A 57,045-nucleotide genomic window follows, 5' to 3' on the forward strand; every position below is an offset into this window, starting at 1 on the left:
GGAGGATGTCGCCCGAGGCCAGCGCACTCACCGGCGTATTCGGGATGATCGCCATCAGGAAGCCGACGATGCTCTGGTCATGCGCCTTGCTGGCGTAGTCCGACACCGCCTTGGGATCGAGGCTCGCCGGATTGATGTGGAGGCCGGCGCCCGGCTGGATCACATTGCCGACAATCAGGCCGATGATGAGGGCGAGGGTGGAGAAGGTGAGGAAGTAGATCATCGCCTTTCCCGCCACCCGGCCCACCTTGCCGAGGTCGCGCATGCCGGCAATGCCGGTGACGACGGTGAGGAAGATCACTGGCGCGATGATCATCTTCACCAGCTTGATGAAGGCGTCGCCGAGCGGCTTCAGGTCGGTCGCGATGCTCGGGTAGAAATGGCCGAGCAGGATGCCGGCGGCGATCGCCAGGAGCACCTGGAAATAGAGATGGTGGTAGAATTTGCGGTGCGCGACGGGCGCGCGTGCGGCGATCACGGGGGGCATGAGGTTTCCTCTTGTTTCGACCATCGGCGCCTCGTTCCGGGGGCGGCGTTTGGAACCTTGATGGCGGTATTGGGACCCGGCGCTCCATTTGCGCCGGCATAGCCGTGCGCAAGACGCATGCCAGACCATCAAAAGCTGGACGCCGATTGGCATCCCTTGAAACAAAAGGCCTTTGTGCCGGACCACGCCTCCCTGCATCGACTCCGCGTGCGGAACATTGCACAATGGCTTCCGCCTCTGTGCGATAATCCGCACACGTGAGGCGCGAGATGGAATCAGGTGGCGATGCTTGCAAGGCTCGAGGGATGGAAGTCTGTCGCGGGAAACCGCACGACACGTCGCCTCACGGCCGTCGTCCTGGTACTCCTCGCCCTTGCCGCCCTCGACCGGGTCGCGGCCTATCTCGGCGAGCGCTGGGCCCTGGCTGAGCTGAGGGACGATGCCGACGCGGCGACCAGCCTGCGGGTGGCGGTGATCCGCAGCGAGATCGAAAAGCAGCGGACCCTTCCGGTGGTCCTCGCGCAGGACCTCGACGTACGGGAAACGCTGGAGCAGCCCGACCCCGCACGCCTGTCCGCACTCGACGCCAAGTTCGCGGCCCTCGCGGCGGGAACGCGCACCGGCGCCATCTATCTGCTCGACACCACGGGCCTGACAATTGCCGCCAGCAATGCCGGCACCGCTGCAAGCTTCGTCGGCTCCAACTATGCCTTCCGGCCTTATTTCCGCAGCGCCATGGCCGATGGGAATGCCGAACATTTCGCCTTCGGCACCGTAAGCCGGCAGCCCGGCCTGTACCTGACCCGGCGGATCGACGGCCCGAACGGTCCGCTTGGCGTACTGGTGGTGAAGGCCGAATTCGACACCATCGAGGAGCAATGGGGGCGGTTCGAGGAACCAACCTTCGTCACCGACGACCGCGCCATCGTCCTGGTCAGCAGCGTCCCGCACTGGCGTTTCAGGGCCACGGTGCCGATTGCGCCGGAGCGGCGGGAGGAATTGCGCGCCAGCCTTCAGTTCGGCGATGCGACATTGGACCTGCTGCCGATCACCCCCGTTCCCGGCCCCGCCGGCCTGGTCAAGGCCGCCCTTCCCGGCCAGCGCCTGCCGCGCCTGTTCGTGGAGGCTTCTGCGGCGATCCCCTCCACCGGCTGGACCCTGCACGTCCTCGCCCCGGCCACCGCCGCGCTGAACCTCGCCACCGGCGCGGCACGCATCCTCACCCTTCTCGCCGCTCTTCTAGGGCTCGGCCTCGGCGCCCTCGCCTTTTCGCGCCACACCCGGCGGCGCGAGGCGGAGGCGCGGCAGGCCGGGGCCCGGCGCCTGCTGGAGGAGCGGGTGGCCGAGCGCACCACCGAGCTGAGCCTTGCCAACGCCCGCCTTCAGGATGAGATGGAGGAGCGGCGGCGCACCCAGAACACCCTCGATGTGTTGAAAGACGAGCTGGTGCAGGCGAGCAAGCTTGCGGTCCTCGGCCAGATCGCCGCCTCGGTGGCCCATGAGGTGAACCAGCCGGTGGCCGCCATCCGCACCTTCGCGGAAAACGCCCAGACTTTCCTTTCGCGCGAAGACAGCGCATCGGCGGGCACCAATCTCGCCACCATCTGCGCCCTCACCGACCGGATCGGTGCCATCACGGGGGAATTGCGCGCCTTCGCCCGCAAGGCGGAAGGGCGGCTGGAGCCGGTGCCGCTGCGGGCTGCGGTGGATGGGGCGCTGCTGCTGGTCAGCCATCGCCTGACTCAGCAGATCGTGCCCATCACCATCGATTTCACCGACCCGCAGCTGTGCGTGATCGCCGAGCGGGTGCGGCTCGAACAGGTGTTCGTGAACCTGCTGCAAAACGCGCTCGAAGCCCTGGTGGGGCGGCCGGACGGGGCGATCCGCATCGGCGCGGCGGCACGTGGGGCACAGGTGATGATCGAAGTTGCAGACACCGGCCCCGGCCTGCCGCCGCAGGTGTTGGAAGCGCTGTTCATGCCGTTCACCACCACCAAGCCGCAGGGGTTGGGGCTGGGGCTGGTGATCTCCCGCGACATCATCACCAAATTCGGCGGCACGCTCGCGGTCGAGAATTCCGGCGGCGCCGTCTTCACCCTCACCTTGCCGAGAGCCCCCTGATGGATGTGGCCTTCATCGACGATGACGACACCTTGCGCGCGGCCAATGTGCAGGCGCTGATGCTGGCCGGCCTCTCGGTCGCGCCCTTCGCCTCGGCCACGGCGGCGCTCGATGCCATAGACCAGGGCTTCCCCGGCGTGGTGGTGAGCGATGTGCGCATGCCGGGCATGGACGGGCTCGAATTGTTTCGCCACCTCAGGCGAGTGGACCCCGACCTGCCGGTGATCCTCATCACCGGCCATGGCGATATTGCCATGGCGGTCGATGCCATGCGCGAGGGGGCCTATGATTTCCTCGCCAAGCCCTATCCGGTCGACCGGCTGCTGGGGGCGGTGCGGCATGCCCGCGAGAAGCGCCGCCTGGTGCTGGAAAACCGCGAATTGCGCCGGCGCGCCGAGGCGGTGAGCGAGGATCTGCCTTTGCTCGGCGAGACCCCGGAAATGGCGCGCCTGCGGCAGATGCTGCGTCAGCTCGCCGATGCGGATATCGACGTGCTGGTAGAGGGGGAGACCGGCAGCGGCAAGGAAGTGGTGGCCAATGCCCTGCACCGCCTCAGCCGGCGCGTAAGCCGCCCGTTCGTCGCGGTCAATTGCGGTGCGCTGCCGGAAAGCGTCATCGAGAGCGAATTGTTCGGCCACGAGGCGGGCGCCTTCACCGGGGCGCTGAAGAAGCGCGTGGGGCGCATCGAGCATGCCCATGGCGGCACGCTGTTCCTCGATGAGATCGAGGCCATGTCCCCGGCGCTTCAGGTCAAGCTGCTGCGGGTGCTGGAGGCGCGCGAGATCAACCCGCTCGGCACCAATGAGGTGCGCCGCGTGGATATCCGCGTGATCGCGGCGGCGAAGATCAATCTGCAAGCTTTGGTGCGGCAGGGCGCATTCCGCGAGGATCTGTATTATCGCCTGCATGTGGCCACCTTGCGCATTCCCCCGCTGCGGGAGCGGCGCGCCGACGTGCCGCTTCTGTTCGGCCATTTCCTCGCCGTGGCCTGCGCGCGGTTCCGCCGCGAGCCGGTGCTGATCGGCGAGAGCGTGCGGCGCCATCTCGACGGCCACGACTGGCCCGGCAATGTGCGCGAGCTGATGCATTATGCCGAGCGCGTGGCGCTTGGACTGGTGAGCGACCCGCTCCCGCCCGCCGGCTCCGGCGACCCGGCCCCGCTGCCGGAACGGGTGGATGCCTTCGAGGCTCAGGAGATCCGGGCCGCGCTCGCCGAGACCGGCGGGGATGTGCAGGCGGCGGTGAAGGCCCTCGGCATCCCCCGCAAGACCTTCTACGACAAGCTGCGCCGCCACGGCATCGACCAGGCGGGCTACCGCGCCGCGCGGGCCGTGGCGCCATGATGGGCGCTTCATGACCTGCGCCGCGCATTTTTTTCGCCCCGCGCTTTTTTTCGCCCGGCATGTCACACCCGGCCGCGCCATCTCGTCTTCCTGGCAGCGTGCATGCCGCACGCTGGAGAAAAGATGATGACCCCACGTATCAAGACCCCGTTCAAGCTCGCCCCCGAGGGCATCAAGGCGATGATGGCGCTGGAGGCGAGCATCAAGGCCAGCGGCCTGGAGCAGAGCCTGCTGGAGCTGGTGAAAATGCGCGCCTCTCAGATCAACGGCTGCGCCTTCTGCCTGCATCTGCACGCGACCGACGCGCGGGCACAGGGCGAAAGCGAAATGCGCCTCTACATGCTGAACGCATGGCGCGAATCCTCGCTCTACAGCGATCGCGAGCGGGCCGCCCTGGGCTGGACGGAAGCCCTGACGCGGCTCGCCGAGACCGGCGCGGGCGATACCGATTATGCGCGCGTCGCCGCCGCCTTCAGCGAGGCCGAGCAGGTCCAGCTCACCTTGGCGATCGGCGCCATCAATGCGTGGAACCGCCTACAGGTCGGGTTCCGCGTCGCCCCTGCCATGGAGCCGGTGCGTGGTGCCGCCTGACGCAGCAACCGCCATATTCGAGGTGCACCGGCCAAAGCTGGTGCGCCTCGCCTATCGCATGCTCGGCTCCATGGCCGAGGCGCAAGATATCGTCCAGGACAGCTGGCTGCGCTGGCAGCGGGTAGAGTCGGGCGAGATCCAGGATCCCGGCGCCTTCCTCAAGCGCATCGTCACGCGGCTGTGCCTCGACGCCATGAAATCGGCGCGGGCGCGGCACGAGACCTATGTGGGCCATTGGCTGCCCGAGCCGATGATCGAGCCCGAGACCGAGGCGCTGCGGCCCGACGAATTGACCTTGACCCTGATGCTCGCGCTGGAGCGCCTCTCGCCCCTGGAGCGCGCCGCATTTCTGCTGCACGACGTGTTCGGCGATCCCCTCGACGCGGTTGCGACCGCGCTGGACCGGGACGCCGCCGCGGTGCGCCAGCTTGCGGCGCGGGCGCGCAAGCATGTGCGGGCGGCGCACACCCGCTATCCCGTCGCGCGGGAGGAAGGCGAGCGGATCGCCCGCGCCTTCTTCGCCGCATCGAGCGGCGGCGATATCGCCGCTTTGCGCAGCCTGCTGGCGCAGACGGTGGTTCTCAAAGCGGACGGCGGCGGCAAGGCCCACGCGTTCCGCAATCCCATCCTCGGCCTCGACCGCGTGCTGCGGCTCTACCAGGGGCTGTTTCGCAAGCTTAAGGCGCACCCCGCGCTCTATCTCAGGCCGCTGTGGATCGACGGCCTGCCGGGCTACGCCAGCCGGGAGCGGGACGATGTGCTCCAGACCACAGCGCTGGAGATCGAGGAGGGGCGCATCACCGCCATCTACATCACCCGCAACCCCGACAAGCTGGCCGAGGTGGCGCGGCTGGTGCGGAACCCGCACCACTGACGCCGCGCCGGCGCGGCTTCTCAGAGGCTCGGAATGCCTTCCCCCTGGTCCAGCTTCACCTCGCACAGCGAGACCGTGTGCGATCCGGCCAGGAACGGCTGCATCGCCGCGATGGCCCGCTCATATTGCGGTGAGGCTTCCCAGTCCTGCACGCTTTCGCGGCTCTCCCACAGCGTCACGGTGATGATGCTGTCCGGGTCGTTGACGTCCTGCGTCACCCAGCGGGAGAGGCGGCCGGGCACGCGCACCTGCGCCAATTGCTCGTAGCGTTCGCGCACCGAGGGCCAGGACCCGGGAATGATCCGGCTCCAATATATCCGCAGATACATGTCATCCTCCCTTATGCGGTTCTTGCGGCGGCCTCTTAAAGGACCGAGCGCTCCAGGTCCGAGATGGCAGCGCGCATGCGCGAGAACTGCACCACCTGCCGGCCGACCGTTTCGAGCTGGAAGCGCGAGGAGAGGTCGAGGCACTGGCCGTCGTCGTCGAACAGGCGGGTGGCGGTGTTGAGCGTGGCGCCGAGGGGCGTCGGCCATCCCCTCAGGGCATGGGCGATGGAGCGCAGGGCCGCCAGGGTCTGCCCCGCCGCCTGCCAGCCGCCCGCGCAGGCGATGAGCCCGACCCCGAGCCCGTCGAAATAAACCCGCTCGTTGGTCCGCAGGTCCTCGGCATAATCGAGCGCATTCTTGACCAAGCCGGACAGCGAGCCGTGATAGGCCGGCGACCCGATGATGATGCCGTCGCAGCGCCGATAGAGATCCACCAGGCGCTGGGCATCGGCGGTGCGTTCCGCGCTGCTCGGATCATACATCGGCAGGAGCAGCGCAGGACCTGAGATCAGCACGGTTTCCGCGCCCTCAGCAGCCGCCGCCGCCAAGGCCACGGCAAGGGCGCGTTCCGTGCTCGAACCCGCGCGCGGCGTTCCGCCGACGCCGAGGATCAAGGGCTGTTGCTTGTGGTCCATCACGGCTCCTCCACACTGTCGGCGTGTGCCGCGTGCGGCACGGGCGAGCGCTGTCCGCCGGGAATCCGCACGCGCGCGCCGCCGGTCGCAACGATCCGGTCCTGGACATAAGCGGCAAGGTCCAGCCGGACCAGGGCGTCCCCCGCGCTTTCGGCTGCTTCCATGACGCGGGCCTTCACGCACACCGCATCCCCGGGGCGAACCGGAGACGTGAAGCGTACCGACAACCGCTTCACCTCTCCGCGAGGGCCGATCCAGTCGGTCACCGCGCGGCCGACGAAGGCCATGGTCAGCATGCCGTGGGCGATCACCCCGCCGAGGCCCGCGCGAACCGCGAAAGCCTCCTCGTAATGGATGCGGTTATAATCGTCGGACGCACCGGCATATTGCACCAGCTGGATCGTGGTGACGGGCGCGGTGGTGAATTCATGGGTCTCGCCGACCCGCCAATGTGACGCTTGCGCGGTCATGCCAGGCTCCTCTTTTCCACCTGGTCGAGCGATCGGTAGATGGTGGTCCGGCCGGAAGTTAAGACCAGGGCGCCGGTCGGGTCGCAGCAGCGCAATTCCTGCCGGATCAGCTCCATCTTGCCCTTGCTGCCCGGCTTCTCGTCGACGCCGACGAAGACGAACGTGCAGGCGAGCCGCATGCCCGAGACCACCGGCCGCTCGTAATCGAACCAGACCTCGCCGGCGAGGATGCGCCTGCGGTCGAGCGGCGCGGCCCAGGGCGCTTCCTCCGCCGGTCGGAAGCAGATGGGGAAGGTCGGCGGCGCCAACAGGCCGGCATAGCCGAGGCTGAGGGCATGCGCCTCGTCGTGATAGAGCGGATTGTCGTCGCCGATGGCGCGCGCGAACTTGCGGATGGCGCCCTTCTCGATCTCCACCGTGAAGGGGCCGATGGCGGTGCCGATGAGGCTGCGGTCGATCTCAGCCATGCCTCACCCGATCCGCTCGACGATGGTGGCGGTGCCGAGGCCGCCGCCGCAGCACATGGATTGGAGCCCGAAGCGCGCATCGCGCCGCTCCATCTCGCCCACCAGGATCGTCATGAGGCGGGCCCCGCTGGACCCGAGCGGGTGGCCCATGGCGATGGAGCCGCCGTTGACGTTCACCTTTTGCAGGTCGGGTTCCAGCTCCTCGATCCAGGCCCCGAGCACCGAGGCGAACGCCTCGTTGATCTCGAACAGGTCGATGTCGCCGAGCGCGAGCCCGCTCCGCCGCAGGATCTCGCGCGTGGCCGGGATGGGACCCGTGAGCATGATCTCGGGATCGACGCCGACCACCAGCTGGCTGTGGACGCGGGCCATCGGGCGCAGGCCATAGGCGCGCGCCTTGGCGGCGGTCATCATGAGCACCGCGGCGGCGCCGTCGGAGACCTGGCTGGAATTTCCGGCGGTGACGCGCCCGTCCTCGCGGAACACCGGCTTGAGCCCGGCAAGCTTCACCGGCGAGGTATCGGGCCGCACCCCCTCGTCGCGCGCCAGGGTCGCGCCTTCGGCGGCGGGAAGCGCGATCATGTGGGCATCGAAGCGGCCGGCGCCTTGGGCCTCGGCGGCAAGCTTGTGGCTGCGCAGGGCGAGGTCGTCGAGATATTCGCGCTCGAGAGACCAGCGCGCGGCGATACGTTCTGCGGCTTCCCCCATGCTGGGCAGGGAAAAGCGCTCCTGCAGCGCCTCGGGGTGCCGCTTCCCGTAGCGGGTATCGTCATTGCCGCCTTGCGTGACCGACATCAGCTCCACGCCGCCGGCGATCACCACGTCGCAGACGCCGGTGCGGATGAGGGTGTCGGCGAAATGAATCGCCTGCTGGGAGGAGCCGCAGGCGCGCTGCACCGTGGTGCCGGGAACGGCGACGGGAAAGCCGGCCATCAGGAGCGCGGTGCGCGCGACGTTTCCGGCCTGCATGCCCACCTGGGTGGCGCATCCCGCGATCACGTCGTCCACATCCTCCTTGGGGATGCCGGTGCGCTGGACCAGCGCGTCCATCACATGGCCGAGCAGTGCTGCGGCGTGCCAGTCGCGCAGCGCGCCGTTGCGCCGGCCGACGGGCGTGCGCACCATGTCCACGATCACCGGCTCGCGGTCCGGCACCTGATCCGCCTTCATGCGTTGTTCTCCCTTATTCTTCTTGCGGACGCGCCTCAGCGCCCGGCCGCGATTTCCCCGGCGAGGCCGGTATGCACGTCGCCGGCACAGAACCTTGGATCCCGCAGCGCCTTCAGCAGGAACGGCAGGTTGGTCTTGGTGCCGGAAATCTCGAAGGCGGTGAGCGCCTCGATCAGCCGCCGGATCGCATCGCCGCGATCATCCCCCTTGACGATCACCTTCGCGATCATCGGGTCGTAATAGGGCGTGATGGCACGCCCCTCGGCATAGCCGGTCTCGATGCGCAGGCGGGCCGTCGCCTGGGGCGGGCGGAAGCGTTCCAGCACGCCCGGCGCGGGAAGGAAGGTCTCCGGATCCTCGGCATAGACCCGCGCCTCCATGGCGTGCCCGTCGAGCCCGATGCAGGCGGGAAGGACGGCGGCCAGCGGTTCGCCGGCGGCGAGGCGCACCTGGGCGGCGACGAGGTCGATGCCGGTCACCATCTCGGTCACCGCATGCTCGACCTGAAGGCGGGTGTTCATTTCCAGGAAGCTGAACGCGCCGTCCGCGCTTCGGAGCATCTCGACGGTGCCGATATTGTCATAGCGCAGGTCGCACAGGATGCCCGCGACCAGATCGCCCATGTCCTCGAGCACATGGCGCGGGATGCCCGGCGCGGGGGATTCCTCGATGATCTTCTGGTGCCGGCGCTGGAGCGAGCAATCCCGCTCGAACAGGTGGCGCACCTTGCCGGAGCGGTCCGCCAGCACCTGGAACTCGATGTGGCGCGGGCGCTCCAGCAGCCGCTCGAAATAGATCTGCCCGTTGCCGAAGGTGCGGCTCGCCAGCGCGCGGGCGCGCTCCACCGCATGGACGAGGCCATCCTCGTCGGTGGCGGCGAGCATGCCGATGCCGCCGCCACCGCCCGCCGGCTTCACCAGCAGGGGAAAGCCGATGCGGCGGGCGAGCGCCACAACGTCGGTGGTTTCATCCAGCAGCCCCGATCCGGGCGCGACCGGCAGGCCGTGCTCGGCCATCATGGAGCGGGCCCTGGTCTTCTCGCCCATGGCGGCGATCCAGCTCGGCGAAGGGCCGATGAACGTCAGGCCGTTCTCCTCCACCTTGCGGGCGAAGGCCGCGTTCTCCGAGAGAAAACCGTAGCCGGGATGCACCGCGTCGGCGCCGCAGGCCAGGGCGATTTCCAGGATGCGGTCCTGGTCGAGATAGCTGGCGCGCGCGGACGCGGGGCCGACGCGGTGGACCTCGTCCGCCGTGGCGAGATAGGGCGCGCCCGCATCGGCATCCGAATGGATCGCGACGGTTGCGACGCCCAGCTCCTTCAAGGCGCGGATCACCCGCGCCGCCACCGCTCCCCGGTTCGCCACCACGACTTTTGCGAACGGCCGTCCGGGATGCGCCGGCACGGCCTTTCCGACCACGGCGGCCGGGGCGATCTCGGTGTCTAAGCTGGTCATGGGCATGTCCCGTTATCCCTCACCGGCTGCCAAACGGGTTTGTGCGGCGACCCGCGCCATGCGGCTGCGCACGTTCGCCTCCATCGCCCGCGCCATCGCGACGGCGAAGGGGGCATCCTCCACCTCATCCAGCAGCGCCTTGATGGCGGGCACGAAATCGCCCGCCTGGCCGGCGAGGCCCGATGCATAGGCGCGCACCGCGTCCGGCAGGTCCTGCGCCTGCGGCACGCCGCGCGCGAAGCCGAGGGCGCAGGCTTCGTCCGCATCCAGCAGCCGGCCGGTGCCCAGCAGGTCGAACGCCGCGCGGCGCCCCACCAGCCGCACCAGGCCGGGCGCGACGAGGGCCGGCACGATGTTGTGCCGCGCCTCCGGATAACCGAAGCGCGTGCCCGGCGCGCAGAACGCGGCATCGCAGGACAGGACAAGCGCGCATCCCGCGCCGAGGGCGAAGCCGTGCACCTGCGCGACCACGGGTTTTGCCAGCGTCACCAGCGTTTCCAGCAACAGGCGCAGGCGCGCGGCATGGCCGCGGACGTCGCTTTCGCGCACGAGGGCGGCAGTTTCCTTCAGGTCGGCACCGGCGCAGAAGCCGGCCCCCTCGCCCCGCAGCACGACCGCCCCGACCTCGGGGCTCGCCGCCGCGTCCTGGAGCGCCGCCAGCAGATCCTCGATGAGCGCGCGGCTGAGCGCGTTGCGCTGTCCGGGCCGATCGAGGATCAGATGGCGGACCGGACCGTCCTGCTCCACCCGCAGCAGCGGCTCAGCCATGGGCCGCCTCCCTGGCCATCGCAGGCCGCAGGGCAGCTTCGCGCCCGGCGATGGCACCGCCGACGACACATTCGGCGAGATTTCCGCCGCTCATGTAGAGGTGGCCGAACACGCTGCCGAGTTCGCCGGCGGCATAGAGGCCGGCGATCGGCTCGCCGTAGGGATTGAGCACACGCTGGCGCACATCGTGGACCGGCCCGCCCTGGGTGTTGATCACCATGGGCCACACGCGGCCGACATAGAACGGCGGCGCGCGCAGCGGCACCATGGTCTCCGCGCGACGCCCGAACGCGGCATCGATCCCCGCATCGCAGGCCGCGTTCCAGTCTTCGACCGTCTTCCGCAAGACGTCGGCCGGCACCTGCATGAGGGCGGCCAGGTCTTCCAAGGTTTCCGCGCGCTCGAAGAAGCCCAGTTCGACTTCCTTCGCATTGTCGGCGCTCCAGGCGTACCAATGCTCCTGCGCGCCGTTGATCGCGCAGCGGCCCAGCGGATACATGCCCCGGCCGGCCTCGTCGAACAGGATGAAGGCGGGGATGCGGGGAAACGACTGGGTCTTGGAATCATATTGGTCGAGCGGCCGGACGCCGAAATCGCCGGGATAGGGCGGATATTCGTCCATGAACCGCCGGCCGGTCCTGTCGCACAGGATCCAGGCGACCTGGGGCAATGCCTTGGCCGGCTGGGGGCGGCCCATGGCGTCCACGACGCCGAGGTCGGACAGGGCGTCGGCGCGGCCCGGCGTCCACATGGGGACCGCCTTGAGATAGAGGCCGTAGGGAAATTCGGGGTCGGGATGCCGCAGGCCGTAGGGCCCGTGATAGTGCCACATGTGCCAGAGCGCGGCCCCGGCTTCCTGCGCCATGGCGATGCCGTCGCCGGTATTGCCGAGGAACGAACCGACCAGCACCGGCGACGCCTGGAAATACTGGGCCTTCATGTCCTCGTTGGCTTCAAAGCCGCCGCAGGCGAGCACCACGCCGCCGCGCGCGCGGATATTGACCATGCGTCCCGCGATCCGCGCCCGCACGCCCTCCACCCCCGCGTCCTGTCGCCTCAGGAGGCGTTCCGCCGGCGCGTCCAGATGCACCGGAATGCCGCGCTGGATGACATTGTCTTCGAGCACCTTGAACAGGCGGCTTCCGGGCCGAACCCCGCGCACGCCGTGCACGTGCGTCGCGCCCTCGATGCCCGGCACCTCCACCACCTCGCAATAGCCGAGCGCCTCGTAGCCGGGGAGCGGATAATTGCCGAGGGCCGGCGTCACCTTCACCGTCGCATCGCTGGCGCGGGCATAGGCCCGCATCCGCTCCGGCGCCGCGACCATGCCCTGCGCGAGCACCTGGAGATGGGCGTCCGGGGTGCGGCCGCCGCACGTGGCCTTGAGATAGGAGAACGCCGCGGCCTCGTCGAACGCGATGCGGATGCCTCCCGCCGAGACGATGGACAGGCCGCCGGGATGCGGGGTCTTTTCCAGCAGCAGCACCTCGGCCCCGGCGTCGTGCGCCTCGATGGCCGCCACCGCGCCGGCGGCGCCGAAGCCGACCACGACCACGTCGACCTCCAGGTCCCATTCGGTCTGCGGCGCGCCGTCCACCTGGAGAAGGACGGGGGCGGGCGCGGATGCGGCGCGGCTCATGGCGTGATCCTGCGCTTGAAGCCGGGGACGATGCGCGCCCGGGCCCGGGCGAGCGTGCTGAGGATGAAGGCGCGGGTTTCCGCCGGCTGGATCACGTCGTCGATCAGCGCCATCTCGGCGGCCATGTAGGCGCTCGACTTGGCCTCGACGGTCTCGATGATTTCGGCCCTGCGCTTGGCGGGCTCCGCCGCGCGGGCGATCTCCTTGCCGTGCACCAGTTCGACGCCGGCCGCGGTGCCCATGACGTCGAAGCGCGCTGTGGGCCATGCGGCGATGCCGTCGGGATGGGTCGCCCGGCCACCGAGCGCGATATAGGCGAGGCCGATCGCCTTGCGCAGCACCACGGTGACCTGCGGCACGCTCGCGCCGATCACCGCATTGAGCAATTGCGAGGCCAGCGCGACCATGCGCTGCTGCTCCACCGCCGGCCCGACGAGGAAGCCCGGGCAATCGGTGAGGAACACCAGCGGGATGTGGAAGGCATCGCAGATGTCGATGAACCGGCGCGCCTTGATGGCGGCCTTCTCGTCCAGCGCGCCGGCCATGAACAGGGGGTTGCTGGCCAGGATGCCGACGCTCTGCCCCTCCATCCGCGCCCACGCGGCGATCAGGTTCTGCCCGTATAATTCCTTGTAAGGCGTGTATTCGCCGCCATCGACCAGCAGGCGGACCACCGCGCGCATGTCGTAGGCGCGCCGGTGGTTTTCGGACACGATGGCGGCGATCTCCTCCCGCCCTTCCGGCGTGTCGATGGGCGCCGGGCGCGGGGCACAGACGGGCGGGCGCTCATGGCAGCTCGACGGGAAGAAGGACAGGACGTTGCGGATCGCGTCGAGGCACTCCTCGTCGGTATCGCCGACGTGATCGCACAGCCCGCGCTCGGCGGCCACGCGCTGGGCGCCGCCGATCTCTTCCGCCGTGGTCTCAAGGCCGATGCCGACCCGCACCACCGCCGGCCCCGACATGCCCATGAAGCCGGTGTGGCGGGCGATGGTGACGAAATCCGATTGCGCCGCCGTGAAAGACGGCCCGCCGAAACAGGCGCCCATGAGCGCGGCCACCTGCGGCACCACGCCGGACAGCTCGTAATGCTCGCGAAAGCGCGTGCCCATGGCGGCGGCGATGGCGCCGCCATTTTCCTGGAACCGGCCGGCGCCGGCTTCCATCAGGGCCACGAACGGCATGCGATGCGAGAGCGCCAATTCGCGGATCCGCACCGTCTTCGCCTCCGCGACGCGCCCCCGCGTGCCGGCGAGGATGGTCGCGTCCTCCGACGTCACATAGACCGTGCGCCCGTTGATGGTGCCGCTGCCCGCGACCAGCCCGTCCGCCGGCGTGCGCGCCCGCAGGTCGGGATGCTGGCTGCGCGCCAGCAGGCCGATTTCCTGGAAAGACCCGGGATCGAGAAGGCGCTCGATGCGGTCGCGCGCGGTGAGCTTGCCGGCGGCACGATGCTGCGCCACTGCCGCCTCGCCCCCCATGGCCTTGGCCACCTGACGGCGGGCGTCGAGGTCCTCCAGTATCTTCTTGTCCATGAGCCGACCTTAAGAACGATGCACGGACAATATCTTCAATTGTATCACATGCAATAGGCACAAAGCGGAAAATTGCGTGTAGACAAGCGCCGGCATTTCAGCACAATGGCTGAAAATATGTGGGGGTGGCCTCGCCGCCGACCCGCGCGAACGCCTCAGGGAACGCACGCTCCATGGACATCAAAGCGGAAGTCGCCGGCGCCATTTTCGAGATCCTTGCGCGCGTGGGCATGCCCGTCGCCAAGGGCGATCCGGTGCTGGTGCTCGAATCCATGAAGATGGAGATCGTCGTTCCCGCCCCGCAGGACGGGGAAGTCGCCGAATTGCTGGTTTCGGAAAACGACGTGGTCGAGGCCGGGCAGGTCCTGATGCGGCTGAAACCCTAGACGCGGCCCGCGTCTCACGCCCCTGGACGCGCAACCGCGTCTCACGTCTCGCCTCTCGACGCGCCATCACGGGAAGGACACCATGGATTTTCGAACCACCGAGCGCCAGCAGGAGCTGATCGACAGCGCCGCGCGCATCGCCGTGCGCAATCTCATGCCGCTGGCGCAGGACCATTCCCCGCAAGGGGTGCAGCGCCTGCGCGAGGCGATGGCGCAAGCCGGCCTGCTCGGGCTCAACATGCCGGAAAGCCACGGCGGCGTCGGCCTGCCGCTGCTCGATACGCTCATGATCGTCCAGACCCTGCAGTCGCACGCCTCCATCATGGGCGGTCTGGCCCATCGCAGTTCCACCGGCGCGGTCGGCGCCATCAGCGAGCTTGGCACGGACGCCCAGCGCGATGCCTTCGTCAGCGGCGTCTGCGCCGGCCGGTTCGGCATCGGCATCGGCATCACGGAGCCCGAGGCGGGCTCGGCGGCCACCTCCATGACCACCCGCGCGCGGATCGAGGGCGACAGCGTCGTGCTCAACGGGCGCAAACAGTTCGTCAGCTTCGTCGACAACAACAGCTATACCTTGACCTATTGCCGCTTCGGCAGCACTGGCAAGGCGAGCGACATCGGCGCGGTGATCGTGCCCCACGATGCGCCGGGGTTCTCGCGCAGCAAGGGTTCGCTCAACATGGCGGACGAACTGCTGTTCGAGCTTTACTTCGACGAGTGCCGCGTGCCGCGCGAGAATGTGCTGCTGGACGGCAGCGCCTTCGGCAAGCTGATCAGCGTCTATAACGCGGAGCGCCTCGGCAGCTTGGCGCGCATGCTGGGATCGGCCGAGGCCGCCTTCGCGCTCGCCGTGGACTACGCCAAGACCCGGCGCCAGTTCGGCCGCGAGATCGGCGAGTTCCAGGGCATCCAATGGATGCTGGCCGACATGAAGGTGAAGCTGGAGGCGGCGAAGCTCATGGTCTATCGCGCGGCCTCGAACGCCGGCCACGGCCTACCCAACCCGGCCGAGACCTCCATGGCCAAGGTATTCACGGCTCAGGCCGCCAAGGAGGTCTGCGATGCCGCCATCCAGATCTTCGGCGCCAACGGCTACATGAAGGAATTCCCGCTCGCCCAGCGCTATGCCGAGGTGCGCGGCGGCTCGATCTATGGCGGCACGATCCAGATCCACAAGAACATGATCGCCGGCGCGGTTCTCGGGCGATCCAACAACCAGTGGCGCCGCGAGCCCGAGCCGAAGACCCGCGCGCCGCAAAACACCGCCGATTGAGGAGGCGGGGGGCACGAACGCCCTCCGGACAAGCCTCGACGGCATCGGCGGCTCGCGCGGAAAATCCGCGGTGCCGCTCGAAGGGAGGAACCATGGCCCTCGATATAGCGACGTTCGCGACCAGATGGCAGGCGCGCCCGCGCGCCCTGGCCCTGCTCGACGTGCGCGAGGCGGGCGAGGCGGAGCGCGGGCACATTCCCGGCGCCACCGCCCTGCCCCGCCGGCTGATCGAGTTCCGCATCGCCTCCCTGGTGCCGGATCGCGCGACCCCGGTCGTGGTCTATGACGGCGACGACGGGCGCGCCGCCCTGGCGCGGCAGACCTTGCTTGACGCCGGCTACCACGCCGTCGAGGTGCTGGAGGGCGGCGCGCCCGCCTGGGCCGCCGCCGGGCATGCGCTCGCCACCGGCTTCAACGTGCCGAGCAAGGCCTTCGGCGAGCAGGTGCTGGTGCACGATGGCGTTGCCTTCATCACGCCCGACGCCCTGGCGGAGCTGCGCGCCGGACAGCCCGCGCTCTGCGTGTGGGACGTGCGCACCCCCGGGGAGTTCGAACGCGCGAGCCTGCCGGGCGCGGTGAACATGCCCGGCTTCGAAACCGTGCTGCGGGCGCACGCCGCCGCCCAGGCGCAAGGCACGCTGCTGGTGCATTGCGCCGGCCGCACGCGCAGCATCATCGCCGCCCGCACGCTCCAATTGCTGGGCTTTCCCGCGACGGCGCTGGAGAACGGCACCATGGGCTGGACCCTCGCCGGCCACCCCCTCGCGCCGGGAACCCGCCGCGACCTGCCCGAGCCGGATGCCGCCACCCGCGCCGACGCGCGGCAGCGGGCCGAGGCGCTGGCGCTGGGCGCCGGGGTGGAGGCCAGGAACGCCCGCGACCTGATCGCCCGGCGCGCGCACACCCCCGGCCCCTCCTATTTCTTCGACGTCCGGCCTGCGGATGCGTTCGCGCAAGGGCATGCGGCGGGCGCGGTGCATGTGCCGAGCGGCCAGCTCATCCAATGCACCGACGATTATATCGCGGTCGAGGCGGCCGAGATCGTGCTGATGGACGACGGGGATGCCCGCGCCGCCATCGCCGCCTACTGGCTGCGGCGCATGGGCTTTCCCCGCGTGAGCCTCCTCGTCGGCGGGCTGCCGGCCTGGATCGAGGCCGCCGGCCCCGTGGAGACCGGCCGCCAGCGCGCGCGGCCCCTCGGCCTGACGGAGGCCCGGCGCGACGTCCGTGCCCTGCCGCGCGAGGCGCTGGAGGCGCTCGACCTGCCGCAGGTTTTCATCGACGTGGGAACCAGCGCGGATTTCGCGGCCGGCCATCTCCCCGGCGCGCAATGGCTGCCGCGCGGATGGCTTGAGGCGCGGATCGGCCGGGCAAGCCGCCCGGGCCATGCCCTGGTGCTGACCGCGCGCGACGAGCGGCAGGCGATCTTCGCCGCCGCGACGCTGCTGAAATCCGGCACCGACGAACCCGTGTTCGTCCTCGACGGCGGCAATGCCGGCTGGTGCGCGGCGGGCGGCACATTGGAGACCGGCCCCTGCGCGGAGGCGGATTTCGGCCAGGACGTGGTCACGCCGCCCTATGCCAAGGGGACACAGGAAATGCGCCGCTACCTGGAGTGGGAGAAGCGTCTTCACGGAGACGCCGCATGACCTCAGATGATCGTCGCCGCCGCATAGGGGCGGGAATCCATCAGGTGATCGAGGATCGCCAGCCCCTTCTTCAGGACCTGATCGTCGGCACCGACATTGAGCGAGACGCGCACCGCCGGCGCGCTCTTGCCCTCCTCCGCCGCGAAATGATCCGAAGCCACCACCGCGACGCCATTGCGGCGCGCCGCCACCTCGAAATCCAGCGCGCGCCATGGGGCCGGAAGGGACATCCACATATGGACCGAGGCGGGATGGGAGCGGATGTTGCGGCGCGCGAGGACCTCGCGGGCGATGGCCTCGCGGCGCGCGGTCTCCTGGTTCATGCGGCGGACGACATCGTCCGCGGCGCCCGACGCCAGCAGCACGCTGGCAAGCTCGCCCATGAGCGGCGAAGTGCCGAGCGTCATCATGTGGAGCGTGCCGGCAAGGCTCTCCACCTTGGCCCGAGGGGACACCATGAAGGCGATGCGCAGCGCGGGGCTGAAGCATTTCGCGAAGCCGGTGATGTAGCAGACATGCTCGGGAGCGAACGCGGCGATGGGCGGCGGACGCTCCGTCAGCACGGCTGCCGTCACGTCGTCCTCGATGATCAGCAGATCCTCGGCGCGCGCCAACGCGGCGATTTCCTTGCGCCGCTCCAGCGGCATGATGGCCGTGGTGGGATTGTGGAGGGTCGATTGCAGATAGACCACCCGCGCCCGCGTCTCCGCCACGGCGGCCCTGAGCCCGTCCACGGTCATGCCGTGCTGGTCCATCTCCACCCGCCGCACGGTCAGGCCACGCATGCCCGCGAGCGCCTTGAAACCCGGGAAGGTGATGTCGTCCGTGAGGATGGTCTCGCCCGGAAACAGCAGGCTGGTCAAAGCGATGAGAATGGCCTGCTGGGCGCCGGCGCAGAGCAGCAGGTTCTCCGGCTCGGCGGCAAATCCGGTGCGGGAGATCCAGGATGCGGCGGCGGCACGCTGCGCCGGGAAGCCGGCCGGCGGGGGATATTTGTGCAGCGGCAGCAGCGCGACGCGCTCGACCAGATCGCCCACCGCCGCGGCCACCACGTCCGACAGGCCCGAGACGGGCGCGCGATAACACGAGAGATCGATGATCCGCGATTCCTGCTCGTCGGGGCGAAATTCGAAGCGCGGGCCGCCGTCGGCGTCGTCCCGCCGCACGAACGTGCCGCGCCCCACCTCGCCCGATACCAGGTTCTGCTTGCGGATCAGGGAATAGGCCCGGGTGATCGTGCCGACGGTCACGCCAAGCCGTTCGGCCAGATCGCGCTGCGGCGGCAATTGCGCTCCGGGCGCAAGCTCGCCGCTGTCGATGGCCTGGGCGATCGCGCTGGCCACGGCCAGATAGCGCGGGCCTTCCAGATGATCAATGTTCGGGGTCCACATATGTTTAAATCCGGCGCAGAAGTGTACCAGCTCAGATAGTGACATTGACAGAGCAATATGTCACTTTATAATCGCTTTGTATCGATATGTGCGGCAAAGCGACTCCTGCGAAGCAGATCGGCACCATGTCAGCCTCACACAATCCGTTTATCAGCAAAACATACGCACAGGCTCTCGCCTTGATCTGCGAACGCTTCGCGGACCGCGAAGCATTGGTTTTCGCAGAGGAACGCTATTCCTTTTTGGAAGTCAAACAGCGCATCGACGAAGCTTCCCGATACCTGCTGGACATCGGCCTCAAGCCCGGCGACCGGCTCGCACTCTGGCTGCCCAATCGCGCGGAATTCCTCTGGTATTGGATGGGCGCGGCGCAGATCGGGGTGATCGTGGTGGTGTTGAACACCCGCCTCAAGCTGCCGGAAGTCACCTATCAGCTCGAACAATCCGAAAGCTGCGCCCTCGTCCTCCCCGGCCGGCCGGCGTTCCGCGATTTCCTCGCGGAAATTGCCACCCTGTGCCCGGAATTGCGCGCGCAAGGGCCGATCCTGTCTTGCGCCGCCCTTCCGCACCTGCGGCGGGTGATCGTGTGCGAACAGCCCGACGAGGCCATGCCCGGCGTGACGCTCGGGGCACGCTTCGACGCGCCCGCACCCGCGCCGGGGGCCCCGCTGCCGCTCGCGACCGATCCCGACGCGCCCGCGCTCATCTCCTACAGTTCCGGCACCACCGCGCTGCCGAAAGGCGCGCTGATCACGCATTGCGTCTGGCGCAAGGGCTATGACATCGGCGCGCGCGCCGACCTCACGGAGCAGGACCGGCTTTATTTGTGCATCCCGCTGTTCGGCTCCATGGCCATGATGAATGCGGTCCTGCCGCTTTGGACGCGCGGCGGGGCAATCGTGCTCGCCGAGCGCTTCGAGGCGGACGCCTTCCTCTCCACCGTGGCCGCCGAACGCTGCACCTGCAGCCATTTCCTCCCGCCCATGGTGGAAGCGCTGCTCGCGCATACTGGGCGACATGACTTCGACCTCTCGTCGCTGCGCATCGGCTGGGTGCTGAGCAATGATCGCGCGGTGCTGGAGGCGGTCGCCACCGCGCTTGGCGTCCCCGGCATGCTGACCGGCTACGGCCTCACCGAAACCACCACGGTGCTGACCCGCAATCGCTGGGACGACCCGCTGGAAATTCGCCTGACCACCCAGGGCTTTGCGCTGCCTGATGTCGAGCTGAGAATCGCCGACCCGGAAACCGGCGCCGCCCAGCCGCCCGGCACACCCGGCGAGATCTGGGCGCGGGGCTATTGCATCACCCCCGGCTATTTCAAGAAGCCGGTGGAAACGGCGAAGGCGATCACGCCGGAGGGCTGGTTCCGCACCGGGGACCTGGGCGTGGTGGACGAGAGTGGCCGCCTGACCTACCTCAGCCGCCTCGGCGACGGCTACAAGAGCCGTGGCTTCAACGTCTCCCCCGCGGAGGTGGAGGCTGTGCTGAACGCCCATCAGGATGTCGCGACGTCCGCCGTCGTGGGTATTCCGCATGAGAAGTGGGGCGCGGTCGGCGCCGCCTTCGTGGTGCCGGAAGCGGGCGCCAGGCCCGCGCCGGAAGCCTTGATCGATTATCTCCGCCCGCGCCTTTCCTCCTTCAAGCTTCCGGAAATGGTGGTTCTGGTGGAGGAACTGCCCATGACGGCGGGCACTGGAAAGGTTCAGAAATTCAAGCTGCGCGAGCATGCCATGGCGCTCGATGCAGGCTCCAGACCATCGATGAGCGAAGCCGCAAACCCGCTTCAGAACGCCAAATGAAAGCGGGTTCGGCATCCCATCGCAACGCAGGGGAGGACCGCATAAAGTTTTGTTGATTAAATCTATAGAATTAAATTAGATCGGCATTGAACCGATCGGGAGGGAAACAAAATGCGTCACCTCACACGCCGCGGCGTGAATGCGCTTCTGCTCGGCCTGCCCCTCGTGCCGGCCTTCGCCCCGAGCCAGGCCTGGGCCATTCCCACGCAGCCCGCGGTGGACCGCGACACGCTGGTCGTGGCCCTGGAAAAGGAAATTCAGAATCTCGATGCCCTGATCACCGCCAGCGGCGATTCCCTGCGCTACGCCTGGCAGATCTACGACACGCTCTACGGCTTCGATTCCAAGGGAAACATGGTGCCCCGCATGGCGACCTCCTACGAGGTCTCCCCGGACGGGCTCAGCTACACCTACCGGCTGCGGCCCGGCATCCTGTTCCACAATGGCGACCCGCTGACCTCGGCGGACGTCGCCTTCTCGGTGGAACGCGTGCTGGACCCGGCGGCAAAGAGCACCCGCCGCCCGTTCTTCGCCCCCATCATGGCCGGCGTGGATACGCCCGATCCGCAGACCGTGATCTTCCGCCTGAAGCAGCCGGACGGCGCCTTCCTCAACAAGATCGCCGGCTTCCTGTTCATCGTGCCCAAGGGCTACATCTCCTCGCTCCCGACATCCGAGGCGTTCGCAATCGCCCCCATCGGCTCGGGCCCCTACAAGGTGGTGCGCCACGACGTGGGGCAGTCGCTCGAACTGGAGCGGTTCGACGGTTTCTATGGCACCAAGCCCGGCATCAAGCGGCTGATCATGAAGATGATCTCCGAGGGCTCGACGCGCGTGAACGCCCTGCTCACCGGCGAGGTGGACATCGCGGTCCAGGTGCCGGTGAACCAGAAGGATCGCCTGCAAGCCGAGCCGGGCGTGAAGGTGGTGGTCAATCCGGTGTCCGCGCCCATGCACGTGCGGCTCTATTCCAACGACCCCTCGCTCCCGGTCTCCAAGCGCGACGTGCGGCTGGCGCTCAACCACGGGCTGGATTCCGCCGCCATCATCCGCTCGGTGTATCACGGCGTCGGCCAGCCCATGGGCACCTTCATCTCGGCCTTTTATCCCTATGGGTCGGACCCGAGCATCAAGCCGTTCGCGTACGATCCGGCGAAGGCCAAGGCGCTGCTGAAGCAGGCGGGATATCCCAACGGCTTCGAAACCAAGCTCTACAGCGCCAACGACCATCCCAAGGAACTGGCCGAGGCGATCGCCGCCTATTGGAGCCAGATCGGCGTCAAGACCGAGATCCTGCGCATCGACTATGCCGCGTGGAGCCGCCTGAACAACACCCACAAGACCGGCCCCATGACCATCACCCAGTTCACCAACGCCATTTACGATCCGATCCATCCCGTGGCCGGCTCGTTCTCCAAGGAGGGCACCTGGTCGAACTATTACAATCCGCAGGTCGAGGCGCTCATCGACCAGCTCAACGGCGCGGTGGGTCCCGAGAAGCGCGGCGCACTGTTCCGGCAGATCGGTCAGATCCTGCACGACGACGCGGCGGCCGTGTACATCACGGAGCTGTTCTACGTCTTCGCCTACAAGGCGCCGTTGGCATGGGAAGTCCAGGAAGGCTCGGGCTTTCTGAACTTCCGCAATGTCTCCTGGACGTAATTTCCATCCGAAATAGATACATTAGGGTTGAATTGCGCATTTTTTAAAGGTTCAATATGCGCAACAGGAACGGAACAATCCGTCCATCGGGAGGAAGCATGGAGCCTCGACAGGCTGGCCGCGTGGCCCTCGTTACGGGGTCGGCGCGCGGCATCGGTTACGCCACCGCGGAGCGCTTCGCGGAAGACGGCGCCAGCGTCGTCATCTGCGATCTCGACGGGGCTGCGGCAAACGCCGCAGCCGATCGCATCGCCCACCAATATGGAGTCGGTGCGCTCGGCCTCGCCTGCAACGTCGGCGATCCCGACGCGGTCGAGGCCATGGGCCGGACCATCGTCGAGCGCTTCGGCTCCCTCGATATTCTCGTCAACAACGCCGGCGTCACCCGCGACAACCTCATCCACAAGATGAGCGTGAAGGACTGGGACGACATCGTCTTCGTCCATCTGCGCGGCTCTTTCCTCTGCGCGCAGATGGCGCAGAAGGAGATGGTCAAGCGCCAGTGGGGGCGGATCGTCAATCTGTCCTCCACCTCCGCCCTCGGCAATCGCGGACAGGTCAATTACTCGACCGCGAAGGCTGGCCTGCAAGGCATGACCCGCTCGCTCGCCCTGGAACTCGGGCGGTTCGGCATCACCGTGAACTGCGTGGCGCCGGGCTTCATCGATACCGAGATGACCCGCCTGACCGCCGAGCGGCTGGGCAAGGACCCGGAAGACTACAAGGCCGAGCGCGCCAAGGGCATCGCGGTGGGCCGGGTCGGCGTCCCGCGCGACGTCGCCAATCTCGTCTGCTTCCTCGCCAGCGCGGAAGCCTCCTTCGTCTCGGGACAGGTGATCTACGTCAGCGGCGGGCCGGAAACCCGGCGCGGCGGCTGATCCAGACCTGCGATCCTCGCATCGGAAGGGCCAAGCCATGACCCGAATTCTCGCTTCCCGTACCTCGCGGCGCCTGCTGCTTCTCGCCTGCACCCTGCTCGCCGCGGGGCCGGCGCACGCCATCAACGGCAAGCCGGCCGTGGACCGCGAGACCGTGGTCATGGCGGTCAGCAAGGAGATCGCCAATCTCGACGGGCAGGTCACCGCGAGCGGGGATTCCCAGCGCTACGGCTGGCAGCTCTATGACACGCTCTACGCCCTCGACAAGAGCGGCAAGCCGGCGCCGAGCCTTGCGGTGAGCTACGAAATCTCGCCGGACCATCTGACCTATACGTTCAAGCTGCGGCCGAACGTGAAGTTTCACAACGGCGCCGTGATGACGGCGGAAGACGTGAAATATTCCATGGAGCGCATCCTCGACCCCGCCGTGAAAAGCACGCGGCGGCCCTCGTTCGCCTCCATCATCGCCAGCGTCGAGGCGCCTTCGCCCGATACGGTCGTGTTCCATCTGTCGAAGCCGGACGGGGCATTCCTCAACAAGGTCACCGGCTATCTCTTCATCGTGCCGAAGGCCTACACGCAGGGGCTGGGCTCGCCCGAGGCGTTCGCCCGCGCGCCCGTCGGCACCGGGCCGTACAAGTTCGTCGAGCAGAAGATCGGCCAGTCCGTGACGCTGGATCGCTTCGACGATTATTTCGGCCCCAAGCCCGGCATCAAGCGGCTGATCTTCCGCCTCATCGAGGAGCCGAGCAGCCGCGTCAACGCCCTGCTCGCCGGCGAAGTCGACATGAGCGACGGCATTCCCACCGTCGACGTCGAGCGCCTCAAGAAGACGCCCGGCCTGTCGGTCGTGGCGCTGCCCATCGGCAGCCCGCTGGCGGTGCGGATCTATTCCAACGATCCCGCCTCCCCGCTCGCCAATCCGAAGGTGCGGCTGGCGCTCAATTACGGTCTCGACATCAACGCGCTGATCAAGAGCGTGCTGCACGGGGTCGGCGCGCCGCTCTCCAGCTACATCTCGTCCTATTATCCCTATGGGGTGAACAAGGATCTGAAGCCGTACGGCTACGATCCCGCCAAGGCCAAGCAATTGCTGAAGGAAGCCGGTTTCCCGAACGGCTTCGACACCACCATCTACAGCTCCAGCGACTGGCCCAAGGAGATCGCCGAGACGGTGGCCGCCTATTGGTCGCAGATCGGCGTGCGGGCGAAGATCCAGCGCATCGACTATGCCGCCTGGAGCCGACTCAACAACACCCATAAGAGCGGCCCGCTGACGCTCATGCAGATGTCCAACGCCATCTCCGATCCGATCCATCCGGTCTCGGGCGCGGCGAGCAAGGACGGCACCTGGTCCGATTATTCCAACCCGCAGGTCGAAGCCCTGCTCACCGAGGTCAACACCAAGGTGGACGTGGCCGATCGCGACCGCATCTTCCAGCAGATCGGCAAGGTCCTGCGCGACGATGCCCAGTCCGTGCTGCTGACCGAGCTGATCTATGTCTTCGGCAAGGATTCCGACCTCGTCTGGGACCCCCAGGCCGGCATCGCCTGGTACGACCTGAGGACCTTGTCGTGGAAATGAGCGCGCCCACGCCCCGGCATCCGCGCCGCCGCCGTGCCGGCGGCCCGGCGGGGGAGAGCTGAACCATGCCGCGATATCTGTTTCAGCGCCTGGTCCAGGCGGTGGTCACGATCCTGATCGTCACGCTGATCATCTTCGTGATCGTCCGGCTCATCGGCGATCCCACCCATCTGATGCTTCCGCCCGAGGCCACCGAGGCCGACCGCGAGCTGCTGCGCCACCAGATGGGCCTCTCCGATCCGGTGATCGTGCAATACGGCCGCTTCCTCCTCGGCCTGCTGCACGGCGATCTCGGCATGTCCTACCGCTTCAGCCGGCCCGCGCTCGACGTGGTGATGGAGCGGATCGGCCCGACCTTGATCCTCACCATGTCGTCGCTCGGCCTTGGAATCCTGGTCGGCGTGCCGCTCGGCGTCGCCTCCGCGGTGCGGCCGGACAGCTGGATCGACCTCGTCGCCAAGCTCGTGGCCCTGCTCGGCCAGGCGGCGCCGCCGTTCTTCTTCGGCCTGGTGCTGGTGCTGTTCCTCTCGGTCCATCTCGGCCTGCTGCCGACCAGCGGCTACGGCGGCATTCAACATCTGGTCATGCCCGCCGTGGCCCTCGGCTGGTATTCGTCCGCCGGGCTGATGCGCCTCACGCGCTCGAACATGCTGGAAGTGCTGGGCTCGGAATATGTGAAGATGGCCCGCATCAAGGGCCTGCCCGAGCGGGTGGTGATCTACAAGCACGCGCTGAAGAACGCCGCCCTGCCGGTGCTCACCTTCGCCTCGCTGCAGTTCGGCATTCTCATGGGCGGGGCAGTGTCGATCGAATCCGTGTTCGCCTGGCCCGGCATGGGCAAGCTGATCCTCGATTCCATCGCCAACCTCGACTACACGGTCGTGCAGGCGGCGGTGACCGTTGCGGCGGTGATCTTCACCTTGATCAATCTCGCCGTCGACATGCTCTACGCCTATATCGATCCGCGGATCCGCTATGCTTGAGCACGCGCATCCGCACCCCGACATCGTGCGCACCGGCAAGCGCGACACCTCGCTGCCGTGCGACACCTCCGCGTTCCGCCCCAACATGGCGGCGCGGGTCCAGCTGTGGGGCTCGCTGGCCCTGCTGGTGGTGATCTTCGGCAGCGCCATCTGCGCGCCGCTGGTGGCACCCTTCGATCCCAACGCCATCGCCCTCGACGCCTCGCTGCAACCGCCGTCCGCGCTGCATTGGCTCGGCACCGACCAGCTCGGGCGGGACATTCTCTCGCGCATCATCTGGGGCGCGCAGATCTCGCTGTTCATCGCCTTCTGCGCGGTCGCGCTCGCCGGGGCGGCGGGCACCGCCATCGGCCTCGTCGCCGGCTATCTCGGCGGCGCGGCGGACCGCCTCGTCATGTGGCTCGCCGACGTGCAATTCTCGCTGCCGGCGGTGATCCTGGCGCTGGTGCTGGTGGGCGCGGTGGGGCCGAGCTTCACCAACATCATCGTCGTCCTCAGCCTCGCCAACTGGGCGCGGTTCGCCCGCGTGGTGCGCAGCGAGGCGCTCTCCCTCAAGTCCCGCGACTTCGTCCTGCTGGCGCGGCTCGGTGGCGCCGGCCCGGTGCGCATCATCGTCCAGCACATCGCGCCCAACGTGCTGAACACCTTCATCGTTCTGGCGACCCTGGACCTCGGCCTGATCATCATCCTCGAAGCGACGCTGAGCTTCCTCGGCCTCGGCGTGCAGCCGCCCGATCCCTCCTGGGGCACCATGATCGCGGACGGCCGCGGCTATCTCGACCGCGCGTGGTGGATCTCCATCATGCCCGGCTGCGTGCTCATGGCGACGGTGCTGTGCGGCAACCTGCTCGGCGACGCCTTGCGCGACCGCCTCAACCCAACGGTGCGTGCGCGGTGACGATGGCCATGTCCGAACTCCTCCGCGTGGAGAACCTCACCACCTGGCTGACGACGCGCTCCGGCGTGGTCGCGGCTGTGGACGACGTCAGCTTCTCGGTGCGGGCGGGAGAAACCCTCGCGCTGGTGGGCGAGTCGGGCTCGGGCAAGAGCATGACCTGCCTGTCGGTGATGCAATTGCTGCCGGCGAGCGGACGCGTCGCGGGCGGCAGCATCCGCCTCGACGGCGACGATCTCCTGCGCAAGCCGGCGAAAGCCATGCAGTCGGTCCGCGGCAGCCAGATCGGCATGGTGCTGCAGGACCCCATGACCTCGCTGAACCCGCTCTACACGGTGGAGGAGCAGATCGGCGAGGTGTTCCGCTATCGCATGGGCATCAGGGACCGCGCCGAACGCCGCCGGCGGGTGATCGAGGTGCTCAAGCAGGTGCGGATCCCGGCGCCGGAGGAGCGGATGTTCGCCTATCCGCACCAGCTCAGCGGCGGCATGCGCCAGCGCGTGGCGATCGCCATCAACCTCGCCTGCTCGCCCCGCCTGCTGATCGCCGACGAGCCGACGACCGCCCTCGATATCACGGTTCAGCAACAGATCCTCTCCCTGCTGCGCGAGCTGCAGCGGGAGACCAACATGGCGATCATCCTGGTGACCCACGATCTGCACGCGGTGGAGCGCTTCTGCGATTCCGTCGCCATCATGTATGCCGGGCGCATCGTCGAGCAGGGGCCGGTGGCGGCGGTGTTCGAGCGGCCGGCGCATCCCTATACCGAGGGCCTGCTGCGCGCCCTGCCCCGGCTGGGCCAGGACCGCGAGCGCCTCGCCCTGATCCCGGGCCAGCCTCCCGCGCTCGCCGACCTCCCGCCCGGCTGCCGCTTCGCGCCGCGCTGCGCCTATGCCGACGACACCTGCCGCGCGCAATACCCCGAATGGTTCGCAACCGTCTCGCCGCCGCGCCGGGTGGCGTGCTGGCGCGCGCCGGAGCGCCTCGCATGACCGCCCCGTTCATCGAGGTCCGGGACCTCAGGAAATCCTACATGGTCCGCCGCGGCATGTTCGGCAGCAGCCGCGAGCTGCGCGCCGTCGCGGGAATTTCGTTCGCGATTCCGGAGGGTTCGACCTTCGGCCTGGTCGGGGAATCCGGCTCCGGCAAGACCACGACGGCGAAGATGATCATGGGCGCCGAGGCCCCGACCGGCGGCTCGATCACCATCGCCAACCAGGACATGACCGCCCATATCAAATCCGATGCCGCATTCCGCCGGATTCTGCAGCCGGTGCTCCAAGACCCCTATAGCTCCCTGAGCCCGCGCATGCGGGCGGGCCGCATCATCGACGAGCCGATCCGCATCCACGGCACCATCGCCGGCGCCTCCGCGCGCAATGAGAAGGTGCGCGAACTGCTGCAACTGGTCGGCCTGCCGCCGGAAGCCGCCTATCGCTATCCCAGCGAGATGAGCGGCGGCCAGCGCCAGCGGGTCGCCATCGCCCGCGCCCTGTCGCTGGAGCCGCGCTGCATCGTCCTCGACGAGCCGGTGTCGGCGCTCGACGTCTCGATCCAGGCGCAGATCCTCAACCTGCTGAAGGACCTGCAGCGCGACCTGCAACTCACCTTCCTGCTGATCTCCCATGACCTCGCCATCGTCTCCCACATGAACAGCCAGATCGGCGTCATGTATCTCGGCCGGTTGGTGGAAGTCGGTGCGCGCGCGGCGATCCTCAAGGATGCGCGCCATCCCTACACCCTCGCGCTGATCGCCGGCGCCACCCCCGGCGCCCCGCAGGCGGCGATGGTGGACGGGGAGATCCCCTCGCCCCTCAATCCGCCCTCGGGCTGCCCCTTCCATACCCGCTGCCGGCTCGCCGCCGACATCTGTCGCACGGACCCGCCGGACCTGAAGCAGGTCGGCCCGGAGCACCGGGTGGCCTGCCACTTCTCAGACACAAGCAGAACGGAGCTCAGCCATGCTTGACCGCAGCCCAAACATTGCCGCGTTCGATCCCGCAGCGGCGCTGGAAACCGCCGAAATGAAGGAACTGCGGCACCTCGCGGAAACCGACTTCCGGGCGCGTGGACGCGCCTATGACGAAAACTGCTCCATGCCCATGGATAACATCCGCGACCTGCACGAGCGCGGCTGGCTGATGACCACGGTCAGCACGGCGAACGGCGGGCGCGGCAGCAATCTCGACAGCGAGGATCCCGCGACCTACCTCCAGGCGCTGCGCACCATCGCGCGCGGCTGCAGCGGCACGGCGCATTGCTACCAGGTGACGAACCACACCGCATGGTGCCTGGAGCAGGTGGGCACGAAGCGCCAGCAGGAGAAGTTCCTCGCCCCGATGCGCGAGCGCCCGTTCCTCGGTGCGTTCGTCGGCAGCGAGCCCAAGCGCAAGCACATGTACCAGATGACCACCACCGCCCGCAGGGTGGACGGCGGCTATGTGGTGAACGGCGAGAAGAACTACGCCACCAACGGCGAGACCATGGGCTTCGCCATCATCTTCGCCGCCATCGAGGGGGTCGAGGACTACAATTTGAACCACCAGATGTTCATCATCGAGCCGGACATGCCCGGCGTGACCATGGACCATACCTGGTACCGGCCCAACGGCATGCGGGCCGCCCCCTCGCCCATCATCTATCTCAAGGACGTGTTCGTGCCGGACGAGAACGTGCTGGGCGAGCCCGGCACCTATCCGCGCCAGCGCTGGCAGGGCAAGTTCCACCTCGGCTTCACCGCCAATTATCTCGGCACCGCGGAAGGCATGTACGACTGGTTCCTCGACTATGTGCGCCAGCGCGGCCGGGGCAAGGACGGCATCATGCAGATGCGCACCGGGGAGATGAAGATCGCCCTCGACGGCGCCCGCGCGCTGTTCCACCAGGCGATCTCCTCCTGGAAGACCAAGCCGGTGGTGGAGGCGGAGCTGATCTCCATGAGCGCGAAATCGCTCGCCGCGCACGTCGCCTTCGAGCTGTCGCACAAGATCATTCATTGCGCGGGCTCCACCTCGCTGTTCGACGAGTTTCCGCTCGCCCGCGCCCTGCGCGACCTGGAAACCCACGTGCTGCACGCCGGCCATGATCGCACCGCGCAGATCATCGGGCAGGCGCAGCTCGGCGAGACCTTCGATTCGACGCTCCAGCGCTAGACCGCGCCGATGCCGAACCTCGTAGAGACGGGACGCGACGGCGCGGTCGCGATCCTGACGCTGAACCAGCCCGCGCGGCGCAACCCGCTGTCGCGGGCGATGCGCGCGGCGCTGCTGGATGCGGTCGAGCGCGCGAACGGCGAGGATGCGGTGCGCGCCATCGTCCTCACCGGGGCCGGCGGCACCTTCTCCTCCGGCGGCGACCTCGGCGACATGAACGTGGAGACCCTCGCCCAGGGCCGCGCGCGCCTGATCGACGCGCACCGGCTGGTGAAGGCCGTCATGCAAGCCACAAAGCCGGTGATCGCCGCGGTCGAGGGCTGGGCGGCGGGCGCCGGCCTCTCGCTCGCGGTCGCTTGCGACACGGTGGTGGCCGCCCAGGACGCCCGCTTCGTCGCGAGCTTTGCAAAGGTGGGGCTGATCGGCGATCTCGGCCTGCTCCACACCTTGCCCCAGCGCATCGGCCACGGCGCGGCCCGGCAGATGCTGCTCTATGCCCAGCCGGTCGCGGCGGCGGAGGCGCTCGGCCTGGGTCTCGTCGACCAGCTTGCCGCGCCGGGAGACGCCTTGGCGTGCGCGGTGCGCCATGCCGGGCTGGTCTGCGACCTCGCCCCCCTGCCCCTCGCCATGCACAAGGCCGTGCTGGCGGCGGGGCTCGACGCGGCCCTGGAGCGCGAGCTGGAGCTGCAATCGGCGCTCTATCTCTCGGCCGACCACCAGGAAGGCAAGCGGGCCTTCCTCGAAAAGCGCAAGCCGGTATTCCGCGGCGCCTAGGAGCGGTTGCGCGAAACGCCCGCCTTACAACCAGAAGGTGAAGGTGACGATCAGAACGGCATAGGTGGCGAGGATGATCGCGGCGCCGCGCAGGTCGTTGGCACGCGAGGGTGCCGGCGGCGACAGCCACCAGGAAAAGCGCGCGCTGGTCCAGGGCACCAGATAGTTCAGCAGCAGCACGCTCACCACATTGCCGATGAACAGCGCAACCGGAAAGGCAAGCCCCGCCCAGCCGGTCAGCAGCGGGTTCTGCACCGTGATCCCGAACAGAAAGACCACCGGGTACAGCAGCATCAGAACCAGCATGTTCTGCTTCCACACCGCCGCCGCCGGCCCCTTGGCGCCGCCGGCGAACCATTGGTCGAAGCCGGAACGGGCGATGCGGGCGTGGAATTCCTCGGTGAACGGCTCGGCTTCCGCGAGCAGCGCCTTGCGCTCGGGCGAGTTCAGCCAGCCTTGGAGATTCTCCTCGCTGTCGAACCGCAGGATCGAGAGCCAGTCGTCCTGCACGCCGGGGATCGGCGGCTCGAAGCGATAGCCCTGGAAGCCCGGCGCCTTGCTCTGGGCCGAGGCGATGCGCTGTTCCCACGCGCGATAGGCCAACTCCTGCCCCGGCTTGACGCGGGTGGAAATCACCGCCGACACCGCCGCCGGCAGCACGCCGGACCCGCCGTCGGGCACGATATGCACGTCGTCGCGGCCCACCAGCATGGATTGGGCACCGGCGACGCGGGCGAGACGCGCGGGCGAATTCAGCCAGGCGATGGCGGCGGCGGTGCTTTCGAAGCGCTGCAGGATCACCCAATCCACCTGCGCCGGCGGGCTCGGGCGCATCAGGGTCTGGCCCAGAAATCCCGGCAGCGCGGCAATGGAGGCGCTGGTCTGCTCCTGCCACACCGAGAACGCCTCCTCGAAGCCGGGCAGCACGCGGGTCTGCGTCACGATGGTGACGGCGGACGAAGGAGTGGGCGCGCTGCTCATGGATGGGGCTGCAGGCGGTCGAAGATGCGGTCGGGGGTGAACGGCAGGCTGTCGAAGCGTACCCCGGTGGCATTGAACAAGGCGTTGGAAACGGCGGGCGCGACCGGGTTGATCGCGCATTCCCCCTGCGCCTTGGCGCCGAGCGGGCCGATGGTGTCATAGGTATCGGCGAACAGGATCTGCGTGCGCGGCACGTCGGCGAAGCTCGGGATGCGGTAATTGCGCAGCGCCGCATTCTTCAGGTGCCCGGTGTCGTCGTAATCCATGTGCTCGGTCAGCGCCCAGCCGAGCCCCATGACGATCGAGCCGTTGATCTGCCCGCGGCACTGCATGGGATTGATGAGCCGGCCGATATCGGCGGCATGCACGCTCTGCAGGATCTCGATGTCGCCGGTGATGCGATGCACGGCAAGGCGGATGCCCTGGACATTGAAGGCCACCGTGCGCGGCGAGAGATAGGCCTTGCGCTTGGCGAGGAAGCGATGGCCCGCCGCCGTGCCCTTGGCATGCAGTTCGACGAGGGAGATGCGGGCATTGCCGCCCACCACGGCATCCGCCTCCAGGGCCCAGTCGTCGGGCTTGGTTGCGGTGATGCGGGCGACATAGGAGAGGATGTTCTGGCGCAGCGCGGTCGCGGTCAGCATCACCGCCTGGCCGGCCACCACGGTGCCGGTACTGGCGAAGGTGCCGGTGTCGAACGGCGCCTTGTCGGTGTCGGCATTGATGATGTCGATGTCCTGCGCCCGCGCGCCGAGCACGCTCGCCGCAAGCTGGCGATGGGAGGTCACCGAGCCATTGCCCATTTCGGTGGAGCCCACCGCCAGATGGAACCGCCCGTCGGGCAGAAGCTCCATGACCGCGCCGGAGCGATGCTCGGTCGGCGGGCCGGATTCCAGCATGGCGAGCGCGATGCCGGTGCCCTCGGCCCAATGCTCGCCCTCGGGCCTGGGCCGACGCGGGCCGGTGGCGAGCGCTTCCTCCACCAGATCCATGCACTGGTCGAGGCCGTAGCTGCCGAACTCCACGTCCGACACGCCACTCCAGATCGCCTCGATCCAGTCGTCGGCGGTCACCATGTTGCGGCGGCGCAAGGTGAAGGGATCGATCCCCAGCAGCTTGGCCAGGTCGTCCATGGCGCATTCGATGGCGAAGGTGCTCTGCGAGGCGCCATAGCCGCGAAACCCGCCGCCGGGCACCATGTTGGTATAGACGACGAACCCTTCGCCCTTCTTGTTGGCGCAGCGATAGGCGCTCATGGGGCTGGCGAGCGAGGCCGCCAGCGTCTCGCTGCCATGGCCGCCATAGGCGCCGGTGTTGGAGACCACCTTGATCTCGATCGCCGTGAGGGTGCCGTCCCTGGTCGCGCCGAGCTTCACGCGCGTGGTCATCTGGTGGCGCGTGCTGGCGCCGATGAACTGCTCCTCGCGGGTGTATTCCCATTTTGCCGGCCGGCCGGTCTTCAGCATGGCCAACACGCAGAGATCCTCGGTCAGCATCTCCTGCTTGCCGCCGAACCCGCCGCCGACGCGCTCGGTGAACACATGCAGGTCGGCGGGGATGAAGCCGAACAGGTGGCAGAGCTTCTCGTGGGCGATGAACGGCGCCTGCGAGGAGGTGCGCACGTGGATGCGCCCGTCCGTGCCCTTCCAGGCGATGGAGCCGTGGGTCTCCAGATGCACGTGCTGGACCCGCGAGGTGGTGTAGGTGCGCTCGTGGATCGCGTCCGCCCGGGCGAAGCCCTCGGCCACATGGCCCACCTCGCCCCGGATCTCGGCGAACACGTTGCCATGGGCCTCGCCGCCCTTGTGGTGCAGCACCGGCGCCTCGGGCGCCATGGCAAGCTGCGGGTCGAACACCGCCGGCAGCAGCTCATAATCCACCACCAGGGCGCGACAGCCGGCCTCGGCCGCCGCCTCGCTCTCGGCCAGCACCGCCGCCACCCGCTGCCCGACGAAGCGCACCACAGTATCAAGCATATAAGTGTCGTCGGGGTCGACGAGATGGTCCTCGTGGGTGGCGGTGCTGTAGAGCCGGCGCGGCACGTCTTCCCAGGTGAACACCTCCAGCACGCCCGGCACCGCCAGTGCCGGCGCTTTGTCGATGGAGACGATGCGGGCATGGGCATGGGGCGCGCGCAGCACCTTGAGATGGGTCAGGTCCGCCACCTCCACATCCATGGTGTAGCGTGCGTGCCCGGTCACGATGCCCGGTCCGAACGGATTGGGCAGGCTGACGCCGCACGCGCCGCCGGCGATGTCGGCGCTCACATTCACCACGCCGTCGATGGCATCGTGGATCGCGGCATAGCCGGTGCAGCGGCACAGATTGCCCTTGAGATGGCGCGGCAGGTCGGCCCGCTGCGTCTCGTCGAGGGCGGCAATGGTCATGATCATGCCGGCGGAGCAGAAGCCGCACTGGAACGCCTGCGCATCCAGAAACGCCTGCTGCACCGGGTGCAGGTCGTCGCCGTTCGCGAGGCCCTGGACGGTGGTGACCTCGCGATCGGCGGCGCGGAACGCCGGCATCAGGCAGGAATGGATGGGAACGCCGTCCACCCACACCGTGCAGGCGCCGCAATCGCCCTGGTCGCAGCCCTTCTTGACGCCGAAATCACCGCGCTCGCGCAGGAACGTGCGCAGGCACTGGCCGGGGCGGGGATCGGCGGAAAAGCGATGGCCGTCGATGGAATAATTCATGCGACAGCTCCCGGCCCGGCGAGTTCCGCGCGGATCTCCTCGGCGAAGTGAAAGGTGAGATGCCGCCGGTAGGCCGGCAGGCCGTTGACGTCGTCGAAATAGCCGTCGTGCGGGATCGCGGCGGCGATGGCATGCCGCAGGTCCTCGGCGCTCGGCGCGCGCGCAAAGCGCAATTGCACCGGGCGGAAGGTGGCGGCGGTGATGGTCAGCAGCAGGTCGCCCTCGGGCCCCGACGTGCCGATCAGCAGCGCCGCCGAGCGGCCGAGGTGATAGAGCGAGGAGCGGCGGAAGGCGAAGCGCTTGGCGAGCGCGGAAGCCGGCAGATGGATGGAGCGCAGCAATTCGCCGGGCGCCAGGATGTTGGCATGGTTGCCGGTGACGAAATCTGCGGCGGCCACGGTGCGCGGCGCGCCCTCGCGCGGCCACAGCGTGTAGACGCCTTCCAGCGCGACCGTGAGCGAGATCATGGCCCCCGCCGGCAGCGACATGCAGATATTGCCGCCGACGCTCGCCTCATGGGCGATCTTGAACGACATCAGCAGCGCGCGGCTGCACAGGGAGAGCAGCGGCCCGGCGGTCCATTCCGGCGGCGGCGCCAGGGCGTCGAGGGCGGCGATGCGGGCGGTGGCGGCGATCTCCAGCCCGTCCGGCCCCACGGCCAGGTCGGGCCAGTCGAAGGCCCGCAGGTCGATCAGCGTATCGAGGGCGGGCTGCGGCTCGGAGAACAGCCAGGTGCCGCCCGACAGCCAGGCGAGGCCCTCGCGCCACGGCGTCACCTCGGCTGCGGAGCGCGGCCGCTCGATATGGCGAATGGTGTTGATGTCCATGACAGGAACAGCTCCGACGCCGATGCGTGATGATTTCACAGACCATAACCCCGGCGCGTGATGGGCGCGCCGGGGATCGCGGTCGGGTCAGGGCAGTTGCGACAGGGTCGCGGGGCCGGGACCGGGCGTGATCAGGGTCGGCCATTGCTTGGAGCCGAACGGCACCAGCGGCGGCAGGAACGGCGTCATGCCGCGCTTGGTGGCGTCGGCGATGATGGCATCGCGCGCGTCGCCGCCCATCAGTTCGTAATCCATCACCGCATTATTGCCGAAGAACAGGCCGCCGACCGTGCGGTCGGCGATGATGCGGGTCAGCGAGCCCAGCATGTCTTCCGGCGTGGTGGTGAAGGAGACGGTCTCGATCAGGATCAGGCGCGAATTGATCGCGTCCGGACCGAAGAACTGGGCGAGGATGCTGTAGAGAATATTGTTCTGCCGCGCGACATAGATGGTGTTGCTGGCGGCATAGGTCTTGTCCCAATCTGGGCCGAGCATGGCCTTCCATTCGGCGACCACGCCCATCCAATGGTTGACCTGCGTCTGGGCGGCCCAGGCGATGCTCTTCTTGAGCTGCGGCCCCTGCTTCTTGGTGAAGGCGGCCAGCGCGTCGAAGGTGATGACGCCCTTCTTGAGGCTCTCATCCATGAAGGCGATGTTGTCCTTCAGGATCTGCGCATTGTTCGGGCGCCATTCCGGCGGCATGGAGGTCTTGTCGAGGCTGTCGAGCGCGGCCTGCATCTGGGCGCGGAACGCGCTCATGGGGCCGACCCAGCTCTGGTCGGCGGGCTTGTCCAGGTGCGGACCGGCCAGCACCGACAGCACCATGGTGCTGTGGCCGATGGACTTGAGGAGCTGGTAGACGTCCGGCACCGAGGGCGCCTCGAGGCGCGGCTGGCCGGGCCGGTACAACATCAGCCGCCCGCCAGAGCCGGAGAACAGGGCCAGGATAACCGGGTGCTGGGCCAGGATGTTGGCGGAGACGATGCGGCTGGTATCGCCATAGAGCGCGAACATGGCCGTATTCAGCGCAAGAACATTGTCTTTTGCCGTATCGGCCGCGCTGGGCACCGGCCCGCCGACAATGATATTAAGGAACGGCGGCGCGGTTTCCGCAGCCACCCGAGACGCGGTCACACCCGAAAATAATACCAGGCATGACAATGCGATCGCCCGCACAGGCGCGCTGTATTTTCTCATATACCCCCCAGATGATACCTAGTCACATCGCCTCGTGTGGGGTTCATAAACCGCACGACGATGACTCTTTTCATTTTGAGAGAGTATTATACTTCCAAAGTGGAAATTGCACTGAACTTCCAGCGGAATTTAAAGAAAATTAAAGGTGGCGGCACGCCTGACGGTTGAGCTTCACCGCGGCGACTGTCACAGCTCGGACGACGGCCCGGCGATATTCAAACTTGGCCGTGAAGCCGATGGGCGGCGCGTGGGGCGGGCCTTGACGCGTAGGGCAAATCTTGACGCGTGGGGCATGTCTTGAATCGGTGGGCACGCAGCAGCCTCGCGGGCAGCCGCGAACGGCCGCCCGCGCGCTGCGCAAAACGCCGACGGCCGCCTCAGGCGATCGCCGACGGCGGTATCAATCCTCAATACGCGTGTGCTGAAGGAAGAAGCGCACCATTTCCCGGCTGGCATCGGGCCCGCGCGGATCGGCATAGCTGCCCTGCTGGCTGCCGCCGGACCAGGCGTGGCCGAGGCCATGGAGCACCCAATGCTCCAGAACCGCGCGGCCGCGCCGGTCGCTGAGGATGCGCCGGCTATAGGCCGTGCCGTCCGGGCTGGTTCCCCGCGTCACGGCCTCATCGAGGGTCGCTCCGCCCTTGGACTGGGCCACCACGTGCTCGCCATTGGTGGGGTGAACGGTATTGTCGCGATCCCCGTGGAAGACGATGGTCGGGACGATGGCCCCGCCCCGCGCGCCGTCCGCGGTCGAGACGAACGGCACCGCGCCGCCCTGGCGCATCGCCGTGAACGCCGAGGACATGTCGCTGGCGGCGCCGCAGGCGAGGCCGGAATGCACGCCGATGGCCGCATAGAGATCGGGATAGGTGGTGCCGAGGATCGCCGCGACGGCGCCGCCCGCCGAGAGGCCGGCCACATAGACCCGTCCCGGCGCCACCGCATAGTTCGCCATTACATCGCGGGTAATGCCGGCGATCAGCGAAGGCTCGCCCTGCCCGCGCTTCTGGTCCGCCGCATTGAACCAGTTCCAGCATTTTGAGGCATTGGCGGACTGCACCTGCGCGGGATAGGCCACCAGCAGCCCATGTTCCTCGGCCACCTCGTTCATCCGCGTGCCGGCGGCGAAATCGTCGGGAGACTGGGTGCAGCCGTGCAGCATCACCAGCAGCGGCAAGGGCTTTTTGCCATAGCGGCTGGGCACGTAGAGCTTATAGGTGCGGCTGCCCGCTGCATTGGCATAGACGTGGTCGCGGAACGCGCCATCGTCCCGGCCCGGAGTCCCCGCCGGGGCCGGGGCCGGCGGCGCGAAGAAGCCCTTCAGCGAATCGGAAAGATAGTCGGATACAGAGGCGCCGGACTGCGCGGCCCCTGCCACCAGCCCTGCCTCCAGCCCCGCACCGGGCTCGGTGCCGACAGCGCGGCGCAGAAGCGCCACCGCCTCCTCAAGCCGGCCTTCGCGCGTCAGCCGCGTGGCTTCCATCATGTCGATCTTGTTGGGCATGTGCATCGAGAAGTGTCCTGAACTGGAACGGTTTCCGACACGAGCGGGCCGCCGTTCCATGGAATGCAAAATAACGGCCCCGCGCATGCGGGCGGACGGATAGAGCCGAGGCGGGCGCGGTGGGGGGATGTGCAGAGGGACGACCCCTAGGCTGGCTGATATCTAGATGGGCCGTGATTGCTGCATCGCAATAGGAAATGCCGTCACAATGATGCAACGCAGCAGAATTTACAAGCGCCGGCCGAGCTTGCCGGAGCATTTTCTGACAAGCTGACGCTAGGGAAGCTTCGCTCTGACGGGACCGGACGGGGGCCGGGGAGCCCTGACATACCCCCCGCAAAATTCGCGCTGCTGAACTTCGCCGGAATTTGCCGATCAATGCCGCGAACATGCAGAATAAACGGCTCTTCCGCGCTGTTCTTCTTCGCCGATCCGATGTTTCACATGAAACATTTGCCCCAGAACCGGGCTTTTGCGGGGCCTTTCGGTTCGATGCGTCCTAGCCGGCCGGCTTCAAATCTCCAATCAATGTCGGGATGAGTTCCGACACGGTCGGATGGATCGGCACCGCCCATTGCAGGACATCATAGGGCTGGTCCGCATTCATCATGTCGAGAATGCCGTGGATCGCCTCGTCGCCACCGGTGCCGAGGATGGCGACACCGAGGATGCGCTTGGTCTGCGCATCCGCCATCATCTTCATGAATCCAGTGGTCTCACCCTTTTCCACCGCCCGCCCGACCCGCGACATGGGGCGGGTCGAGACCAGCAGCAGCCGCCCGCTCTCGCGCGCCTGCGCCTCGCTCATGCCCACGCGGCCGAGCGGCGGGTCGGTATAGAGGGCATAGCCCGAAACCCGCGCCGACAGCCGCCGCGCCGCCCCGTCGAGCAGGTTGGCGGCGATGATCTCGAAATCATTATAGGCGGTATGGGTAAAGGCGCCGCGCCCGTTGCAATCCCCCATGGCCCAGATGCCGGGCACATTGGTCTGCAATTGGTCGTCGACCTTGATATAGCCGCGCCCGTCCACCTCCACCCCCGCCTTGTCCAGCGCGAGATCGCCCGTGTTCGGCACCCGCCCAATGGCGATCAGCACATGGCTGGCGGCAATCTCCGGCGTCCCGCCATCTCCCTCCGCCCGCACCTTCGCGCCCGCCCCGTCCCTGGCGAAGGCGAGCGAGGTGACGCCGGTGCGCACCGCGATCCCCTCGGCCGTGAGAAAGCGGGCGATCTCGGCGGAAATATCCTCATCCTCCCGCGGCACCAGGCGCGGCCCCCTCTCCAACACGGTGACATCGGCACCGAACCGGCGGAAAGCCTGAGCGAATTCAAGGCCGATATAGCTGCCGCCCACCACCACCAGATGGCCCGGCACCACGTCGAGATCGAGCATGCCGGTATTGGTGAGATAGTCGATCTCCCCAAGGCCCGGCAGGTCCGGCACCAGGGCGCGCCCGCCCACATTGAGGAAGATGCGGGGAGCACTGAGCACCGCATCGCCGACCCGCAGGCTGGTCGGGCTCTCGAACCGGGCATGCCCGCGCAGCAAAGTCAGGCCGGACATGCCTTCCATCCAGGCGGTGAGCCCGTTGCGGGCGTTCATCGTCACCTGATGGGCGCGGGCGTGGACCCGCGCCATATCGATGCCCACCGCCCCCGGCACCACGACCCCGAAATCCGCCGCGCGACGGGCCATGTGGGCGGCATAGGCGCTCGCCACCAGAGCCTTGGTCGGCATGCAGCCGGTATTGACACAGGTGCCGCCGATCAACTGGCGCTCGACCAGCGCCACCCGCATGCCTGAAGAGGTCAGCCGCCCGGCGAGCGGCGGCCCGGCCTGCCCCGCGCCGATGATGATGGCATCGAAAGCTTCGCTCATCGTAGCGCTCCCAGAACGAGGAGGGCGCCGGCCACCGCGATCACATCCTCGATCAGAGCCGCCGGCAGGTCATATCCGAGCCGGGCTGCAAGCCGCCCCCGCACGGCCGCGCCGCCATAGGTGCCGATCACCGCCCCCACCACACCGAGCGCGATCCCCGCCAATGCCGCCCCGGCAGGCATGGCAAGGGCCGCGCCGCACACGGCGCCGCTGACGATGCGCGCGCCGAACTGCATGGGCACCTTGCGGCTTGGCGTGAACGGCAGCTTGTCGGCGACGAGTTCACCCAGGGCGAAGAGGCTGAGCACCGCGACCGCGATCCCGGAGGCGAGGAACGCCAGCCAGGAGCCGCCAAGGTCCAGCAAGCCGAGCCAAGCCGCCCAGCTCACCATCGCCAATGGCGTCATGGTGCGAAGGCCGCATAGAATTCCGGTGAGCAAAGGGAGCAGAAGCGTCATGGCCGAAGGTCTCGCTCAATGCCACGAGGGCGGGAAGCCGGGGGGAAGAGAGATGACGGAGAACGGTGGGAACATGGCGTGATTGAGCAGGTACCGTCCCCTGGGGGGACGCGACGCCGCCGGATTTTGATAGCTTACATGAAAGCTGCGTGCCGTTCAGCCTCGTCGGTTCCGCCGTTTTACTCTGGGGAAGCGCTACTCAGGCATGCGGAACGCCGCGACGGATATTGCCGAGGGCGCGCGCGGGCGCTGCGACGGAGCCAACCAAAATATAAATAAAGGCCGCCGGTTTCAGTAAAATCGTAGCTCTGCCGCGGTAAAGAGCGTATAGTATTTTCATGTCAATTCATAAATTTTCTCTCGGCGATCACGTCGAACTTTCCATCGGTCCGTTCTATCGAGCCACTGCGGGCGCATACGATATCGTTGCGCTGATGCCTTTCGAGCGAGGGGAATGCTCCTATCGGGTGCGCGCCTCGGCCGAAAAACATGAGCGCGTCGTCCTCGAAAGCGACCTCCGCCTCATTCCGCGGGCCGAAGGCTCGGTGCCGATGCTGCCGACCATCGCCATCGCCAAGAAGCGCGCCTGAACAGCGCGCCTCTCCGCTTTCCTCCGTTCGACATCGCAATTCCAATGCCTGACGTCCGCCACGGCCTCGCCGCGCGCGGACGTTGTGCATTGTGGCGCCGCTGCCCGCAGCTTCCGTATGGGAAATCAAAGATAAACCGGTTTTAATTCCGATCCCTGTCGGCTGCGGCCAGTGTGGCCCGTCTTAGGCAGGAGGAGGAAAGAAAACCGATGTTGTATGCCATTCTTTGCTATCATTCCGAGGATGTCGTCTGTTCCTGGAGCAAGGAGGAGGACGATGCGGTCATGGCCAAGCTGATGACCGTGCACGAGAAGCTGGAACGGGACGGCCGGCTCGGCCCGGTGGTGCGGCTGCTGCCCACCACGGCCGCCACCACCTTGCGCAAGGACCAGGATCCGCCGCTGGTGCTCGACGGGCCGTTCGCCGAAACCAAGGAACAATTGCTCGGCTTCTACGTGGTCGAATTCGACACGCTGGACGAAGCGCTGGAGGCCGCACGCGAGCTCGGCCGCGCCAATCCGGGTGGCGCTTATGAAATCCGCCCGATCGCGCTCTACCATCCCGGGAGTGCCGGTGCGTGAGCGACCTTGCCTGGATCGACGCCACCCTCGCCGCCGCCCGTCCGCAGGCCACCGCAGCGCTGCTACGCTATTTCCGCGACCTCGATTTTGCCGAGGAAGCGGTCCAGGAGGCCTGCCTGCGTGCGTTGCGCACCTGGCCGAAGAACGGCCCTCCGCGCGATCCGGCCGCCTGGCTCATCATGGTCGGCCGCAATTCCGGCATTGATGAAACGCGCCGGCGCGCCAGGCTTGCCCCGCTGCCGCCCGAGGAAAGCCTCTCCGATCTCGGCGATACCGAGGACGAACTCGCCGAACGCCTCGACGGCGACCATTATCGCGACGACGTGTTGCGCCTGCTGTTCATCTGCTGCCATCCCGAGCTGCCCGCGACGCAGCAGATCGCGCTCGCGCTGCGGATCGTCTCCGGGCTCAGCGTATCCCAGATCGCGCGCGCGTTCCTGGTGAGCGAAGCGGCGATGGAGCAGCGGATCACCCGCGCGAAGAGCCGCATTGCCCGCGCCAACGTGCCGTTCGAGACACCCGGCGCGGTGGAGCGCGCGGACCGGCTCGCCGCCGTCGCCGCCATGCTCTATCTGCTGTTCAACGAAGGCTATTCGGCCACTGGAGCGGATGCGGATGCCCGCAGATCGCTGTGTGACGAGGCGATCCGCCTCGCGCGGTTGCTGCTTCGCCTGTTTCAAGCCGAGCCGGAGATCATGGGCCTGCTGGCGCTGCTGTTGCTCCAGCACGCGCGCACGGCGGCCCGCCACGACGCCGACGGTGCTATCGTGTTGCTGGACGATCAGGACCGCCGGCTTTGGAATTCCACCATGGTGGCCGAGGGCCTCGCCCTCATCGACAAGGCCATGCGCCACCGCCGGCCGGGGCCCTATCTGATCCAGGCGGCAATCGCCGCACTGCATGCCCGAGCGGAAAGCCCTGAACAGACCGACTGGGGCCAGATCGACCTGCTCTATGCCATGCTGGAGCATCTCCAGCCCTCCCCAGTCGTCACGCTCAACCGGGCGGTCGCGGTCTCCAAGGTGCGCGGGCCTGAGGCTGCGCTCGCCATGATCGGCCCTCTTGGGCAGCGCCTGGCGGGCTATTTCCATTTCCACGGGTTGAAAGGCGCCCTGCTGCTTCAGCTCGACCGCAAGGACGAAGCGCGAATCGCGTTCGACATGGCGATTTCGCTCGCCTCATCGCCTGCGGAGGCGGCCCATATCCGCCAGCACCTCGATCGGCTGCAGAACAGCGCGGGCACACCCTCCCATTCCCCAAACTCCGCCGCGTGAAAACGGCGAAGGCAGGCGGTCGGCGACGCCGGACGCAGCGGCATGCGCGGAAACGCTGGCCATCGCGCCCAAGACACGGGAAGATACACATTATCGACGAACCACGGGACCAGGGGCACGAGAGTGGCAGAGCGCAAGACCAGAGCCGCAAGCGAGGCCGCCGAGGTGGTCGATTATCCGACCGGGTCGGGCGCTCCCGCGGCAGTTGCCAGCACTCTTGAGGATGCACTTGGCATTCAGGTCCGCGCCATCCGCCGGCAATTGGACCTCACCGTTTCCGATCTGGCCGGCGCCGCCGGCATTTCCGTGGGAATGCTGTCAAAGATCGAGAACGGTCAGATTTCCCCTTCCCTGGCGACACTCCAGGCCATTTCCAAAGCCTTGAACGTGCCCATCACCACCTTGTTCTCCACCTTCGAGGAACGGCGCGACTGCTCCTTCGTGCGGGCCCACCAGGGCGTGATCATCGAACGGCGAGGCACCAAGGTCGGCCACCAATACGAATTGCTGGGCCATGGACTGGGCGGCGACATCGTGGTCGAGCCCTATCTCATCACCTTGTCGCAGGAGGCCGCGCCTTACACCGGCTTCCGCCATGCCGGGGTGGAGTTCATCTATATGCTCAGCGGGGAAGTGCTCTATCGCCACGCCGACCGCACGTATCACCTGCGCCCCGGCGATTCTCTGATGTTCGATTCCGGCGCCGCACATGGTCCCGAAGAGCTGATCGTTGCGCCGATGACCTATCTTTCCATCATCGTCTACACGCGCGACCCGCGCTGAGCCCCCGGGCTCTGTAGCGTTTTCCTAGAGAGAAAATTTTATTCCGCCCGCGTTGACGAGGCGGCGCGCGCGGCGTACCACTCCGAAGACGGCCATGTTTCGGCCCCCGGAGTTCAGCCATGTGCGGCATCGTCGGTATCTTTCTGAAAGACCCCAAACTCGAGCCCGAGCTTGGACAAATGCTTTCCTCCATGCTGTGCGTCATGACCGATCGCGGTCCCGACAGCGCCGGCTTCGCCATCTACGGAAATGGCGCGGCGGACCATGTGAAGCTCTCCCTGCGGGCCGTGGAAGGCTATGATTTCGAGGGCCTTGCCCATTCGCTTTCGGTCGTCGTCGGTGGCGACCCCCGTCTCGTCGTGCGGGCCAGCCATGCGGTGATCGAAATTCCCGCAGCCAAGGAAGCCGTCGTGCGCGAGGCGCTCGCGGCCCATCATCCCGAGGTCGCCATCGTCGGCACCGGCGCGCGCATGGAGATCTTCAAGGAGATCGGCCTGCCAAGCGAGGTCGCCGAGCGCTTCGACCTGCCGAAGATGAGCGGCACCCACGGCATCGGCCACACCCGCATGGCGACGGAAAGCGCGGTGACCACGGCCGGCGCCCACCCCTTCTCCACCGGCGCCGACCAGTGCCTGGTGCACAATGGCTCGCTCTCCAACCACAACGATTTGCGCCGCCAGCTCAAGCGCGAAGGCATCGCCTTCGCCACCGAGAACGACAGCGAAGTCGCCGCCGGATATCTCACCTGGCGCATGAAGCAGGGGGACACCCTTGGCGATGCTCTGGAAGCCGGGCTTAAGGATCTGGACGGCTTCTTCACCTTCGTTGTCGGCACCGAAAGCGGCTTCGGCGTGCTGCGCGATCCCATCGCCTGCAAGCCGGCCGTGATGGCCGAGACCGACCAATATGTGGCGTTCGCCTCCGAATACCGCGCCCTGGTGAACCTGCCGGGCATCGCCGATGCCCGCGTGTTCGAGCCCGAGCCTGCTACCGTCTATTTCTGGGACCGCGCCGCATGAACGCCTTCAGCCCCGACATCACTTTCGACCTCGCGCAAAGCGAGCTGCGCGAGCTGAACGGCGCGCTGCACAAGGTCACCGGCGAGACCAATGCCAAGCTCTGGCGCGTGCTCAACCCCAACGGCCGACATGCTTTGGCGGCCGGCGTGGACGCTCCAATCACCATCGAGGTGGAGGGTCATGTGGGTTATTATTGCGCCGGCATGAACCAGCAGGCGAGCATCATCATCCACGGCAATGCCGGGGTCGGCGTCGCCGAGAACATGATGAGCGGCTTCGTCCATGTGCTGGGCGACGCCAGCCAGGCGGCCGGCGCCACGGCCCATGGCGGCATGCTGCGTATCGACGGCAATGCCTCGGCCCGGTGCGGCATCTCCATGAAGGGGATCGACATCATCGTACAGGGCTCGATCGGCCATATGAGCGCCTTCATGGGCCAGTCCGGCAATCTCATCGTGTTCGGCGATGCCGGCGAAGCGCTGGGCGACAGCCTCTATGAAGCCAAGCTGTTCGTGCGCGGTTCGGTGAAGAGCCTCGGTGCGGACTGCATCGAGAAGGAATTGCGCGACGAGCACAAGCAGCTTCTCAACGAAAAGCTCGCATCCGCAGGTCTCTCCGGCACCATCGATGTATCCGAGTTCAAGCGATATGGCTCGGCTCGCCGGCTCTACAATTTCCACATCGACAATGTCGATGCCTATTGATGCGTGAGGACGACACTATCATGAGCGCCCACTCCAACGTCCCCCGCACTTTGCCCCGTTTCTCCGCAACCTTCGACCCGCACACCCTGTCGGAGATCCGGCGCGCGGCTGCGACCGGCATTTACGACATCCGCGGCGGCGGCACCAAGCGCAAGCTGCCTCATTTCGACGACCTGCTGTTCCTCGGCGCCTCAGTCTCGCGCTATCCGCTTGAAGGCTATCGCGAAAAGTGCGGCACCGAGGTGGTGCTCGGCACCCGCTTCGCGAAGAAGCCGATCACGCTCAAGACCCCTGTCACCATCGCCGGCATGAGCTTCGGTGCGCTCTCCGCGCAGGCGAAGGAAGCCCTGGGGCGCGGGGCGTCGGCAGTCGGCACCTCCACCACCACCGGCGACGGCGGCATGACGAGCGAAGAGCGGGGCCATTCGCAGACCCTGGTCTACCAATATCTGCCTTCGCGCTATGGCATGAATCCCAACGACCTGCGCAAGGCGGACGCGATCGAGATCGTGATCGGCCAGGGCGCCAAGCCCGGTGGCGGCGGCATGCTGCTGGGGCAGAAGATTTCCGACCGCGTGGCGGGCATGCGCAACCTGCCGCAGGGCATCGACCAGCGCTCCGCCTGTCGCCATCCGGATTGGACCGGCCCGGACGATCTGGAAATCAAGATCGGCGAATTGCGCGAAATCACCGATTGGGAGAAGCCGATCTATGTGAAGGTCGGCGCCTCGCGCCCCTATTACGACATCTCGCTGGCCGTGAAGTCCGGCGCCGACGTGGTGGTGCTCGATGGCATGCAAGGCGGCACGGCGGCGACGCAGGACGTGTTCATCGAGCATGTCGGCCTGCCCATCCTCTCGGCCATCGGCCCTGCGGTTCAGGCGCTGCGCGACCTCGGCCTACACCGCAAGGTGCAGCTCATCGTCTCCGGCGGCATCCGCAACGGGGCGGATGTGGCCAAGGCCCTTGCGCTGGGCGCCGATGCGGTTGCCATCGGCACCGCGGCGCTGGTGGCGCTCGGCGACAACGATCCGCAATATGAGGCGGAATACGAGGCCCTTGGCAGCACCGCCGGCGCCTATGACGACTGGCACGAGGGCCTGGACCCTGCCGGCATCACCACCCAGGATCCCGTGCTCTCAGCCCGGCTGGATCCGATCAAGGCGGGCCGGCGGCTCGCCAATTATCTCAGCGTGATGACCCTGGAAGCGCAGACCATCGCGCGGGCCTGCGGCAAGAGCCATCTGCACAATCTGGAGCCGGAGGACCTCGTGGCCCTCACCATCGAGGCCGCCGCCATGGCTGGCGTGCCGCTTGCTGGCACCAACTGGATCCCCGGCAAGGGCGGCGCCTACTGATCGCCCGGCCGGACCGGCGCGCCTTCATCCAGGCGCGTCGGCAACACAACGAAAATACAAGACCTTCCCAGAGGATTTGACATGATCCGATTGCCCGAAATGACGCGCGAAGCCGATGGCCGCGCCGCTGCCTCAGCCCTCACCCCCGACGCAGACCTCGCAAAGGTTGCCCAGGAGCGGGGCATCAAATATTTCCTCATCTCCTACGTCGACTTGTTCGGCGGCCTGCGCGCCAAGCTGGTGCCGGCTTCCGCCATATCGGGCATGCAGCAGGATGGGGCCGGTTTTGCCGGCTTCGCCACCTGGCTCGATATGACCCCGGCCGACCCGGACCTGTTCGCGGTGCCGGACCCCACCTCCCTCATCCAGCTTCCCTGGAACCCGGAGATCGGTTGGCTCGCTTCGGACCTCTACATGGAGGGCAAGCTGGTCGAGCAGGCGCCCCGCACGGTGCTGAAGGCGCAGCTCGCCGCCGCCGCCGCCCTCGGCTACGAGATGAAGAGCGGGGTCGAGTGCGAATACTTCCTCACCAATGCCGATGGCAGCGCCATCCATGATACCGCCGACACGGCGGTGAAGCCCTGTTACGACCAGTCCGCTTTGATGCGCCAGTATCCGGTCATCAAGGAAATCTGCGACGCCATGTTGTCGCTCGGCTGGGGCGCCTATCAGAACGACCATGAAGACGCCAACGGCCAGTTCGAAATGAACTGGAATTACGACAACGCGCTTGTCACCGCCGACCGGCACGTGTTCTTCAAGTTCATGGTCAAGAGCATTGCCGAGCGGCATGGCTTGCGTGCCACCTTCATGCCCAAGCCCTTTATCAACCTCACCGGTTCGGGTTGCCACGTCCATGTCTCACTGTGGGACAAGGATGGCAAGAACGCGTTCGGCGATAAGGCGGGCAAGCTCGGGGTTTCCGACCTCGGCTACAGCTTCATCGGCGGGCTGATTCATAATGCCGACGCGCTCTGCGCCCTGACCAATCCGACGGTGAATTCCTACAAGCGCATCAACGCGCCGCGCACCATTTCCGGCGCCACCTGGGCGCCCAATACGGTGACCTACACCGGCAATAACCGCACCCACATGATCCGCATTCCGGACGCGGGCCGGTTCGAATTCCGTCTCGCCGACGGGGCCGCCAATCCCTATCTGCTGCAGGCCGGTGTGCTGGCGGCGGGGCTGGACGGCATCCAGAATGCGCGCGACCCCGGCGAGCGGCTCGATATCAACATGTACACCGACGGCCACAAGGTGGAGGGCGCCAAGAAATTGCCGCTCAATCTGCTGGACGCATTGCGCGCGCTGGACTCTTCAACCGTCCTCAGCGAACGCATGGGCAACAGTCTGGTGACCGGTTTCGTGAAGCTGAAGATGGAGGAATGGAACGCCTATTCCCGCCATCTCACCCAGTGGGAACGTGAAACCACTCTGGATATCTGAACCGCTTTACCGCTGCGGATTGAGACGGAACGACAAGCCGGCGCCTGATGCGCCGGTTTTTTTTACAATCACCCTTGCCCCAGCCACGGCATCGCCGCCCGCAGCTCCGGCCAGCATTTCTCCTCCAGATGCGTCCGGCAGAAGGCGGCCACGTCGCGCGGTAGGCGGCCGAGCTCCTGGCGACGGGCGATCAGGGTGAGGCTGCGCTGGAACGCCGGACCGGGCAGCGGCCAACAGGCAAGCTGCGCCATCGGCACTGCCGCCTCCAGCAGGCACAAAGGTGTTGTCACGGCGAAGCCTGCACCCTGCGCCACCATTGCGGTAACGCATTGGGGCGTATCGAACTCCAGCCGGCGCGGCAGGTCCAGCTTCAGCCGACGCAGATGGCGCTCCACCTCGATGCCGGTTTTGGAGCGAGCGGAGAAACGCACCAGGGGCAAGCGCGCGGCGAGGCTCGCGAGATCATCCACGCGCGCGGGTTTCTGCGTGCCGACGGGTGCGATCAGGACATAAGGCTCGGTCAACAGTACGAACCGCTCCAGCCCCTCGATTTCCTCCAGTTCATCGGGCGCCAGCAGCAGGTCCATCTGCCGCGTCAGCAAGGCCGAAGCATGGGAGGCCGTGAGCCCGGAGAGAATGGAGACCTGATCCGCCAGCGCCATGAGATGGGCGCCCAAAGGTGCAGCCAGGGCCCGCGAAAGGGAATCCACCAGACCGACGCGCAAGAGCGGCAAGCGGCCGTGCATAGTCTCCCGCAACATGGGAGCGATCTGCCGGGCCTCCGAAAGCAACGCGCTGGCCCGCTGGCGAAGCACCCCACCCGCTGGGGTGAGACCCAGCGGCCTCACCGAACGGTCAAACAGCACCGCGCCGGTGCGCGCTTCAAGGTCCGCCACGGCCTGCGAAACGGCAGGCTGGGTGAGGCCAAGCTGGCGCGCAGCCCCCGCCATCGCACCCTGCTCGCAGACCGCCAAAAAAATCTCAAGCGTGCGCAGATCGAACGGCAGGGCTTCCGCCCGCTGGGCAACGCCTCGCAAGGCCATGAGCCGGCTCCCATACTATAAGCAATAATTATATCATGCCTTATTTTCAGGTGCGGTATGGATTCTCATAAGGGTGATCTGCCCCCGTTGAGTGAGCCGCCCGGCATGTCGCATTATTCCGTCCTCTCGATCCTCGCCAATGCCTTCAACGGCCAGAAGGGGTGGACCCCGGCATGGCGCGACGCCGTGCCCAAGCCGGCTTATGACGTGATTGTGGTGGGCGGCGGCGGCCATGGGCTCGCGACCGCCTATTATCTCGCCAAGGAGCACGGCATCCGCAATGTGGCGGTGCTGGAGAAGGGCCATATCGGCTCCGGCAATGCCGGGCGCAACACCACCATCATCCGCTCCAACTATCTGCTGCCCGGCAATGAACCCTTCTATGAATGGTCAATGAAGCTGTGGGAGGGTCTGGAGCAGGACGTCAATTACAATGCCATGGTCAGCCAGCGGGGCGTGCTGAACCTCTATCATTCCGACGCCCAGCGCGATGCCTATGCGCGGCGCGGCAATGCCATGCGGCTGAATGGGGCGGACAGCGAATTGCTGGACCGCGATCAGGTGCGCGATATGGCACCGTTCCTGGATTTCGACCAGTCGCGCTTTCCCATCCAAGGTGGCTTGCTGCAAAAGCGTGGCGGCACGGCGCGTCATGACGCGGTCGTGTGGGGCTATGCGCGCGCGGCCAGCAAGCTTGGCGTGGACATTGTTCAAAATTGCGAAGTCACCGGCTTCATCCGCGTCGGCGACGCCGTGGTGGGCGTCGAGACGACGCGCGGGCCGATCCGCGCCGGCAAGGTGGGACTGGCGGTTGCCGGCTCCACCTCACGCCTCACCCAATTGCTGGACATGCGCCTGCCGATGGAAAGCCATGTCTTGCAGGCCTTCGTTTCGGAGGGGCTGAAGCCGCTGGTGCCGGGGGTCATCACCTTCGGCGCCGGACATTTCTACATCAGCCAGTCGGACAAGGGCGGCCTTGTCTTCGGCGGCGACATCGACGGCTATAATTCCTATGCCCAGCGCGGCAATCTGCCGGTGATCGAGGATGTGTGCGAAGCCGGCATGGCGCTGTTCCCGCGCATCGGTCGCTTACGCATCCTGCGCCATTGGGGCGGCATCATGGACATGTCCATGGACGGCTCCCCGATCATCGACAAGACCCATTTGCCCGGCCTCTATCTCAACGCTGGCTGGTGCTATGGCGGCTTCAAGGCAACCCCGGCCTCGGGCTGGTGCTTTGCCCACACCTTGGCGAAAGACGCACCCCATGCGTTGAACGCCGCCTTCCGCCTAGACCGTTTCCGCACCGGCCATCTCATCGACGAAAAGGGGGTCGGCGCCCAGCCGAACCTGCACTGACATGCGTATTCCCTGCCCCTATTGCGGCGTGCGCGACGCGCACGAATTCTCCTATCTCGGGGATGCGACCGTCTCCCGCCCCGCACCCGATGCGCCGGACGCCGAGGAGGCGTTCTTCCAATATGTCTATCTCAGGGACAACCCCGCCGGCCCGCATGAGGAACTGTGGTATCATGCCGCCGGCTGCCGCCAATGGCTGGTGGTGACGCGCGATACCCGCACCCATGACATCTCCGGTGCCCGCTTCGTCCGCGCGCCGAAAGCCGACCCGTCTTCGGCCGAGGTGATGCCATGAGCCGCCTGTCCTCTGGCGGCCTTATCGACCGCGCCAAGCCCCTCGCCTTCACCTTTGATGGCAAAGATTATAAGGGATTTGCGGGCGATACGCTGGCGTCCGCTCTGCTTGCCAATGATGTGCGGCTGGTGGGCCGCTCGTTCAAGTATCATCGTGCGCGCGGCATCTATTCGGCCGGCTCCGAAGAACCGAACGCGCTGGTGGAACTGCGCACCGGCGCCCGGCGCGAACCCAACACCCGTGCCACGATGGTGGAGCTTTATGACGGGCTCGAAGCCACGAGCCAGAACCGCTGGCCTTCGCTCTCGTTTGACTTGTTAAGCGCAAATCAGCTGTTCTCGCCTTTCCTCGGCGCGGGCTTCTACTACAAGACTTTCATGTGGCCGGCAGCGCTTTGGGAAAAGCTCTACGAGCCCGCCATCCGCCGCGCCGCAGGCCTCGGCCGGGCAGCGGAGGAGGCCGATCCCGACAGCTATGAGAAGGCGTTCGCCTTTTGCGATGTGCTGGTGATCGGCGGCGGGGCGTCTGGCCTGCTCGCCGCGCTCACCGCGGGGCGTGCCGGGGCGCGGGTGATCCTGACGGATGAGGATATCCTCCTCGGCGGCCGGCTGAACAGCGAACGCACCGCCATTGATGAAGCCGCCCCAGGCGTCTTCCTGTCCAAGGCACAAGCAGAACTTGCCGCGCTGCCCAATGTGCGGGTGATGCCGCGCACGACGGTGTTCGGCATTTACGATGGCGGCACCTATGGTGCACTGGAGCGCGTGGGCGACCATCTGCCCGTGCCCGGGCCGTTCCAGCCACGCCAACGCTATTGGAAGATCATCGCCAAGCGCGCCGTGCTGTGCGCCGGCGCCTTCGATCGGCCCATCGTGTTCGGCGGAAATGACCGGCCGGGCGTCATGTCGGCGCAGGCGCTTCGGACCTATGCGGTGCGTCATGCGGTATCCCCCGGCGCTAAGGCCGTGGTGTTCGCCAACAATGACCACGCCTGGAGCGCCGCCTTCGACGCGCACGACGCGGGCGTGAAAGTCTCCACCATCGTGGATGTGCGCGAAATCGTGTCGGCGGCGCTGGCGCAGGAAGCCAAAACGCGAGGCATCGCCGTCATTGCCGGTGGCGAAGTGATCGCAACTTCGGGCAAGCAGCTCGCCTCCGTCACCGTGCGCACCAAGACCGGCACGCAGGTTCTGCCGGCGCAAGTGCTCGGCATCTCCGGCGGGGCGACCCCAAATCTCGCGCTCACAAGCTATTTTGGCGGGCGGCCGAGATATGATGCCACGCTTGCCGCATTCGTGCCGGGCGCGACACCCCCCGGCCTGTCGGTGGCCGGAGCGGCGATGGGGCAATTCTCGCTGGCCCAATGCTTCGCCAGCGGAGCGGAACAGGGCGCGGCCGCAGCCCATGACGTCGGCTTCGATATCCCTGCTGCGCCACTGCCCAAGGCGGCTGATACGCCAACCTCCCTCTCCGCTTTCTGGCATGTGCAGGGGTCAAAGGGGCTGGCGTTCGTGGATTTCCAGAACGACGTCTCGGCGAAAGATGTGGCCATCGCCTATAAGGAAGGCTTCCGGGCGGTGGAATTGCTGAAGCGCTACACCACGCTCGGCATGGCCACCGACCAAGGCAAATCCTCCAACATGGCCGGCCTCGCCATCATGGCGGAATTGACCGGCCAGGGCATCGGCGAGACTGGAACCACCATGTTTCGTCCGCCCTTCGCGCCGGTCGCCTTCGGCGCCTTCGCCGGACATCATCGCGAAAAGGATTTCCGCCCGACGCGGCCCACCCCCACCCATGCCTGGGCGCAGACGCAGGGCGCGGTGTTCGTGGAAACCGGTCTGTGGCTGCGCGCGCAATATTTCCCCAAGCCCGGCGAAAAGGATTGGCTGGAGACCGTCACCCGCGAGGTGAAGGCGGTGCGCAGCTCGGTCGGCCTGATCGACGTCTCCACCTTCGGGAAGATCGATCTCCAGGGGCGGGATGTGGGCGCCTTTCTGGACCGGGTCTATATCAACACCTTCTCCACGCTCGCCATAGGCAAGGCACGCTATGGCGTGATGCTGCGCGAGGATGGCATCGTCATGGACGACGGCACAACCGCGCGCCTCGCCGACCACCATTATGTGATGACCACCACCACGGCCAATGCCGCCAAGGTGTTCCAGCATCTGGAATTCTGCCTCCAGGTTCTGTGGCCGGAACTGGACGTGCAGCTTGCTTCCATCTCCGAGCAATGGGCGCAGATCGCCATCGCCGGGCCGAAATCCCGCGACGTGCTGGCCAAGGTGGTCGATGCGCCGCTGGACGTCTCCAATGCCGGCCTGCCTTTCATGGGCGCGGTGGAGGCAACGGTGATGAAGGGCGTGCAGGCCCGCATCTTCCGCCTCTCCTTCTCCGGCGAACTCGGCTACGAAATCGCCGTTCCGGCCCGCCAGGGTGAAGCACTGACGCGGGCGCTGATGGCGGCTGGGCACTCCTTCGGCATTACCCCTTACGGCACCGAGGCGCTCGGCGTGATGCGCATCGAAAAGGGCCATGTCTCCGGCAACGAATTGACCGGGCAGACCAGCGCCCGCGACCTTGGTCTTGGCAAGATGGCCTCGACCAAGAAGGATTATATCGGGCGCATCATGGCGGGCCGCAAAGGCTTCACCGATCCCGACCGGCCGAGCTTTATTGGCTTCAAGCCGATGGATCGTGCGCATCGCCTGCGGGCCGGCGCCCATTTCCTGCCAATTGGCGCGGCGCCACAGGTGGAGAACGACGAGGGCTATATGAGTTCGGTCGCCTATTCGCCCACGCTTGGCCACTGGATCGGCCTCGGCTTCCTGAAAGGCGGCCGGGCGCGGATCGGGCAGAACGTGCGCGCCTATGACCCAGTCCGAGGTGGCGACATTGAGGTGGAAGTGTGCGATCCGGGCTTCGTCGATCCGGAAGGGGAGCGGCTGCGTGTCTGAGCTTCTTGCTGAAATTCCCGCAAGCGCCTTCGTGCCCGAAGGGCATTACGGGGCATGTGCCGGCACACCAGGCGTGGAGGCGCGGGTGGTGGACGCCCTCGCCCTTGCCACGATCGTGGTGCGCAAGGACGCGCGCGTGGCGGCGGCAGAGCTGGCGCAGTCCTCCCTTGGACTAACACTGCCAGCCGGACCGCACACCGCATCGGTGGATGAGTTGACCCTGATCGGCACAGGTCCCGGGCGGTTTCTCGCCCTGGCTGAAAACACGCCCGGCGCGGCACTCCTCACCCGCCTGGAGGCAGCGTTCGGCAAGACCGTGGCGCTCACCGACCAGAGCGACGGACAAGTGGTCATTGAACTGACCGGACCGGGTGTGTGCGATGCCCTGGCCAAGCTGGTGCCGCTCGACCTCGACCCACGCGCCTTCAAGGCCGGCGATGCTGCATCCACGCTGGTGGCGCTGGTTCCGGTCCTGCTGTGGCAGACCAATGCGGCCCCCACCTATCGCTTTGCCGTTCCGCGCTCGTTCGCTCCGGCTTTTCTTCGGGCGCTGACCACGGCCGGCGCGGAATTCGGCATTGCGCTCTTAGGCACCGGACGAGGTTGACGGCGGCGCGCCGCGCGCTTCCCCCCAAAAAAGCCTCCCGCATTTTCCTTTGACGTGATGGATCTGCCATGATCGCGCCTTCCGACCAGTTCGTCCTCGCCTTCTCCTGCCCCAATCGCCCTGGCATCGTGGCCGGCGTTTCGACCTTCCTGTTCCAGCATGGTTGCAACATCCTGGAAGCTCAGCAGTTTGACGACACCGAAAGCGGCCGCTTCTTCATGCGCGTCGTGTTCAACGTGGTGGAAGGCGACACCACACTTGGCGCCATCCGCAGCCAGTTCGAGGAGGTGGCGCAGCCGCTGAACCTGCAATGGACGCTGCGTGCCACCAGCGAAAAACGCCGGGTTCTGCTGCTCGCATCCAAGTTCGACCATTGCCTTGCCGATCTGCTTTATCGCTGGCGCATCGGCGAAATTCTCATGGAGGTGACCGGCATCATCTCCAACCATTCCCGCGAAACCTATGCGCATCTGGATTTCGATGGCATTCCGTTCCACCATCTGCCGGTCACCAAGGCGACCAAGCTGGAGCAGGAAACCCAGATTTGGAATCTGTTCCAGTCCAGCCGCTCCGACCTTGCGGTGCTCGCGCGCTATATGCAGGTGCTCTCCGACGGGCTTTCGGCCAAGCTGTCCGGGAAGTGCATCAACATCCATCACTCCTTCCTGCCGGGCTTCAAGGGCGCCAAGCCCTATCATCAGGCCCATATGCGCGGGGTGAAGCTGATTGGCGCCACCGCCCATTACGTGACATCCGACCTCGATGAAGGCCCGATCATCGAGCAGGATGTGGAACGCATCAGCCATCAGGATAGCCCGGAAGATCTGGTGAGGAAGGGCCGCGATATCGAGCGCCGCGTCCTCGCGCGCGCGCTCTCCTGGCACCTGCAGGACCGGGTGATTCCCAATGGCCACAAGACCGTGGTTTTCCGCGACTGATAGGCTCTGCCCGATGCCGGAACGCCGCGCGGCGTTCGCCCAAGATGAACCAGATGGCTCCTCCGACGTTTATGACCTTAGGTCAAACAGCTCTGGAGGAGCCTCATGTCTCGCAGCACAACCCTCACCATGGGCGCGGTAGTCCTGGTTGCAGCACTGACCGCGGCGGTGATGTTCTCCGACCGCGGCACACCCGACCCGACCGAAACCGCCCCGGCCAACGTGCCGGCGGCACCGATCGAGCCGGCTCCGCCAACCACTTCTCCCGCGGCACCTCCGGGTGTCACGCCGTCCAACCCCGTTCGTCCGTGACGTGCATGCAATGCGCGAATAATGGATTATATTTTATGCAAATGCCTAATTTATAGTCCTAAATAAGCGGTCCTATGAATGCGTGTGTGCTAAGCCGTAACGGGGTTATGGGGACGGGAGACGGCGCAGGACAAGCATTCATGCCGCCCTGCGGCGCGGATTCAATACCGCGCCGTGCATGTTGAAGCTGGCCCGGATCCTGCTTAACCCCTTGCGAATACGCATTGGAGTTCCGCATGGACACGGTCGCCACCCTTCTCGCCGCCCACCGCCAGGGAACGCGTACGCCTAGCGACACAGTACGCGAGACTTATGCGCGCATCGCGGCCCATGACGATCCGGCGATGTTCATCACCCTGCGCTCGGAAGCGGACGTTCTGGCAGAGGCCGCCGCACTTGAATCTACGGGCAACACTGCCCTGCCGCTCTACGGAATCCCGATCGCGGTAAAGGATAATATCGACGTCGCCGGCCTGCCCACGACGGCGGCCTGCCCGGCTTTCGCCTATCAGCCCAGCGCGAACGCGACCGTCATCGCCCGCCTGAAGGCGGCGGGCGCACTCATCATTGGCAAGACCAATCTCGACCAGTTCGCCACCGGCCTCGTCGGCACACGCTCGCCCTATGGCATTCCGCGCAATGCCTTCAAGGCCGATCTGGTGCCCGGCGGCTCGTCCTCCGGCTCGGCCTCGGCGGTGTCCGCCGGCATCGTGCCGTTGGCCCTTGGCACCGACACCGCCGGCTCCGGCCGCGTGCCGGCCATGCTTCAGAACATCGTCGGTCTGAAGCCGAGCCTCGGCCTCGTGCCCAATACCGGCCTCGTTCCAGCCTGCAGGACGCTGGACGCCATCTCCATCTTCGCGCTCACCGTGGATGACGCAATGTCGGCGCTTCAGGTGATGGCCGGATTCGATCCCGCCGACGCCTTTTCCCGCGCCCTACCCGTCGGCCCCTATGCCGCGCCGGCGGCACCGGTGCTCGGCATCTTGCCGCCGGACCAGCGCGAATTCTTCGGCGATTCCGATGCGGCCGCGGCTTATGAGGGCGCTCTCGACCGCCTCAAGGCACAGGGTGCAACGCTGGTGGAATTCGACTATGCGCCCTTCGCGGAGACCGCCCGGCTGCTGTACGAAGGGCCTTGGGTCACCGAGCGCTGGATCGTCGCGGAAAAGCTGCTCACCACCGATCCCGAGGCGGTGCATCCGGTGACGCGCACCATCACGGAAGCGGGCGCCCAGCCAAGCGCCGCCGACCTGTTCCGCGCCCTGTATCGGCTTCAGGAATTGAAGGCCAAGGTGAAGCCCGTGCTCGCATCGCTCGATGCCATCGTGCTGCCCACCGCGCCCACCGCCTATACGTTGGAAGCCGTGCTCGCGGACAATATCCGCCTCAACTCGCGCAATGGCACTTACACCAATTTCGTCAACCTGCTGGATATGTGCGGCACCGCCGTTCCCGCCGCCATCGCCGCTAGCGGCGTGCCGTATGGCATCACGCTTCTGGCGCCTGCGGGTGCCGATGCCAAGCTTGCCGCCATCGCCCGCGCCTTCGCAGCCTCCACCGGGCTGCCACTTGGCGCAACCGGTAAAACCGCCCCGCAGGCACCGCCCCTCGCTCCAGCGCCGGACACCGGGCGGCTCGACATTTGCGTATTCGGCGCCCACCTCTCCGGCATGGGCCTCAACGGCGAACTGGTCGCCCTCGGCGCCCGGCTGGTCGGGGAAGTGGAGACAGCCCCGCTCTATCGCATGTCACTGTTGGCCGGCAGCGTGACGCGGCCTGGGGTGACGCGGATCGGCGAAGGCGGGGCGGCGCTGAGCGGAGAGGTCTGGTCATTACCGTTCGAGGGAGTCGGGCGGCTGCTGGCGCAAATCCCCGCCCCGCTGGGCCTTGGCAGCGTGACGCTCGCCGATGGGAG

General features: G+C 67.0%; 51 protein-coding genes (1 of these 51 only partly in view). 32 read left to right on the forward strand and 19 right to left on the reverse strand.

The features are described from left to right. Positions 1-487, reverse strand: a 487-nt coding sequence (locus V5F77_RS19870; protein ID WP_429007079.1) for a cation:dicarboxylate symporter family transporter, incomplete at its 3' end; no start/stop codon positions are given. A gap of 285 nt (positions 488-772) precedes the next feature. Here V5F77_RS19870 and V5F77_RS19875 point away from each other — a divergent pair. From V5F77_RS19875 to V5F77_RS19890, 4 genes are all read left to right on the forward strand, one after another. Further along, the gene (locus V5F77_RS19875) at positions 773-2,608 is read left to right on the forward strand and encodes a sensor histidine kinase (RefSeq protein ID WP_429007080.1); all 1,836 of its coding nucleotides are present in this window, start codon (positions 773-775) and stop codon (positions 2,606-2,608) included. Beyond that, complete coding sequence (locus V5F77_RS19880; protein WP_429007081.1) at positions 2,608-3,951, forward strand: sigma-54-dependent transcriptional regulator; 1,344 nt, start codon at positions 2,608-2,610, stop codon at positions 3,949-3,951. The genes V5F77_RS19875 and V5F77_RS19880 overlap by 1 nt, the downstream gene beginning before the upstream one ends. A 126-nt stretch (positions 3,952-4,077) precedes the next feature. After that, complete coding sequence (locus tag V5F77_RS19885; RefSeq protein WP_429007146.1) at positions 4,078-4,542, forward strand: carboxymuconolactone decarboxylase family protein; 465 nt, start codon at positions 4,078-4,080, stop codon at positions 4,540-4,542. Beyond that, entirely contained in the window at positions 4,532-5,416 is an 885-nt protein-coding gene (locus V5F77_RS19890; RefSeq protein WP_429007147.1) for a sigma-70 family RNA polymerase sigma factor, read from the forward strand. Before V5F77_RS19885 ends, V5F77_RS19890 begins: the two co-directional genes overlap by 11 nt. A gap of 20 nt (positions 5,417-5,436) precedes the next feature. Here the strand turns inward: V5F77_RS19890 and V5F77_RS19895 are convergent, their stop codons facing one another. Genes V5F77_RS19895 through V5F77_RS19935 form a run of 9 tightly spaced genes read right to left on the reverse strand, consistent with a single transcriptional unit; the run spans position 5,437 to position 13,883 of the window. Next, the gene (locus V5F77_RS19895; protein ID WP_429007082.1) at positions 5,437-5,745 is read right to left on the reverse strand and encodes an antibiotic biosynthesis monooxygenase family protein; all 309 of its coding nucleotides are present in this window, start codon (positions 5,743-5,745) and stop codon (positions 5,437-5,439) included. 35 nt (positions 5,746-5,780) lie between these two features. Continuing rightward, positions 5,781-6,380, reverse strand: a complete 600-nt coding sequence (locus tag V5F77_RS19900) for an NADPH-dependent FMN reductase (RefSeq protein ID WP_429007083.1) — start codon at positions 6,378-6,380, stop codon at positions 5,781-5,783. Next, a complete protein-coding gene (locus V5F77_RS19905) occupies positions 6,380-6,850 on the reverse strand; it encodes a MaoC/PaaZ C-terminal domain-containing protein (RefSeq protein WP_429007084.1) in 471 nt (156 codons plus the stop codon). The genes V5F77_RS19900 and V5F77_RS19905 overlap by 1 nt, the downstream gene beginning before the upstream one ends. Next, positions 6,847-7,317 carry an FAS1-like dehydratase domain-containing protein gene (locus tag V5F77_RS19910; protein ID WP_429007085.1) on the reverse strand — a complete coding sequence of 157 codons (471 nt, stop codon included), beginning with the start codon at positions 7,315-7,317 and terminating at the stop codon, positions 6,847-6,849. Before V5F77_RS19910 ends, V5F77_RS19905 begins: the two co-directional genes overlap by 4 nt. 3 nt (positions 7,318-7,320) lie before the next feature. Continuing rightward, complete coding sequence (locus V5F77_RS19915) at positions 7,321-8,487, reverse strand: thiolase family protein (protein ID WP_429007086.1); 1,167 nt, start codon at positions 8,485-8,487, stop codon at positions 7,321-7,323. A 35-nt stretch (positions 8,488-8,522) separates the two neighbouring features. Then, entirely contained in the window at positions 8,523-9,941 is a 1,419-nt protein-coding gene (locus V5F77_RS19920; protein ID WP_429007087.1) for an acetyl-CoA carboxylase biotin carboxylase subunit, read from the reverse strand. Positions 9,942-9,953: 12 nt separating this feature from the next. Continuing rightward, positions 9,954-10,709: an enoyl-CoA hydratase/isomerase family protein gene (locus V5F77_RS19925; protein WP_429007088.1), complete on the reverse strand. Its 756-nt coding sequence runs from the start codon at positions 10,707-10,709 to the stop codon at positions 9,954-9,956. Further along, on the reverse strand, positions 10,702-12,348 hold the full coding sequence (locus tag V5F77_RS19930; RefSeq protein ID WP_429007089.1) for an FAD-dependent oxidoreductase: 1,647 nt from the start codon (positions 12,346-12,348) through the stop codon (positions 10,702-10,704). Before V5F77_RS19930 ends, V5F77_RS19925 begins: the two co-directional genes overlap by 8 nt. Further along, entirely contained in the window at positions 12,345-13,883 is a 1,539-nt protein-coding gene (locus V5F77_RS19935) for an acyl-CoA carboxylase subunit beta (protein WP_429007090.1), read from the reverse strand. Before V5F77_RS19935 ends, V5F77_RS19930 begins: the two co-directional genes overlap by 4 nt. Positions 13,884-14,056: 173 nt before the next feature. On the opposite strand from V5F77_RS19935, the gene V5F77_RS19940 reads away from it, so the two are divergent. The 3 genes from V5F77_RS19940 to V5F77_RS19950 all read left to right on the forward strand — a co-directional run bounded on the left by V5F77_RS19940 (position 14,057) and on the right by V5F77_RS19950 (position 17,191). Further along, positions 14,057-14,269, forward strand: a complete 213-nt coding sequence (locus tag V5F77_RS19940) for an acetyl-CoA carboxylase biotin carboxyl carrier protein subunit (RefSeq protein WP_429007091.1) — start codon at positions 14,057-14,059, stop codon at positions 14,267-14,269. An 82-nt stretch (positions 14,270-14,351) separates the two neighbouring features. Further along, on the forward strand, positions 14,352-15,542 hold the full coding sequence (locus V5F77_RS19945) for an acyl-CoA dehydrogenase family protein (RefSeq protein ID WP_429007092.1): 1,191 nt from the start codon (positions 14,352-14,354) through the stop codon (positions 15,540-15,542). 92 nt (positions 15,543-15,634) lie between these two features. After that, the gene (locus V5F77_RS19950; RefSeq protein ID WP_429007093.1) at positions 15,635-17,191 is read left to right on the forward strand and encodes a rhodanese-like domain-containing protein; all 1,557 of its coding nucleotides are present in this window, start codon (positions 15,635-15,637) and stop codon (positions 17,189-17,191) included. A 2-nt stretch (positions 17,192-17,193) separates the two neighbouring features. On the opposite strand, the gene V5F77_RS19955 is transcribed toward V5F77_RS19950, so the two are convergent. Next, on the reverse strand, positions 17,194-18,582 hold the full coding sequence (locus tag V5F77_RS19955) for an aminotransferase-like domain-containing protein (RefSeq protein WP_429007094.1): 1,389 nt from the start codon (positions 18,580-18,582) through the stop codon (positions 17,194-17,196). A 179-nt stretch (positions 18,583-18,761) separates the two neighbouring features. Between V5F77_RS19955 and V5F77_RS19960 the strand changes: the two genes are divergently transcribed. From V5F77_RS19960 to V5F77_RS20005, 10 genes are all read left to right on the forward strand, one after another. Continuing rightward, positions 18,762-20,384 (forward strand): class I adenylate-forming enzyme family protein, encoded by a 1,623-nt coding sequence (locus V5F77_RS19960; protein WP_429007095.1) that lies wholly within the window; start codon positions 18,762-18,764, stop codon positions 20,382-20,384. Positions 20,385-20,495: 111 nt separating this feature from the next. After that, positions 20,496-22,046: an ABC transporter substrate-binding protein gene (locus V5F77_RS19965; protein ID WP_429007096.1), complete on the forward strand. Its 1,551-nt coding sequence runs from the start codon at positions 20,496-20,498 to the stop codon at positions 22,044-22,046. 98 nt (positions 22,047-22,144) lie between these two features. Beyond that, positions 22,145-22,924, forward strand: a complete 780-nt coding sequence (fabG, locus tag V5F77_RS19970; protein ID WP_429007097.1) for a 3-oxoacyl-ACP reductase FabG — start codon at positions 22,145-22,147, stop codon at positions 22,922-22,924. 37 nt (positions 22,925-22,961) lie between these two features. Continuing rightward, complete coding sequence (locus tag V5F77_RS19975) at positions 22,962-24,509, forward strand: ABC transporter substrate-binding protein (RefSeq protein ID WP_429007098.1); 1,548 nt, start codon at positions 22,962-22,964, stop codon at positions 24,507-24,509. A 65-nt stretch (positions 24,510-24,574) separates the two neighbouring features. Then, complete coding sequence (locus V5F77_RS19980; protein ID WP_429007099.1) at positions 24,575-25,492, forward strand: ABC transporter permease; 918 nt, start codon at positions 24,575-24,577, stop codon at positions 25,490-25,492. Then, positions 25,485-26,390: an ABC transporter permease gene (locus V5F77_RS19985; RefSeq protein WP_429007100.1), complete on the forward strand. Its 906-nt coding sequence runs from the start codon at positions 25,485-25,487 to the stop codon at positions 26,388-26,390. The genes V5F77_RS19980 and V5F77_RS19985 overlap by 8 nt, the downstream gene beginning before the upstream one ends. A gap of 8 nt (positions 26,391-26,398) precedes the next feature. Further along, positions 26,399-27,379 (forward strand): ABC transporter ATP-binding protein, encoded by a 981-nt coding sequence (locus tag V5F77_RS19990; protein WP_429007101.1) that lies wholly within the window; start codon positions 26,399-26,401, stop codon positions 27,377-27,379. Further along, positions 27,376-28,356 (forward strand): ABC transporter ATP-binding protein, encoded by a 981-nt coding sequence (locus V5F77_RS19995; protein ID WP_429007102.1) that lies wholly within the window; start codon positions 27,376-27,378, stop codon positions 28,354-28,356. The genes V5F77_RS19990 and V5F77_RS19995 overlap by 4 nt, the downstream gene beginning before the upstream one ends. Then, positions 28,349-29,539, forward strand: a complete 1,191-nt coding sequence (locus V5F77_RS20000) for an acyl-CoA dehydrogenase family protein (protein ID WP_429007103.1) — start codon at positions 28,349-28,351, stop codon at positions 29,537-29,539. Before V5F77_RS19995 ends, V5F77_RS20000 begins: the two co-directional genes overlap by 8 nt. Before the next feature lie 9 nt (positions 29,540-29,548). Beyond that, on the forward strand, positions 29,549-30,313 hold the full coding sequence (locus V5F77_RS20005; protein WP_429007104.1) for an enoyl-CoA hydratase/isomerase family protein: 765 nt from the start codon (positions 29,549-29,551) through the stop codon (positions 30,311-30,313). Between the two features lie 24 nt (positions 30,314-30,337). On the opposite strand, the gene V5F77_RS20010 is transcribed toward V5F77_RS20005, so the two are convergent. From V5F77_RS20010 to V5F77_RS20040, 7 genes are all read right to left on the reverse strand, one after another. Further along, positions 30,338-31,294 carry an antibiotic biosynthesis monooxygenase gene (locus V5F77_RS20010; RefSeq protein WP_429007105.1) on the reverse strand — a complete coding sequence of 319 codons (957 nt, stop codon included), beginning with the start codon at positions 31,292-31,294 and terminating at the stop codon, positions 30,338-30,340. Beyond that, complete coding sequence (locus V5F77_RS20015) at positions 31,291-33,990, reverse strand: molybdopterin-dependent oxidoreductase (RefSeq protein ID WP_429007106.1); 2,700 nt, start codon at positions 33,988-33,990, stop codon at positions 31,291-31,293. The genes V5F77_RS20010 and V5F77_RS20015 overlap by 4 nt, the downstream gene beginning before the upstream one ends. Then, a complete protein-coding gene (locus V5F77_RS20020; RefSeq protein WP_429007107.1) occupies positions 33,987-34,817 on the reverse strand; it encodes an FAD binding domain-containing protein in 831 nt (276 codons plus the stop codon). Before V5F77_RS20020 ends, V5F77_RS20015 begins: the two co-directional genes overlap by 4 nt. An 87-nt stretch (positions 34,818-34,904) precedes the next feature. After that, positions 34,905-35,936, reverse strand: coding sequence for a hypothetical protein (locus V5F77_RS20025; RefSeq protein WP_429007108.1), 1,032 nt, complete (start codon positions 35,934-35,936; stop codon positions 34,905-34,907). 478 nt (positions 35,937-36,414) lie between these two features. Then, positions 36,415-37,524, reverse strand: a complete 1,110-nt coding sequence (locus V5F77_RS20030; RefSeq protein WP_429007109.1) for an extracellular catalytic domain type 1 short-chain-length polyhydroxyalkanoate depolymerase — start codon at positions 37,522-37,524, stop codon at positions 36,415-36,417. Between the two features lie 493 nt (positions 37,525-38,017). Next, positions 38,018-39,397, reverse strand: coding sequence for an FAD-containing oxidoreductase (locus V5F77_RS20035; RefSeq protein WP_429007110.1), 1,380 nt, complete (start codon positions 39,395-39,397; stop codon positions 38,018-38,020). Continuing rightward, positions 39,394-39,855, reverse strand: a complete 462-nt coding sequence (locus tag V5F77_RS20040) for a DUF4126 family protein (protein ID WP_429007111.1) — start codon at positions 39,853-39,855, stop codon at positions 39,394-39,396. The genes V5F77_RS20035 and V5F77_RS20040 overlap by 4 nt, the downstream gene beginning before the upstream one ends. A 434-nt stretch (positions 39,856-40,289) precedes the next feature. On the opposite strand from V5F77_RS20040, the gene V5F77_RS20045 reads away from it, so the two are divergent. The 8 genes from V5F77_RS20045 to glnT all read left to right on the forward strand — a co-directional run bounded on the left by V5F77_RS20045 (position 40,290) and on the right by glnT (position 47,613). After that, on the forward strand, positions 40,290-40,445 hold the full coding sequence (locus tag V5F77_RS20045; RefSeq protein WP_429007112.1) for a hypothetical protein: 156 nt from the start codon (positions 40,290-40,292) through the stop codon (positions 40,443-40,445). Positions 40,446-40,654: 209 nt separating this feature from the next. Next, positions 40,655-41,026: a YciI family protein gene (locus tag V5F77_RS20050; protein ID WP_429007113.1), complete on the forward strand. Its 372-nt coding sequence runs from the start codon at positions 40,655-40,657 to the stop codon at positions 41,024-41,026. Then, positions 41,023-42,300, forward strand: a complete 1,278-nt coding sequence (locus V5F77_RS20055) for an RNA polymerase sigma factor (RefSeq protein WP_429007114.1) — start codon at positions 41,023-41,025, stop codon at positions 42,298-42,300. The genes V5F77_RS20050 and V5F77_RS20055 overlap by 4 nt, the downstream gene beginning before the upstream one ends. Before the next feature lie 123 nt (positions 42,301-42,423). Beyond that, positions 42,424-43,083 (forward strand): helix-turn-helix domain-containing protein, encoded by a 660-nt coding sequence (locus V5F77_RS20060; protein WP_429007115.1) that lies wholly within the window; start codon positions 42,424-42,426, stop codon positions 43,081-43,083. A gap of 119 nt (positions 43,084-43,202) precedes the next feature. Further along, positions 43,203-44,102 carry a class II glutamine amidotransferase gene (locus V5F77_RS20065; protein ID WP_429007116.1) on the forward strand — a complete coding sequence of 300 codons (900 nt, stop codon included), beginning with the start codon at positions 43,203-43,205 and terminating at the stop codon, positions 44,100-44,102. Then, the gene (locus V5F77_RS20070; RefSeq protein ID WP_429007117.1) at positions 44,099-44,806 is read left to right on the forward strand and encodes a protein glxC; all 708 of its coding nucleotides are present in this window, start codon (positions 44,099-44,101) and stop codon (positions 44,804-44,806) included. Before V5F77_RS20065 ends, V5F77_RS20070 begins: the two co-directional genes overlap by 4 nt. Positions 44,807-44,826: 20 nt before the next feature. Beyond that, positions 44,827-46,164, forward strand: a complete 1,338-nt coding sequence (locus V5F77_RS20075) for an FMN-binding glutamate synthase family protein (protein ID WP_429007118.1) — start codon at positions 44,827-44,829, stop codon at positions 46,162-46,164. A 99-nt stretch (positions 46,165-46,263) separates the two neighbouring features. Beyond that, positions 46,264-47,613 carry a type III glutamate--ammonia ligase gene (gene glnT, locus V5F77_RS20080; RefSeq protein WP_429007148.1) on the forward strand — a complete coding sequence of 450 codons (1,350 nt, stop codon included), beginning with the start codon at positions 46,264-46,266 and terminating at the stop codon, positions 47,611-47,613. 68 nt (positions 47,614-47,681) lie between these two features. Here glnT and V5F77_RS20085 read toward each other — a convergent pair whose 3' ends face one another. Then, positions 47,682-48,656 (reverse strand): LysR family transcriptional regulator, encoded by a 975-nt coding sequence (locus V5F77_RS20085; protein ID WP_429007119.1) that lies wholly within the window; start codon positions 48,654-48,656, stop codon positions 47,682-47,684. 105 nt (positions 48,657-48,761) lie between these two features. On the opposite strand from V5F77_RS20085, the gene V5F77_RS20090 reads away from it, so the two are divergent. The 7 genes from V5F77_RS20090 to atzF all read left to right on the forward strand — a co-directional run. Further along, positions 48,762-50,015 (forward strand): sarcosine oxidase subunit beta family protein, encoded by a 1,254-nt coding sequence (locus tag V5F77_RS20090; RefSeq protein WP_429007120.1) that lies wholly within the window; start codon positions 48,762-48,764, stop codon positions 50,013-50,015. A 1-nt stretch (position 50,016) separates the two neighbouring features. Further along, the gene (locus V5F77_RS20095; RefSeq protein WP_429007121.1) at positions 50,017-50,310 is read left to right on the forward strand and encodes a sarcosine oxidase subunit delta; all 294 of its coding nucleotides are present in this window, start codon (positions 50,017-50,019) and stop codon (positions 50,308-50,310) included. Continuing rightward, positions 50,307-53,270, forward strand: coding sequence for a sarcosine oxidase subunit alpha family protein (locus tag V5F77_RS20100; protein WP_429007122.1), 2,964 nt, complete (start codon positions 50,307-50,309; stop codon positions 53,268-53,270). Before V5F77_RS20095 ends, V5F77_RS20100 begins: the two co-directional genes overlap by 4 nt. Further along, the gene (locus V5F77_RS20105; RefSeq protein ID WP_429007123.1) at positions 53,263-53,877 is read left to right on the forward strand and encodes a sarcosine oxidase subunit gamma; all 615 of its coding nucleotides are present in this window, start codon (positions 53,263-53,265) and stop codon (positions 53,875-53,877) included. Before V5F77_RS20100 ends, V5F77_RS20105 begins: the two co-directional genes overlap by 8 nt. Before the next feature lie 68 nt (positions 53,878-53,945). Beyond that, positions 53,946-54,815, forward strand: a complete 870-nt coding sequence (purU, locus tag V5F77_RS20110; RefSeq protein WP_429007124.1) for a formyltetrahydrofolate deformylase — start codon at positions 53,946-53,948, stop codon at positions 54,813-54,815. A gap of 105 nt (positions 54,816-54,920) precedes the next feature. Beyond that, entirely contained in the window at positions 54,921-55,127 is a 207-nt protein-coding gene (locus V5F77_RS20115) for a hypothetical protein (RefSeq protein ID WP_429007125.1), read from the forward strand. A 236-nt stretch (positions 55,128-55,363) separates the two neighbouring features. Next, a protein-coding gene (gene atzF, locus V5F77_RS20120) for an allophanate hydrolase (RefSeq protein WP_429007126.1) crosses the window boundary here: on the forward strand, positions 55,364-57,045 show its 5' portion. Its footprint extends 112 nt past the window's final position; only the first 1,682 of its 1,794 coding nucleotides appear in the window; the start codon lies at positions 55,364-55,366; its stop codon lies beyond the right edge, outside the window.

Origin of the sequence: Roseixanthobacter psychrophilus (assembly GCF_043195195.1) — a bacterium.
Lineage (GTDB): Bacteria > Pseudomonadota > Alphaproteobacteria > Rhizobiales > Xanthobacteraceae > NCEH01.

Excerpts from the sequence above, each read along its gene's own strand:
- V5F77_RS19875 (WP_429007080.1), top strand. The coding sequence starts at position 773 with ATGCTTGCAAGGCTCGAGGGATGGAAGTCTGTCGCGGGAAACCGCACG.
- V5F77_RS19880 (WP_429007081.1), top strand. The coding sequence starts at position 2,608 with ATGGATGTGGCCTTCATCGACGATGACGACACCTTGCGCGCGGCCAAT.
- V5F77_RS19885 (WP_429007146.1), top strand. The coding sequence starts at position 4,078 with ATGACCCCACGTATCAAGACCCCGTTCAAGCTCGCCCCCGAGGGCATC.
- V5F77_RS19895 (WP_429007082.1), bottom strand. The coding sequence starts at position 5,745 with ATGTATCTGCGGATATATTGGAGCCGGATCATTCCCGGGTCCTGGCCC.
- V5F77_RS19900 (WP_429007083.1), bottom strand. The coding sequence starts at position 6,380 with ATGGACCACAAGCAACAGCCCTTGATCCTCGGCGTCGGCGGAACGCCG.
- V5F77_RS19905 (WP_429007084.1), bottom strand. The coding sequence starts at position 6,850 with ATGACCGCGCAAGCGTCACATTGGCGGGTCGGCGAGACCCATGAATTC.
- V5F77_RS19910 (WP_429007085.1), bottom strand. The coding sequence starts at position 7,317 with ATGGCTGAGATCGACCGCAGCCTCATCGGCACCGCCATCGGCCCCTTC.
- V5F77_RS19915 (WP_429007086.1), bottom strand. The coding sequence starts at position 8,487 with ATGAAGGCGGATCAGGTGCCGGACCGCGAGCCGGTGATCGTGGACATG.
- V5F77_RS19920 (WP_429007087.1), bottom strand. The coding sequence starts at position 9,941 with ATGACCAGCTTAGACACCGAGATCGCCCCGGCCGCCGTGGTCGGAAAG.
- V5F77_RS19925 (WP_429007088.1), bottom strand. The coding sequence starts at position 10,709 with ATGGCTGAGCCGCTGCTGCGGGTGGAGCAGGACGGTCCGGTCCGCCAT.
- V5F77_RS19930 (WP_429007089.1), bottom strand. The coding sequence starts at position 12,348 with ATGAGCCGCGCCGCATCCGCGCCCGCCCCCGTCCTTCTCCAGGTGGAC.
- V5F77_RS19935 (WP_429007090.1), bottom strand. The coding sequence starts at position 13,883 with ATGGACAAGAAGATACTGGAGGACCTCGACGCCCGCCGTCAGGTGGCC.
- V5F77_RS19940 (WP_429007091.1), top strand. The coding sequence starts at position 14,057 with ATGGACATCAAAGCGGAAGTCGCCGGCGCCATTTTCGAGATCCTTGCG.
- V5F77_RS19945 (WP_429007092.1), top strand. The coding sequence starts at position 14,352 with ATGGATTTTCGAACCACCGAGCGCCAGCAGGAGCTGATCGACAGCGCC.
- V5F77_RS19950 (WP_429007093.1), top strand. The coding sequence starts at position 15,635 with ATGGCCCTCGATATAGCGACGTTCGCGACCAGATGGCAGGCGCGCCCG.
- V5F77_RS19955 (WP_429007094.1), bottom strand. The coding sequence starts at position 18,582 with ATGTGGACCCCGAACATTGATCATCTGGAAGGCCCGCGCTATCTGGCC.
- V5F77_RS19965 (WP_429007096.1), top strand. The coding sequence starts at position 20,496 with ATGCGTCACCTCACACGCCGCGGCGTGAATGCGCTTCTGCTCGGCCTG.
- fabG (WP_429007097.1), top strand. The coding sequence starts at position 22,145 with ATGGAGCCTCGACAGGCTGGCCGCGTGGCCCTCGTTACGGGGTCGGCG.
- V5F77_RS19975 (WP_429007098.1), top strand. The coding sequence starts at position 22,962 with ATGACCCGAATTCTCGCTTCCCGTACCTCGCGGCGCCTGCTGCTTCTC.
- V5F77_RS19980 (WP_429007099.1), top strand. The coding sequence starts at position 24,575 with ATGCCGCGATATCTGTTTCAGCGCCTGGTCCAGGCGGTGGTCACGATC.
- V5F77_RS19985 (WP_429007100.1), top strand. The coding sequence starts at position 25,485 with ATGCTTGAGCACGCGCATCCGCACCCCGACATCGTGCGCACCGGCAAG.
- V5F77_RS19990 (WP_429007101.1), top strand. The coding sequence starts at position 26,399 with ATGTCCGAACTCCTCCGCGTGGAGAACCTCACCACCTGGCTGACGACG.
- V5F77_RS19995 (WP_429007102.1), top strand. The coding sequence starts at position 27,376 with ATGACCGCCCCGTTCATCGAGGTCCGGGACCTCAGGAAATCCTACATG.
- V5F77_RS20000 (WP_429007103.1), top strand. The coding sequence starts at position 28,349 with ATGCTTGACCGCAGCCCAAACATTGCCGCGTTCGATCCCGCAGCGGCG.
- V5F77_RS20005 (WP_429007104.1), top strand. The coding sequence starts at position 29,549 with ATGCCGAACCTCGTAGAGACGGGACGCGACGGCGCGGTCGCGATCCTG.
- V5F77_RS20010 (WP_429007105.1), bottom strand. The coding sequence starts at position 31,294 with ATGAGCAGCGCGCCCACTCCTTCGTCCGCCGTCACCATCGTGACGCAG.
- V5F77_RS20015 (WP_429007106.1), bottom strand. The coding sequence starts at position 33,990 with ATGAATTATTCCATCGACGGCCATCGCTTTTCCGCCGATCCCCGCCCC.
- V5F77_RS20020 (WP_429007107.1), bottom strand. The coding sequence starts at position 34,817 with ATGGACATCAACACCATTCGCCATATCGAGCGGCCGCGCTCCGCAGCC.
- V5F77_RS20030 (WP_429007109.1), bottom strand. The coding sequence starts at position 37,524 with ATGCACATGCCCAACAAGATCGACATGATGGAAGCCACGCGGCTGACG.
- V5F77_RS20035 (WP_429007110.1), bottom strand. The coding sequence starts at position 39,397 with ATGAGCGAAGCTTTCGATGCCATCATCATCGGCGCGGGGCAGGCCGGG.
- V5F77_RS20040 (WP_429007111.1), bottom strand. The coding sequence starts at position 39,855 with ATGACGCTTCTGCTCCCTTTGCTCACCGGAATTCTATGCGGCCTTCGC.
- V5F77_RS20045 (WP_429007112.1), top strand. The coding sequence starts at position 40,290 with ATGCCTTTCGAGCGAGGGGAATGCTCCTATCGGGTGCGCGCCTCGGCC.
- V5F77_RS20050 (WP_429007113.1), top strand. The coding sequence starts at position 40,655 with ATGTTGTATGCCATTCTTTGCTATCATTCCGAGGATGTCGTCTGTTCC.
- V5F77_RS20065 (WP_429007116.1), top strand. The coding sequence starts at position 43,203 with ATGTGCGGCATCGTCGGTATCTTTCTGAAAGACCCCAAACTCGAGCCC.
- V5F77_RS20070 (WP_429007117.1), top strand. The coding sequence starts at position 44,099 with ATGAACGCCTTCAGCCCCGACATCACTTTCGACCTCGCGCAAAGCGAG.
- V5F77_RS20075 (WP_429007118.1), top strand. The coding sequence starts at position 44,827 with ATGAGCGCCCACTCCAACGTCCCCCGCACTTTGCCCCGTTTCTCCGCA.
- glnT (WP_429007148.1), top strand. The coding sequence starts at position 46,264 with ATGACGCGCGAAGCCGATGGCCGCGCCGCTGCCTCAGCCCTCACCCCC.
- V5F77_RS20085 (WP_429007119.1), bottom strand. The coding sequence starts at position 48,656 with ATGGCCTTGCGAGGCGTTGCCCAGCGGGCGGAAGCCCTGCCGTTCGAT.
- V5F77_RS20090 (WP_429007120.1), top strand. The coding sequence starts at position 48,762 with ATGTCGCATTATTCCGTCCTCTCGATCCTCGCCAATGCCTTCAACGGC.
- V5F77_RS20095 (WP_429007121.1), top strand. The coding sequence starts at position 50,017 with ATGCGTATTCCCTGCCCCTATTGCGGCGTGCGCGACGCGCACGAATTC.
- V5F77_RS20100 (WP_429007122.1), top strand. The coding sequence starts at position 50,307 with ATGAGCCGCCTGTCCTCTGGCGGCCTTATCGACCGCGCCAAGCCCCTC.
- purU (WP_429007124.1), top strand. The coding sequence starts at position 53,946 with ATGATCGCGCCTTCCGACCAGTTCGTCCTCGCCTTCTCCTGCCCCAAT.
- V5F77_RS20115 (WP_429007125.1), top strand. The coding sequence starts at position 54,921 with ATGTCTCGCAGCACAACCCTCACCATGGGCGCGGTAGTCCTGGTTGCA.